Source organism: Vibrio sp. CUB2 (genome assembly GCF_001557945.1).
In the GTDB taxonomy this organism is placed as follows: Bacteria; Pseudomonadota; Gammaproteobacteria; order Enterobacterales; family Vibrionaceae; genus Vibrio; species Vibrio owensii.
Map to the genome: position 1 here is coordinate 1 of NZ_LNRB01000015.1, position 57,671 is coordinate 57,671.

The window sequence follows — 57,671 nt, forward strand, 5'->3', positions numbered from 1 at the left end:
TGTAATAAGTGCGTTGTTAGGTTAATGTACTAAATAGTTTCCAAAATTAGAACTGGTCTTTGCACCGTAAGCACACTAAGGTTTCAAGATACTTTTTCTAACCTGACCGAAACGGTTTATAGCCGTGGCCGCAAATCGTTTTTGTCCAACTTCGAGCTAGCTGGTGAAGCCAGCTCATGGAGGATGAATGATCGGGGGTTTAAATGATCGCTAGCCAGCTTTTTTAAGCAGGGTGTACTAAGATGTGGGCTTGATGTATCTCGGTGTTCCACTCTTTCATTTCAGCAAGAAATAGGCCGTGAGCATTAATCGAGTTGATAAGCTCTGGCGCACGCTCTAGTTGGATAAGCATCGATAGCGGGGTGACTTGATTGTGTTCTTGGTCAAAACCGTGTTCGACTTGTTCCTCTAGCATATAAAGGATCCCAGGCTCCGCTTCACTACCCTCCTCAAACAGTCTTGATTCGATACCCTCTACGTCATAAAGGTGTACGAGTAGGTTATAAAGCTTTTCAGCACCGACGAGTTTAGTATGCTTCGACTGTGAATTAAGTTGATGCAGTTTCATTTCTAGGTTCCCACCTTTTTTTCTTGCTACGCTGAGCATCAGTTTGATGTCTTTTTTGATATTCGATAACTACTTATCGTTGAGCTTTGGCTTAAGGTACTTTATCAGTATGTCATTGCGTGATGTTACTGGAACAAAACGAGAAGATGCGGATACCTGACACAGCAAATGAAGCAGGGCGTGGGTAATAACGTTGTGAAGGTTGTGGTAGTAGTCAAAGTCTCGTTTGATTTGCATAGCCAAGGTAGCGTTGTGGGTGGGTTTTAAGAATATGGGGTCTCGGTGTTTTAAATCAACTGTAATACTGAGTTCGGAAGTGGTTTCTCATACATATAGTTATTCATGAATTGCTAATATTCAATTTTCCGAAAATGATAATTGTCCAGAACCTTCACAGTTGGTACTTCGTAACTCAGAAGTGCCCCATTATCATTCAGAGTAAAAGATCAATCATATTCTGTTAATGCGAGCTGACCTTATCAAACGTTATCCGAAGTAACGTACGATTACTGAGTGTGTCGACTTCTTGTTCAAGTCATTAAAACCTGTGCAGCACTTAAGTGTTGTGCTAGCTAAGTCACTTAAGTAACTACCCCAAAGAGTTATAAAAACAATATCAAACAGTTAGAATATTCCTATTTAAGTAGGTAGGGTAAGACATGTATTTAAGTAACTTAAAAGCTGAAGGTTTTCGGTGTTTTGGCAAAGAATTCAATATTCAATTAACAGATGGTTTAAACGTGATAGTGGGTGAAAATGGAGCAGGTAAAACCGCCGTCATAAGTGCAATTCGACAACTATTTCACGACTCTGAATCAGGCATATACAGTGTTACCAGCGATGATTTTTTTAGCCCTTTTGTTGCTCGCGGAAAAACCGCACCATCTTTCTCAATTAGCGCTGAGTTTGATGGACTAGATGTGGGGGATAAAGTAGCTTTTCTTCCATGGGTTGGAGCTTCCAGTACAGCACTATTAAACCTACAAGCCGAAAACAAGGAAATGCGAGGGCGATTCAAAAAAGTCATTTGGGGAGGAAAGTCCAAAAGCTCCCTGTTTGATCCTGAGTTACTAGATCTAATCCAGTGTATTTATTTGCCACCACTAAGGGATGCTGAATCAAAATTGTCGAATGGGCGTCACTCCAGACTATCCAAACTTCTTAAAGCCCTAAATCGTAAACAGCTAAAACAGTGTAAAAAAGACAATGAACTACACCCTCTTGAATCCAAGCTGAAAGAATTCAACGAATCCTTGGCTGGTAACGAAAAATTAGGTATCAAGGATGCCAATAAACTCATTACAGAAAACCTGACTAATGCAATCGGACACTACTTCGGGCAAAACACCAGCATCCAATTTGCAGAAAGTGATTTTACTAAAATCACTGAAAGCCTGACCTTGCTTTTCTTTCCTGACTTATCTGTAGAAGATCAGGAACTATTCCGTGAGCTGAGCCAAAATAGCTTGGGCTATAACAATCTACTTTATATTGCTTCAATTTTGGCGGAACTCACACTAGATGATGAAGATGAAGAGCAACCCCTTTTCAAATTGCTGCTTATAGAAGAACCAGAAGCTCATTTGCATCCACAATTGCAAATTAGACTGCTAAATCATCTCAAATCCGTAGCTAATGAAAACAAAAGTGTTCAGGTCATTGTGACAACACACTCGACGGTTTTAGCCTCTTCAGTTGAACTTGAGTCAATCATTCATTTATCGAAGTCACCAGAGCCAATAGCGACACCTCTACGCACCTGCGGGTTGCCTACAGCTAGCAGCCAATTCATCAATCGATGGCTAGATGTAACAAAGTCAAACCTATTATTTGCAAGCGGTGTAATCCTTGTTGAAGGGATTGCAGAACAAATGATAATTCCGACTTTGGCAAGAATAGCTCTAAAAGGGCAAAAGGAAGGGCGAAAAAGCCTTGAAGATCTTGGGATCTCGACAATTAACTTAAACGGGATCTACTTTAAGCATTTCATGCAATTGTATTGCAACATTGACAATGTAGATGATGCTAAAGGAGGACTCGCAAGTAATAGCATTCCAATAAGGTGTGCGGGGCTCACCGACTTAGACCCACCAAAAGTAACAAAAAAACACGTTCCAGACCCTGAAAATAAGGGGGAAACTAAAGAAATAGAAGAAAACTTCATCCCATATGAAGGCAATATGAAAGCTGGGACTAACCATGCTATCAAACTGGTTGATTCCATCAATAAGTCAACTAATGCACGGCTATATGTGAGCAAGTACAAGACATTAGAGTATGACTTAGCCATGGAGGGAAACAATGCAGCATTAATGTCCAAAATAATTGCATCTCTGTGGCCTAAGCCCAAAAAAGGAGAAAGCTCTATAATCAAAGATTTTACAGCAATGTCCAAAGTAGATTGGACTAAAAAACACCACAGGAAATTGCCGAGGCAGCCCATGAAATTCTTAAAAGAATTGATGATGACAATATTGGAAAAGGGATGTTTGCTCAAGTTTTAACCGATGAAATCCAATGTGATGGTTCTAATTTTACTGTTCCTGAATATATCAAAAATGCAATTTTCTGGGCTTCATCGATAGATGTTGCAAAGGAAGAGTTATGAAAGTCGAGTTCACCCATGAACAACTTGAGTATGTGAACTCCAGCATTGAAGAGCACACTTTCTTGGAAGCCTGCCCCGGAAGTGGCAAAACCGAGGTCGTTGCAGCGAAAGTAGCTAAGGAAATCGATTCTTGGAAGATAAAAACCGGAGGACTGGCCGTGCTCTCTTTTGCCAACAGTGCAACTGATGAGTTAACAATCAGGGTATCAAAGTACCTTCCTCATGGTCAGGGTATGTACCCCCATTTCTTAGGTACTTTTGATAGTTTTATCTACAAGAATATTGTATCTCCTCTAGCCACAGAGCTTACTGGATATTTAGGGGAAGGTGGTGACGCGTCAATACGCATCATTGAACCTAGCGCAAATTTAGGCTTTAGAACAAAATATGGTATTGCAAGCCGAGGGAAGATAAATGCTCATCATTATTCTTTCGATCTAATCAATGAAACTGTAGCTTTTGAAACAGGAAAGCCTGAACTAGATAAAGTACTTAATTCTGTGACTCTAAAAGATTGGGAATTTAAGCACCTTTTGGAGACCAAAAAAAGGATGCTAAAAGGTGGTTTTGCCACTTACCGAGATATTGAATGCTTGGCTATAGATGCCCTTTTTGACGATAAGTATCAGCACTTTGTTGAGTTATTTGTAAAGCGCTTCCCACTCGTCATTATTGATGAATGCCAAGATCTCTCTGATGAACAGTTAACTATTCTTCAAGTACTTGCAAATAAAGGAACCAAGTTACATTTCGTTGGGGATCTCCATCAAGCTATCTATGGCTTTCGTGACGTTGACCCAGCCAAAGTACAGCAGTTCGTAAAAGAAAACCACTTCACTAACTTACCGCTGACTAGAAACTTTAGGAGTTGCCAGAACATCGTCGAACTTTGTGCCAAATTGACAGGGCGAAACGACATTGTTGGAAATGTATCATGGCTAGAGCCAAGATGTTTGGTTGTTCAATACGACAACTGCCCCACTGAGCTGATAGATACCTTTAAAGAAAAGTGTAACGGCTTTAACGACAGTGTACTAGTCTCGAGAGGCCACTCGCAGATTGGAAAATTTCAGGCCTCCGTTATCCAGCCTAATAACATCCAAAAATTGGCTCTTTCTATGAAACTTTACAATCCTAAAGATATGGAAGCGCTAAGCCACTCATTGAAATATTTTTCAGAGTTTCTCCGATACCACCTCAGCGAAAGCAGCAAACCAAACAGCCTCAATTGTCCTCAATCTATCGACTCAAACCTATCTTGGCGAAAGTTCTTGTTTGATTCATTAAACTACTTGATAAACAATAGCTTAAATAGCATTGAAGTTAACTGGTCGACTTGGACAAAGAATGCAAAAACATTAATTCGAGATCTTCCAAGACAGGACTTCTGTTCAGAAGCTATTGCTAACATATTAGCTCCCTTACTCGAGTTAAATTTAACCTCTCCATCTAGCTCAGCCAAACTTGAAGTAGCTTCATCATTGGGCTCAACTACTACATCATTAATCCCGTATAGGAAGTCAACTATCCATGGAGCAAAAGGGGAAAGTCATGATGTTACCATAGTCATATCATCTGCTCGTGCAGGAAATGAATCTCACTGGAAAAGTTGGATTAAAAACCCTGATAGTGAGGCAGCTAGATTTGCTTATGTTGCGTCATCACGCCCAAAAGAATTTTTGATTTGGGCCGTCAAAACTCTTAAGCAACCAGAAAAGAAGCAACTGGAAGCTGTTGGGTTTACCATAGTTTAACTTCATACATTCTATTGTAATGTACAGCCAGAGTTAGAAAACTATCTAAACTACTTTGCCAAATCTCAGCTTATCCGTCATAGGAAAACTTGGCAAAGTACATAACACGTTTTTGTCCATAAGTTGGATAACGGACCCGCTATCCAACTTACTAGTGCTATTACAAATAGACTATTTCTCTTCCAGAACTTTAACGATCGCCGCATCTAACTTATCTTGCATTTCTTTCGACAAACGTCCGAATTCATAAGAGAAGTTGCGACCATTCACGCGCTTGCGTGCAAACATACCTTTGCTATCGAATTGGGCGAGGGGAATGACTTCCGCTTTGCCAGTCGCGTTATTCGCCTCTGCGACTTTTAACTCGGCTTTGATAGCAGAAACAATGGCATCTTTCTGATCCTCAAGCGAATATTCAGCCTGAATATTGACAAGACTTTTCTCAATTTTCTTTGCGAAGCTAGCAATCTGCTTTTTATCATCACAGGTCTTCATCACCTTATCTAGCAAGGCATAGTCTGGATGTGAAAGGGCATTTACAACCGGAAATAGCTTAACCAGCTTCTCGTCTATGCTGGCAGCTTTCATCGCTTTACTTACTCCTGCCTGACTAAGCCCAACTTGCTTTGCAACCTCAGCCTGAGTTATCTCTGCGTTTGCCGATTTGATAGCGATACATTGTTGTCCAATTTCACGCAGGTTGTGTTCTTTAGCGGTTTGTAATTGCTTAGCTAGGGCCTTAGCATCACTGACGGAGATTTCATCCTGAGTGACAAGAATACGGAACGTTTTAACGCGGCCTTCTTGAAGTAAGAACCAAGCACGACGGCGAGAACCATCCAACACATCAATCTTACCTTCAATTTCTCGACCCACGGCAGGATAGAACTGTTGAAACTCCAGTGAATTCAGGTCTGAGAGGGACTCTGCAGTAAGAAGCGATTGATCGCGTCCATTCACATCGAAAGTAACAAACGTTTCATCACAAACTTGCTCGTATGACAGTGTCACTTCGTTAAACGTCGCAGTGTTACCCGATGCGAGTTGCCAAACCACGCTCTGGCCGATAGATTCAAGACCAAACTGTTCTTGCAAGTACTCAACGGCATTGGTGCCAGCTTTATCCAGTTCTGCCGTCAATTGCTGCATTAAAGTGGTCAGGTTCGTCTTAGCCGCTGATTGCTGTGCTTCTTGAGAACCTGGTGCGTTACCTAAAGGGCTACCGCCGCGTTTTTTCGCCATTATGCTTGCTCCTGTTCACGCCACACATTAAGAATGTCACGCTGAATTTGACTGGTTACCTCATACCCATTTTGCTGCGCTGTTTGGAACGTCGACTTACTTTTTGGGTACTCGCTCTTCGACATATCAAAAACGGTCGAAAGTAGGGAAGAGGCTTGTCTGATTGCTTCGCTATGTTTGAACTCCTTAGAGTACAAGTAAGGTGCAAAATGGTCGTAAAGACTGTTCATCAACTCAGTTGTGGTCGAGCTGTCTCGGTGGTTGGTAAGCAGGATCTTCATGAAGTCGTACCCATCATGATTCGCATTGGCCAGTAGCGCCCATACTTGCGGAATGTAGCTGAAATATGAACAGGTCGCATCGATGTCGTTTTCCGTAATAGAAAGCGGGAATACCACACTCGTTGCGGCAAAGTAGGCGTTATAAGTCGCGTAGCCTAGTGATGGCGGAGTATCGATGATGATGATATCGAACTCATCTTTCACTGCATCAATGATCTCAGCCAAGATAGAGTAAGGAGATGGCAATTTATTACTGAAGACTTGCTCATGGAACCAACCTTCAATTGCTCGGTCACTCTGCGCCGCTGGTAGAATACGCAAGTTAGGGATGGTGGTTTCTAGGAACGCCTCAGATACCGCTTGCTCAAAAGTTTCGCCTTCATCCAAGTCAAAGTTACGCATAATGAGATCGCCCACAGACAAGTTTCCTTCCTGATCTGCCTCTGGCGCGTAATACATAGAGAGCGTCGCTTGACCATCCATATCGATTAATCCTACACGGTACTCTTGATGGAACTCTGTTGCTAAACCAGATGCGACAGTCGCGGCAGACACGGTTTTACCAACGCCGCCTTTCTGGTTTTGGATCACGATGACTTGTGCTGACTGCTGTTCGCTACGCGAAAACTTTGGCTCTTTACACAATGCCTCTGGCAACAAATCACGTACACGGTACATTTCCGCAATATCAATAGACCATTGAGAGTCTTCATGACGACGAGGATCAACCTCTGCTGCCGTGACGTATTTATCCAGCGTTTTTGCATCGATGCCTAAGTAAGCGGATGCCTCTGCACGGGTAAAGTTGCGTAATTCTTTACGGTGATTTGCCAGTAAACGTTGGTTACGGCGCTTAATGTATGCATCAGCACCCTGCTTAAGGGATTGAAAGTGCGACGTTGTTTGTAGAGTGTCCATTTCTGTCTCCATGTAGGAATTAGAAATAGTATATCCCTTATTTTTTAGAGTGTATATATAAAAATGAGGTAATTGTATCTTTTTTGACCTAAATTGTTATTCTAATAAGTTGTACGGTTCTACAAGAAACCAGTCAGATTTTAATAACGGAATAGCACACAGTTTTTAAAACGGAGTCGTGACCAGGTAACTGCAATAACCGCCAACTAAGTGTCATTATTCAGGCTGAATATTGACAAGTGCAGGGGACAACAGGCTCCTTTGTGACTACTCACCACCCTATCGGCCGATGCTTCTTATGTCGTTAGCCGTTGCTCAATAGTATTGAGACTTACGCAGCTTCCATAAACACAAACGACCGTCCAGCTGCCTTTAATTCTAGAATGCCTTTATCACGAATATTAAGAGCGGCATTTAAGTCGCGATCGATATCTGTAGTTCCGTAAGACGGACAATCCCATTTGCGAACCTCTAATTGCGCCAGTCTTTACAGCGCGTGTTGTGCTTCGACATAGGCTCTCGCGCCTTTGTTGAATCCTTTTGCACTGAATCGGACGTTAACTTTATTTAAAACTGTATATACGTAATTAGATTTAGAGAACTGGTCCCATACATATCGAGCCCAGTTGCGTGTCGTTGGGAACATGAATCCTTCGGCCTTGCCTGTACACTGGCGACTCATTTTGACTAGCTTGCCGTTCCATCTCATAACGCCAGCCGTCTCTGGCATGTCTTCAAAGTCGTAGCAATATTGATCGGGATACATGATGCCAACCGAGAAATTCCCATCGCCTCGCGTGTATGTTGTCGCCATCCATTTGTTTTCAAAGTGGTCGCGCGTGTCTACATTAATGCCAATAACCCCGTAATCGAACCCGTTGAATGTTGTTCATTGTTTAGCACTCTCTTATAGGAGCGAGTCATTAGCTGCGCAAGCCGTTGCTGATGCGGAAATCGCCACCGCTAGTAGTAGTTTTTTCATTTGTATACCTAAGTAAATGCTGTGTCGTGTTTAATTAATGCTCTTGTGAGTAGCTTGAGCGATTGCTGCAATTATTAGTGCTGTCATTTTCATACTTCTCTCGATGTTCTTGAGAAGTCCTTTTCAGAAAAGTGTTAATCCATAACACGTATAGGTTGGAAGTCTGCTATCTGATGTTGATAGAAAACATTTGTCGTAATTATAAAGAATATTTATAAATCCACACGTTTTAAAGGGTTATTCTCGCAAATCTCAGGGTCGATTGCCATCGAATCCAAGTAGTGAGACAAGACATCAAAATCATCTTGATAGGGTGTTTCAAAAGATAAGAATGCGCCTATATCTGTAAGCTTGAATGTAGGGCGCTCGCCCTCCGTATCGACACTTGCCCTCGCAATTACCCTGATCACTAACCCTACCTTTTAAGCACTATGTGACGACGTCACTGATTCGGAGCTGTGCGACGAATATTAGAATGCGCTCACGCAGTGAGCAAGAAACATCCTTACAGCATACTCAGAACCTTTTTGTATGCCAGTTTGCCTCCGGCACAAAAATTGCCCTTCGCCTTGCCAGAATGCGCGAGCGTAGCGAGTAAGATTATTCACGGAATCATGCGTATATGTGTTGTGGTTTCCTGTCGTATGACAAAAGAAAATTCCAGCGCAGCCAGCTATTATCACGTAATCCAATTTTAATATGAGTAGTTAAAGCTGGCTGTGGGGCCCGTCAAAAGCGTTCCTGAGAGTTACGTATATCACTGTTGTTTGATGCTTTTGATGGGAGGTTTCTCTGAGCGAAGCGATGTTTTACTTAAATATTTATTTATATATTTGTTTTTAATACAAAGTCTTAATATGGAGTTCTATAAAGCACGCCCTCTATATTAGGTGCATTTTAAGGTGAAACTTAAAGGGTAGAATGTAAGGGGATCTTTTGTGTGAATAATAATTTTAATGCTTAGAAGGTAGTTTCTTAACGAGAAAAGGGGAGGGAAGGATAAGAATGAAAGAAAAAGCCGGTGCGTAACGTTAGAGAACGTGACATCAATCACTCTCAATTATCAACAGGCGTGCGAAGTCCTCCGCTTGCGCGGATTCAATCAAAGGTAATTAGTGTGGATTAGGGTGAAGGGGAAGATATGCTTCGAACACTCGACCTGTAGACTCCGCAATACTCTCAAATTTGTTGGCGTTCAAGAATATCTGTCTGACACCATTAGCGATTTCACGAAAGCTTACCCACGTATGACGTAGACCTTCTTTCATCTGACGCTTACGTGTAGCAACTATGGATTCAGCAACATTACTGTAACGAACAACTTTAAGATCACTAAAGAAACGTTCAGAGAACTGCTTGTAGGCAGGAGCACTACGAACAGCACCTTCACCGTCTTCCATTCGGATATTGATCGCTTCAGAGTGAAAGTAACCCGCTTGTTTTAGGTACTTAATCGCTTTCCCAAATGACTTTGGTGCAATGTACTCACCAAAGCGCAAGGCATAATCTTCTTGCAGTTGATAATAGCTCAGTGTTTTCATGCCAGCTTCGGTTGGCTTACCGACGCGGCCACTTATCATGTCAGTGTTACTTAACAGACAGGCTAAAACCTTAGCAACTAGCTCGCGAGCTTGGCGGTTGCGCATTTCAGATACCCAAACATCTAAAGCAGGGAAGCGGCTTGGATTATCAATAAACTCTTCGCAACCTTTAAAAATTGTTGCGAACTCAAGTGGGAGGTTTATGACTTTCGGCTTTTTCTTATCACGCAATACACGACGCTTTGTAAAGCCAATTTCCAAGTTAGTGAATGCTTTACCCTTTGCTTTAAGTCGAGCCTTCTCTGCTGCCACCGCGTCATGATGGATCTCTATACACTCACGAACTCGTGCTTTGCGATTAGCACGATAGATAGCGTTGGATTCTTTTCTGAGCTTACGCGTATGTTCATCCTTCGCATCTAGCGCTGGACTGGGAGTGACTTGGTTGAGTGATTCAAAGGACTGCATAGCACACCCCGACAGAACTCAAGCACGAACGTAATGGAGTTACACCATTGACGATATAAACGCTTGAACTGAGAGTATGCTGTGATAGATCGCACCGAGGGCGCGTTAAATTAAACTGTGTCATATTTTGATTTCCGTAGTTGAAGTCTAATCGGGTGGTAAGTCCGAGTAGTTGTCATAAATGTATAGAGAAAACCGAGAAAGATCAACGATCAACTTCAAGATCTTCAGATACAAAAAAGCCAGACCCTACGGAAGATCTGGCTTTGTTGCTGAATGTTATATACCAAGGTACCACCCTCAGCCACTCAATTGTCCTTAATACACTGCGTAAAACTCTACGCAGGTAGCGTGCTATGCAATGCACTCTTGACACTTAGGATTATAGTAGAACGTGTTTTTAAAAACAACCATACAACCTCAAAAAGTTAACATCTCTTGATTAAAATAAGCAATGAAACTTGTTTTATATTAATTGGTTATTTATGAGCGTTTTAACCTCAGTTTTATAGGCATTTAATTGCAATGTAGAACCCTCTAATTTATCAATTCCCCATATAAAAAAGGGATTAACCCTTAAAAATGTCAGTTGAATTAGTACAGGCTTATGAAGTTAAAATTACTCTTCCTATCATTTCTAGCATTTGGACTGGCTGGTTGGGGCGTCGCTCTCACCAAACCAGACAAACTGGATCACCTTTCTTCTTTTATGACTTACAACTACGTGAAGTCAGTCGTTTGGTATCACTCTAGAGGCAAACTAAAAGAACTAGAGAGTATCATCCTTAACGATGATTTAAGTGATGAAGAAGCTATAAAACGCAAAATCCAGAACATGCTCAAACACCGCACATCTGTTTACTTACGAGAATTTAATTCACTCGACGCTCCAATTCAAAACGTCGGGAACCACTACGAAGAAATGTTCGAGTTCGCGCCATTCTTAAATGACGTTTATGAGGTCGTTTTTTCGGACAAAGATGTTCACCTGAAACTAAGTTTGATTGCCGACATTATGGAGGCGTACCAAACAAGGGCGAACAATCAACTACTTGATCTAATGAATAATAAGGAAGCTAGGTTATGAAAAAAATTGCTGTTGTATTGTCAGGTTGCGGTGTCTTTGATGGCGTTGAAATCAACGAAGCAGTGCTTACGCTGTTGGCTCTTGAAGAGCGTGGCATCACTTATCAATGCTTCGCTCCAGATAAGCCACAACTCCACACAATCAACCACCTAAAAGGTGAAGATAAAGAGCAACCTCGAAATGTACTTGAAGAGTCTGCACGTATTGTTCGTGGCAGCGTAAGTGCACTATCAGAGCTGGACGAACAAGATTTCTCAGCGCTCATAATTCCTGGTGGTTTTGGAGTAGCAAAAAACCTATCAACATTCGCTACCGATGGCGCAGATTTTTCCATTGACGTTGAATTTCAACAAGTAATGACCGCCTTTGCGAGCAAGAAGAAGCCTGTTGGTTATATGTGTATCGCACCAGTGCTTCTACCTAAAGTGTATAACGGTGTTCGCTGCACAATTGGTTACGATGAAGAAACAGCAAGTGTAATCAACAGTCTAGGAGGACTACATGTTGACTGCACTGTAGACAATATTGTCGTAGATAACGATTACAATGTTGTAACGACGCCTGCATACATGCTAGCTGGTAGTATTGCTGATGCTAAAAAAGGTATCGATAAGTTAGTAGAGCAGGTGGCTTCCTTGATTTAAAGTGCTACGCCTATGGAAAACACCTACGATATTCTCTGTACCATTGGAGTAAGTGCTTTTCTTGGTCTTGGGCTTTGGCTTGCTCTAGAGTTTTTACCTTTTCAATCAAATGGAAATGTAACAATAGCGACAACTTTGGAAGAAAAGGAATCTCCAAAGGCGGAACTTTTGTTTGATGCATCTCAGAACGCGGTTCTACGCGGAGAAGATGAGATATTGAGGATAAAACAGGGTAGTACCAACCACCGTTTTATTAGCTATTTGTTTGAGCATGAAGGTCAAGACATCCCTATTGAGCAGTTATATCAGGATCTCAGGCTGCCAGAAGATACTTACTTAAAAAAGCTTATCGCGAATACTAAGCTACCAAAGGAAATAAGGAGCCAAGCGTTCGTTGTGAGTAAAAGCACAATCCGCTTTCAGACAACTCTCGATTAAAAATGCAGCCGTGAGGCTGCATCATCGCGGGCAAATCGAAGATATAACACGTCCTAAAACATCTACCTTAGAAAGCTGTTGAAAAGTAAGAACTTCGTCTTTCTGACTACCTAAAGATTGCAACCTAACACCGGTTGATGTGAATGATAACCTGCGGATAGACATGAAATCTTGGGTTTTGAAAACGTAGAGTTTGTCGTCTTTATAATGTCGGTCTTCAAGATCGACAATCAACTTACTTCCGTCAGGAAGTATATCCCCCATACTGTGCCCTTCAACCTGAACATACACTAGTCGTTCGCTGTGACCTGAGGGAAGCAGCCTAGCATCAAAAAATACAGATTCATCGCCTTCTTTATAAGATTGAATCGATACCGCAAAACTCTCAGGAACTGGTGTTACTTTTGCTCCGTCAACACCAACTCGCAACCATTCGAAACTGACATTGTAATGTTCAGCTAAACGCTTCAGCTTGGTATCTCTTGGAATAATAAGGTCTTTTTCCCATTTTCCGATTGTAGTACCTGTCACTTTTGCAATCCGAGCTACATCTTCTTTCGTTAGCCTAAATTTATTCCTCAGATCTTCCAATCGTTGACCCAACGTCTGCATTTCATGTAACCCCAAAAGAAGAAAAACACCTAAATTCTAAGACCCACACCTCATACAAGAATAACGAAAAATCACCCTTAAATAGGAACCTCCTACTTAAAGGTTGATCCTAAGTTCAATTTCGACTAATTTATAAACACACATACAAATACCGAAGTGATTTGCGGACTAGAGAGTTAAACGAGAATCTAATTCATTGAAATTTAAGATTTCTCATAATTTTCTCACTAGTCCGAGAAAACAAAATCACTTCTCAGAAAAAGAGAGTGTGATATGTATCACAGTCTTTTTAGGTATTAAAAGCACTTTATCCGTAGTTTAAATATGAAGTTAAAGTTTGAACTACGAAATTGGAAGCTGGTAACTTCCCTTTAACTATCCGCTCTTTATCAATTTGTGCCTAGGCAGATAAAACACCGCAACAGAACGTTGGAAACGTGCTCCACTGCATCAGTTTTATCGATGGGGAAGCCCCACTAAAAACTTAGTGGAGAGAAATATTCCCCAAACACACCCGACGTCTCGCAAACGGGCTGGGTTCGGTTTTGCTCTGAGCCGATGAAAGTGAAAGAGCAATCTCGCAAGGAGAAACAGTTATGACCAACAAACTCAAACGGTTTCGTTCATATCGCTACCTAAGAACTCAATCAAAGGTCGATAAAGCAACAAAAGAGCGAACGCCACAAGATATTGAAGCAGAACGAACACGTAATCACTTCCGACGATTTCATGCTCGTGAGTTCCTAGCGTTGAGGTAAATGAAATGCCACAAAACGCAGAAAAAGACACAACTGGAATTTGGTTCGAACTAGATGAAGACACAAACCGGCTTTTAGAAGAATCGGCAGAAGCGAACGACAGGTCTAAGCGCAAAGAAGCTCGATTTCGTCTGAAAGATCACTTATCAAAGTTCAACCAACACATGAAACCTCGCGCTAAATCCTAGCGCTTTTTTTTATCCAAAAAGATCCAACCTTGGGACGGAAAAAGGAGTCTCACATGGATGATAAAAAAATTGTTGAGGGGCAATTAACCCTCGATAAGCAAACATATGATCTTCTCAACCAAGCCTCTCAACGCTCTTTTCGCTCCTTAAAAAAGGAAGCTTCCCTTCGCTTAATTGACCACGTACAACGATTTCATCAGAGCCCACAAAATAAGCTTGATGAGATAGTGTATAGAACGTCCATTAAGATCCCTATTAGGGTAAGAAAAAGCGTTATACCTTGCCTGTATCGAGGCAAGTACAAAGTGAAAACCTTGGTTGATGAATACTCAATACGTTTAAAAGACCATTTAAAACGATACCCAACAATATCAGCGGTTGGTGTCGTACAGGAGGAAGAACATGCTCCTTGAGTTGAGTGCGTTAATCCCTCTACTCAATACCTGCCAAAGCCAAGTTGACGCAAGCATCCTCAAACGTCTTATCGATAATGAAAGCTCTCGTAATCCCTACGCTATCGCTGTAGTTGGAGCCAAACCTGTCAATCAACCCAAGACCAAACTTGAAGCCATCCAAATTGCTACCGATTTGGAGAAGCAAGGCTTTAAGTACAGCTTGGGATTGATGCAAATCTACAAAGAGAACTTTCCCGCCTATGGCATGACTATCGAAACCGCATTTGACGCTTGTAAAAGCATTGAGGTCGGAGCGGATATTTACGCGAAGTGTTACCACCGCGCAAAAGCGCAAGCACCAAACAAGGCACACCAACAACTACTTGATGATGCCGCCTCTTGTTATTACTCCAATAACTTCACACGAGGCTATCAAGGTGAAGGAGAGAAAGGACTGAGCTACGTTGAGAAATTCAACCGAGCAAAGAAACTGCCCTCCAACACCATTTCTGAATCTTACGACTCAACCTCTGAGTCTTCTCAACCTTCAAAACCAACACCACCAAAGCAAGCCCATTCATGGGATGTCTTTGGTGATTTCTCTTATTAACAAGGAAATATTCAATGAAACCACTTAACTCAAACACGCAAACATACAACAACCTAAAAGCGGCATTCATCGCCATGATGCTGGCTGTTTTTTGTCATCCGGCTATCGCCGCAGGTGGCCTAGATGAAGGTATCACTTGGGTAAATGAAGTTGCGGATTGGGCATACAAACTCTTAGGCGCAGCCGTCTTTGTTTACAGTATCGTCATGGTCATCTTGGCCTTATTGGAGAAAAAAACATGGGGGGATGTGGGCATCAGCATCGTTAAAGCAGCATGCGCTGGCGGTATCGTTGCAGCAGTCACTTACGCTTGGTCTATTTGGGGAAGCTAATCATGCAAGACGAAGAACGAGATCAATACGCCAGTTATAACTCGCTAGCACGCAAACCACTCATGTTTGGCATGCCTATCATCCCTCTCATTATAGGAATGTTGACGATGCTACTGACTGGTTGGCTTGGGCTGAGTTTCTTCGGAGTAAAAGGGCTGGTTTTTCCAGCCTTTATTGCTTTAGGGCTACTGTATATCCGCATTCGTAGCGAAGAAGACAGTCGAGCCATCGATGAAATGAAATGGGAAGCAAAAGGCTTCTTAACTCGCCTTCGCTGCCAGTCCAACACCATTTCATTCACTTCTATCGATAATCACCCATTCAGGAGAAAGCAACATGTCAGCGAATGGTTTAAAAACAATACCCCTGACTGACCTTCCTGCTTATGGCTACCCAATCAATCGAACCATGCTCTCTTTGGACGACGCCAAAGTCATGGCAACCATAAGCCTTAACGGAATACCTTTCGAGTCAGAATCTTACAACACGCTCAAACCTTCCTTTGAGCTCGTGAAAAACATCCTTAGCACCCTCGCCAGAAAGTACGGCAGTCAACTTGCCATTTGGACACACATCGTTAAACGTAAAGAACGCTTTGAAGCCCACTACTGCTTCGAGAGCGACTTCATGCAGCGCTTTTCTGATCGTTACTTGCAAGACTTTTCCGGTGAGGACTTTTTCAGTGTCCGGTACTACATCACCTTTGTACTCAACTACAAAGGCACACTCATCGAAGGAGAAGATGAGCTTGGTGATATTCTCAAGACGGTTTCAGCCGCATTAAAGCGTTTCGATAGTAAAACGCTTGAAGTCGGTGACGCTCACCGCTGTGAACACGTTGAGTTTCTTTCTTACTTACTCAACTACAACGACCAACCTAAGCCCCTTACGTCAGAAAAAGTGCGCAATTATATCGGTCACAGTGATTGGCACTTCGGTCACGACTTGCTTGAGGTTCGCAACGCGAACAACGAGGCCAACAAGTTCGCCACCTTCTTTGAGCTTGATGCCCTACCAATCGCAACGGAAATGGGGATGTGGGATTTCATTTTGAGTCAACCAACCGAGTTTATTCTGACTCAGTCCATGATTTTTATGCAGTCCCTTAAAGCTCAAAAAATGATTGATAGGCAAACCAACTTCATTGAGTCTAGCGACAACGCGGAGCATGAGTTAGAAGAGCTGCAAGCGGCGCGAGACTATGTAGCCTCCGGCGCGGTCAGCTTTGGAGACTATCACGCATCACTGGCCGTCATTGGTGACTCACCAGACAAAGTGATCATAGATAGCGCTGACTTAAATGGTCAGTTCCTAGCTAAAGGCACAGTCTTAAAGCGTTCGAACCTCAAGTCTCAGTTTTCATTTCTAAGCGCACTTCCCGCGTCAAAGATGCGCATCAAGCCCTCACCACGAACCATTGCTAACCTTGCCTCGACATGGTCACTACACAACTACTCAACAGGCAAAGCAACGGGCAATCCGGTTGGAGATGGCAGCGCTATAATTCCTTTAAAAACGCTGTCTAACTCCCTGTTCCACTTTAACTGTCACGCCTCGGCCATAGGCAAAAACAATACGGGAGAAAAGAGCGCAGGACACACCATGATACTCGGTGCATCTGGCTCAGGTAAAACGACACTAGAAGCCACACTTACCGGCTTTTTTACTCGCTTTGAACAGCAAATCTTTTGTATCGACTATAAACGCTCTACCGAGTTGTTTATTCGAGCGTTTGGTGGTGAATACTTTTCGATTAAGGAAGGCGAAGATACAGGCATCAACCCTTTCCAATTGGAGCAGTCCCCAAAACTCGTTAGCTTCTTGAACCGCCTTGTTTGCCGCTTGGCGCAAGATTCACAAGGCCACATCAATGCTCATGATGAACAGGAAATCAAAGACGCGATAGACAGCGTGATGACCTTTGACGCACCAATGCGCGGCCTCAGTATGATGCTGCAATCCATTCAAAATCCGGACTTGCGCATGAGGCTCAGCAAATGGTGTCGCAGTGAAAACGGTAAGCTCGCTTGGTGTTTGGACTCACCTCATAACCAGTTCAACCCGCAAGCAATGGATCGCATTGGCTTTGATTCAACCCTGCTACTAGAGAAAGATTCAAGCGGTCATGTTCACCCTGCTAGTGAGCCCGTTCTTGCCTGTTTGTTCTTCTTAAAAGAACTAATGCAAGAATCCGGCAAGCTACTGCAAACCATTGTTGAAGAGTTCTGGATGCCAGCGAACTTCCCTCTCACCCAAGCGGTGATGAAGCGAGCGTTAAAGACCGGACGTTTAATGAATGAATTTATGGTGCTGTCATCACAGTCACCAGAAGATGCGATTCATTGTGAAATCTTCCCTGCCATCGTCCAACAAACCGCAACCAAAGTGTACTTGCCGAACCCTGATGCAGAGTATGACGCTTACAAGCAATGTAACCTGACCAAAGGCGAGTTCGATAAGCTCAAGGCGCTCGATAAACAAAGCCGAACCATGCTCATAAAGCAGTCGAACACCAGTTGTTTTGCAAAGCTGGATTTAGGTGGCTTTGATGAGTTCCTACCGATTATCTCAGGCTCTACCGATGACATTGTGCTGTGTGAAACCATTCGCGCAGAGGTGGGCAATGATCCTGATTTGTGGATACCTGAACTACTGAAAAGGAGATAACCATGCTTAAACGAACCACGCTTGCCTTATGCATTGCATTGGCATTGAACGCCTCAACGCAAGCATCAGGTATCCCCGTTGTTGACGTTGCAGGCATCACTCAAATGGTGGTTGATAGTGCGCAGCGAGCTCAAGAGTTTACGCAGTCGATAAGCGAAGCTCGCAACCGCCTTAATCAACTCAAAAGCCAAGCGGAGCATTATAAATCGATGGTTGAAGGTCACTATGGATTCGAAGAAATACTCAGTGACCCAAACCTAAATGATGTGATCGACCTCAGTGCATACAGTGATTTGTATGACGCGATTGATGATATATCCGACTTACGTTCTGAATTTGGCCTTTATTCCGACGACCCCGTGATACAGAGGCGCTACGATATGCAACTGAAACAACTTCGTTTTCAGGAAATGCTTTATGAGCGCAGCACTGAACGCAACGAACGAATGAGTCGTCTACTTAGCCAGTTTGGCAGCGCAACAACGCCAGCGGCCAAAGAAGACTTAGCGAACAGCATCAACTTTGAAACCATGCAGATGCAAAACGAGCAACGCATGATGGATTCAATGTCAGACATGCTAGAGCAACAACGAAAACTTGAGGTTAGTAAGCAATCGAAGTTACGCATAGAAAATATGCTTTACGGAGATGGGATACCTTTAGAGAAATAAGGATATGAATATGAAAAAAGTAACTTTAATCACTTTACTATCAGTCGCTCTTTTGGGTTGTGATAAAGAGGAAGTAATGACCGTTGAATGGTATAAGTCTCACGACAAGGAACGAGCTGAGCTACTAAAGGAGTGTAAGAATAACGCTGAAAAAGCAGAAACGACAAACTGCAAGAACGCATCAATCGCTCAATCAAAGCTAAACACCAACGATCTGTTATTCGGAGATGGAATCTCTATCAAAAAGTAAGGACATCATATGTTTGATGATCTATTTGCCTTTTTAGACACCGCTGTTTTAAAGAATATAAGTGGAATGGTTGGTGTTTTCGCTAATGTCATCACTCCATTATTAGGCTCTTGCGTTACATTGTATGCGATATATCTTGCATACAAGATGCTCTATGACGCAGAGAATATGATGATAATGGAGTCGATGAAATTTGTCGGCGCTTTGGCGTTCTGTACGTCAATAGCATTTAATACAACTTGGTATCTAAGCAGTATCGTTCCGATTGTTTACTATTCTGGTGATGACATCGCACAAACTCTACTTGGGAGCAGTGGTACAGGCTCAGTCCAAAGTATGTACGATGATATGGCCGCGACTGTCCAAACAATTTGGAGTTCGATTGATATTAGCGTGACCGATGGTAGTTCGTGGTCAGAGGCTATATTGAAATGGTTCTTTTGTGTCCTAACTCTGTTAGGAGCATTACCTTTTATTGGCATTGCAACTGCTTACTTAGTGGTTGCAAAGGTAATGGTTGGCTTCCTTCTGATAATTGGCCCGTTATTTATCATGTTCGCGTTTTTTCCTTCAACGCGAAGCATGTTTCAGTCATGGACAGGCCAATGCTTGAACTACATTTTGCTTTCAATCCTATACCCAATTGCTTTTAGTATGTTTAGCACAACCTTAGACAGCGTAATTAATACCGATAGTATTAATTTACCTTCCGCTTTAATGACCTTTATTTTGTTTTTCGTATTCATACTCCTTTCGGTTCAAATCCCTGTGCTTAGCTCTTCTCTTTCGGGGGGCGTTGGTATTAATGGGTTGGTTAGCAACATGGGAATGGGTATGCGAAGCCTAAGTAACGCCGCTAAAGGTGGCGCAGGAGCAGCCAAACGCGCAATACAAGGCACGTACAATGGTGCCAAGTCATTAGGCGATAAGTTCAAAAACCGAATTAGACCAGGCTAACACCTTCCTCACACTCTCACCCTAGACACCGCGCCGCTTTACGCGGTTTTTTTGTATCTAAAAAAGGACATTTTTATGAAGACGTTCACCCTGTTATTGGTGGCGTGTTTGACTGTGGGCTGCTCTAGCACTCCACCGCCGCCACCGGAGCCAAAAGGCGATATCACTCCGGTTAACCCCTCCAAAGTTAACCTCGCTGATTTGTACACCCAAGGAGATATGCAATGAGCACAACCATCGATTCTGCCTTGGAACACAATCATGCCAAGGCTGAGAAAAAACCAACCGCCAAACATCAAAAGCAAGCTGATGCGTACCTCGAGGAGATTAAGCAGTTCGAGCAAGACCGCGTCGAAATCGCCAAGAAAAATGCGAAGACCGCATGGAAAGTCGCAACGGGCTCTGGCGTTCTCGCCTTGGTGCTCGGCATTGCCATTGTTGTGATGATGCCACTAAAAACCGTGGACTATCGATTGCTTTACATCGACCCACAAACAGGCATGACTCAAATCATTCAACCACTCGCTGACGCAAGAGAAATCACGTACGGTGAAGCGTTAGATAAGCATTGGTTGAATCGTTACGTCATTACTCGTGGCTCTTACCAATGGCAAACCGTTCAAGACGCCTTTGACTACATCAAACTCACCAGTCGTCACGATGTATTCAGCGCTTACAGCACGCAGCTACGAGCTAAGAACTCCCCTGTCGAAGTGTTCAAAGACTATAAGAAAATCCGCTTAGAAGACGTTGCCATTTCGTTCTTGCCAACCCGCCAAGACCAAATGCTCGCGCAAGTGGCCTTCACCAAAGTGGTACTCAATAGCGACGACACGCCTGACACCTCTTACCTACCGACCAAATGGAGCGCCACCGTTACCTTTGATTACCTCAAGGAAATCAAAACGGAATCAGAGCGCCAACTTAACCCACTTGGTTTCCGAGTCACCAGTTATCAAGAAAACAGGGTGATCCAATGATGAAACAACTGATTGTCTCTTTGGCGTGTTTGATGGCGTTCTCCACCCACGCCTTAACCCTGCCAAAGCATCAAGGCAAAGACCGCCGCATTGTGTATGCAGAGTACGACCCAAGCGATGTGATTGCGATACGCACCAAAGTGGGCGTCACCACCCTCATTCAGCTCGACAAGAATGAAACCATTGTGGGCGAGCACTCTGGTTTAGGAATGGGAGATGCCGCCGCATGGGGGTTTAACGTCCGCGGTAACAACGTGTTCTTTAAACCTCAAGCCAAACAGCCCAATACCAACTTAACCATCGTGAGCGATTTGGGGCGAACTTACTCATTTGAACTGTTCACCAATAAACAGCCGTTCTACGTGGTGAAAATGCGTTACCCAACACCGAAGAAAGCCAACACTACCCCTCTCAAAGCCCCTTGTACTGATGGAAAATACAACTTCCGTTACGTTAAATGGGGCGATGAGGAATTAGCCCCCGCCTACGCGTGGGACGATGGCCGTTTCACTTGCATGAAGTTTTCTAAAAACGCCGAGCTGCCTGTGATTTACCAAATCAACGCCGACGGCAAAGAGTCGTTAGTGAACTACCACATTGAGCAAGACACCATCGTGATCCATTCGGTTGCCAACGAATACCGTTTGCGCCTTGGTGAACGTGTTCTAGGGGTGCTTTCTCACTTTGTCGAATTCGCTGGCCACAACCCAAAAGCGAGCTCGATTAAAGCCACTCGCGTCATTAAGGAGGACGAACATGAGTGATGACAACACCATTCCAAGCGCTTATGAAAGTGCCAACCTCGACCGTGGCGAGCTCACGGTGAGTGGTCGTAAAAAGAAAAACAAAGCGGTCATTGTGATCGCTTTGGTGATGCTCGCTTTGGTCGTCGTCGCGGTGGGGGTTCTGTTCGCGATTAATCAATTTCGTGAAGCAGAAGTGGAAACAAAGCCCCTACAGCCAGAGTCTACGGCCGAGGTAGTTGGCGTTGAAAAAGGCACGGTTGGCAACGACAGTGCTTGGTTTGAGAAAGCCAAGCGTGACCATGAAAAAGACAAGGCGCAGCAAGAGCGCGCCGCACAGTGGAAGCGAGAACAAGAGCTCAAGCAAGCCAAAGAGCAAGCAACGCAGCAGCAGCCTGTCACCGTACCTAAAACGGGCGTTCCAGAGCCCAATGTCGCAAAGCAACCTTCCACTACATCGAAACGAGACAAGAACGCGCCACCGACTCCGCAAGAGCGCCGCTTAATGGGTGGCCTTATGGTTAATGTTGAAAGTGGCAATGCCGCCAGTAGTCAAAGCCCCTCTGAACCTGCCTCTTATGACAACAGCTATGACGCACCGACCTTCGCGATGGGTCATGCCTCCAAGCGCAAGCAAGGAGGGTTAGACTTTTTGTTGAAGCACAGCTCCGTTATCCCTTGCGCGCTCTACAGTCAGGTCATTTCAGACTATCAGGGCATTGTGATGTGTCGTGTCACTCAAGATGTGTACAGCGCCAATGGTAAAGCGCTACTCGTTGAACGAGATTCGTTAATCACGGGCTCTCAGAACGTCCAGTTAGAAGCAGGGAAAAACCGCGTATTCACTGCATGGGCTGATATCGAGACGCCGAACGGGATTTCAATTCGCATCGATTCGCTGGGTGCAGGTCGCCTTGGCGCAAGCGGTAACGAGGCTTGGATAGACAATCACTTTAAAGAGCGCTTTGGGGGCGCAATTTTACTGTCTTTCCTCGATGATGCTTTTGGCGCACTCGCAGAAAAGGCCGCTTCATCGGATGGCGATATAACCTTTGATAGCTCAACCGAGAACGCCAGCAACATGGCAGAGAAGGCACTTGAGAGCAGCATCAATATTTCACCAACGGGTTACACCCAAATAGGTCAACGCATCAACATCATTGTTGCTCGCGACATTGATATGTCGAGTGTGTACACCTTCGAATAACCGCTAAATCTGGTTGGTCTGCGGGATTACATGATTGATATATATGTAAAATTTTAGACCCGACAGGCCAACCACCTTCTCACTTTCACGTCACTTCAATACAAGGCTCGCTTTTTGGCTGCAATAACGGGCGTAGCGCTTGTTGAGACAAAAGGAGTAACACGCCACGCGTGGATAAAGACTTTGGAGATTGTCCATGGAAACCCTGTCTGAATTTGATATCGCGCTCGCGCAGCGCCTCAACATCATCACCCCTAACTTTCTTGCTCATGCCTCACCGCAGTTCGTCAATTATTGGCTTGAGGTGCAAAAGGAAATCGAGCAGCGAAGTATGCTCCATAACGCAGAGGATAGCCATGAACACCATCGATAAGGCCGCCACGGTCAATCAATTACTCAGCATGACCGGACTGCGGCACTACTTAGACTTAGAAGGGCTCACCGAGATTGCCATCAACCGACCTAACGAGGTATGGTTCGATCGTGGTAACGGCTGGGAGCACAACGCGCTGCCAAACTTGTCATTAAACATGTGCAGCAATCTCGCGAAAGCGTTAGCGACTTTCGCGGGACTGACCATTCCTCTCGGTGAAGCCAATCCTGTCGCCTCAGTGATTTTTCCTGATGGCGAGCGCGGTCAAATTGCTATCCCCCCTGCCACTGAAAACGGCATTGTCAGCATGACCATCCGAAAGCCTTCCCTCACTCGGTTTGCGCTGTCGAGCTACCAAGAAAGCGGTCGCTTCTCTGATTTTAGAGAAATGGATGTGAACCGTGTTGAATTAACACCGGTTCAAGAGCAGCTTCTCACGCTCAAACAAAATGGCGACATGGCGCAATTCTTTAGCATGGCAGTAAAGAGCAAGCTCAACATCTTGCTCGTCGGCGGGACTGGTTCAGGTAAAACCACCGTTATGAAAGCGATGGTGGACGAATACCCCGCCGATAAGCGCCTCTTCACCATTGAAGATGTGCATGAGCTCGACTTACCCAACCATCCCAATCACCTTCATCTGTTTTACAAGCAAGGTGGCTTAACCCCGAAACAAATCATCGAGTCGTGTATGCGAATGAAACCCGACCATGTGTTGCTTGCAGAACTTCGTGGTGATGAAGCATGGACCTACCTTGAAATGCTCAACACTGGACACGAAGGCTCAATCACCACCATTCACGCCAACGACTGTTATTCCACACCCGCACGATTGGCGGGATTGGTGAAACAATCCGAAGTCGGCCAAACACTCGATTATCACCACATCATGCGAACCATTCGAACCAGCATCGATGTGATTGCCTTTTTCAAACACACTCACCTCGTCGAACTCTTTTACGACCCCGTCGAGAAGAACCGACTGTTAAGCGAGGGCTAAATCATGGCGCTATCGAAAAAGAAAAAAGGAATATTGTTCGCCATGTTCCTTTTTTTTACTCTGCTGTGCTTCATTGGTGGCTTGTACGGTGGCGGCGCTGCCTATTACAAGCTCACCAATATCTCGTTAGAGCATCTGACCTATCACAGCCTCTTTGACCAGTGGCAAGCCTACCACCACAACCCAGACATCAAGAAGTTCTTGGTGATTGGGGTGGCCGTGAGTATCGCCATCACTTTGTTTCCGACGCTGATGGTTATCGTGATAGCCATTGCCAGCCAAAAAAAAGAAGAAATACACGGCAGTGCGAAGTTTGCAACCGACATGGACTTGGCGAACTCTGGTCTTTTCCCTAACCCAAAAGCCAAGAACAAGAAGCCAAGCATCTTGTTAGGCAAGATGCCCAAAGGTCGCTTTAAAGGCCGTTTTATCGAGCTAGAGAGCTCGCAGTTTGTTGAAGTCCCTGCCCCAACGCGAAGCGGTAAAGGGGTTGGTATCGTTATCCCCAACTGCGTGACCTATCCCGATTCGTTGGTTTGTGTCGATATTAAATTCGAGAACTTAGTCAAAAGCGGCGGGTTTCGTCAGCAATGCGGCCAAGCCGTTTTCTTGTTTGCGCCGGATGGGTATGCCATTGATGAGCAAGCGCGAGAGCGCGAAGAGCTTCGCACTCACCAATGGAATCCTTACGATTACGTTCGCAGAAGTCCCGTGTTTCGAGTGAGCGATGTGCTCAATATTGCTAACAGCTTATACCCAATTTCTGGGGATAAAGGCGATATTTGGAATGAGTTAGCGGGTAAGCTATTTAAAGGGCTCAGTTGTTGGATGCTCGATACCGAGACTATTACAGGTATCACACCCTCTTTGCCTTACGTGCTGAAACTTGGCGGCATCGAGGGAGGCCTAAGAGCGTGGATGCGCCGAGAAATCAAAAACGACTACGTCTCAGACGATGTACGTTTTGAGTTCAATAATTGCTTATCGATGGCCGAAGACACCTATTCGAGCGTCGAAAGTAACTTACTCAGTCCATTGGCGATATTCAGTGACCGCGTCACCGCAGCCGCCGTTAGTGGTTCGGATTTTGATTTTCGTCAGCTGCGCAAAAAGCGCATGACCATCTCCGTCGGTTGCCAACCCGCGAACCTCAAAAACTTCGGCAAGCTGTTCAACTTGTTCTTCGAGCAGCTTATTTCAGAAAACACCCGCACCCTACCTGAGCATGACGACACCCTGAAGTATCAGTGTTTGGGTTTGCTCGATGAGTTCACTGCCCTTGGCCGAGTGAAACAAATCGAAAAAGCAATCAGCTACCCCGCTGGTTACAACCTGCGATTTTTGACCATCTACCAAGACGAAGGCCAGCTCGAAGAAGTGTATGGCCGAGAGAACGCGAAAAACATTCGCAAGAACCACGGTGTCAAGGTGGTGTACCCCCCGAAAGAAGTGGACGACAACGTTCGCCGCCTCTCTGACACCTTGGGTACTAAAACAGTCAAAAAGCGCAAAGTCAGTCGCAGCACGGGCAAAGGTTCAAGCCGAACAACCAGTGAAGATGAGCTAAAGCGAGCACTAATGATGCCGCATGAAATCGTGGAGCTTGGCTTTGAGAAACACCCGATTGCCAAAGAGCTCGGTATCAAAACCCTGATTTTGAAAGAGAACCAACGCCCCTTCATTGCAGAGAAAATCATCTACTTTGAAGAGCCCGTGTTCGCTGAGCGAGTGAAATACTCCGAGGCGAATATCCCTGAAATCCCACTCCTTAAACTCCATTGAGGAACATCCCATGAAACACAAACTGTTTATGGCCGCTATCACAGCGGCTTTTTTGTTACCTGTACAACCCACTTTCGCAGCAAGCGACGATGAATGCGCTATTTGGCTTTGCCTTCCAACAGGCTTTCCAAGTGGCTGCGGTGGCGCGAAAAGTGCGTTTAAGAAACGCATTAAAAAGTTCAAACCACCCCTACCAAGCTTCGCCTCTTGCCTGTTCTCTGGCGACATTCCTGTTGGTACAGCATCAAGTGACACCGACATGGCCGCTCGTGATGGTCGCGCCGCTTACATTCCACCACGCAGTGAGTGTGTGAAATGGGAAACAGGTAAGGATTGGAGCCGATGCGTTAAAACAGAGATGAAACCAAGCCAGATCATTAAAGACAGAAGTTGTCACATCAACCACAAACAAGGGACTTCAAGCCCAAAACATTGCTCGCATACCATCAGCTACGTTGAGACGTTCCAAGATGGCAAGCAGTACGGGGAAACCTATTACTTCGATAATGCAGGGAACACCTACATCGAAGGTTCAACCGAACACTAGGGGGTACTATGATCGTTTATATTGCAGAGAAACCCTCCCTTGCCAAAGCCATCTTCGAAGGGTTAGGTGGCAACCCGCAAACGCAGCGAGGGGATGGGTTTTATCAACACAAAGAGCACGTCGTCACGTACTGCGTCGGACACCTTTTAGAGACTTATGACCCTGACGACTACGATGAGAAGTATGCGAAGTGGACGTTTGATGATTTGCCTATCTCGACAGTCTACCCGCCGACCCTCAAACCCATTCCAGATACCAAAAGCCAACTTCAAACCGTGCTTAACTTCATCAAGAAAGCCGACACGATTGTTCACGCTGGCGACCCTGATGACGAAGGGCAATTGTTGGTTGATGAGGTGCTTAACTACGCAGGAAACACCAAGCCTGTTCAGCGCTTATTGGTCGCTGACTTGAACCTTGCTCCGGTTCAAAAAGCACTGGCGAACATGGAGTCAAACGAGAAGTACGTTCCCCTTGGTATGAGCGCTCTAGCGCGTTCTATTAGCGACAAGAGCTTTGGGTATAATCTAACACGGGGTTGTACCTTAAAAGGTCGTGAGAAAGGCTTTCAGGGCACGCTATTCGTTGGCCGCGTTAAAAGCGCGGTTATGGGTTTTGTGAACGAGCGAACGCTGGCAAACCAAAACCACCAAAAGAGCTTCTATTACGATGTTTATGCGCAGTTTGAGTGTGGCGAAAATCGCATAAAAGCGAAGTACAATACCAAAGAGAGCGATCAGGTTGATGATAAAAAGCGTTTAATTTCAGCATCTAACGCGAGCTTCATTCAAGACTCTGTGACCAATAGACCAGGACTGGTGACATTGGTCGTCACCAAGCCAGAAAAGAAGCTTGCACCACAGCCATTAAACCTTTCTACGCTGCAACAACTTTGCGCGAAAAGTTACGGTTACAGTGCTGAAAAAACGCTGAGCATTGCCCAAAGCTTGTATGAGACGCACAAGCTCTTAACCTACCCTCGAACGGACAATCGCTTTCTTTCCGACGAACACTACTATCAAAGCAGTGATATCCTCGTCGCCATCGGCGCAACCTACCCTAGCCTCACCGACTCGATTACCAATACCAATGTTGATATGACGCGCAAGCACAAGGCATTCAACACCGATAAAATCGAGGCGCACCACGCCATCATTCCAACCACCAAACACGGAAACCAAGCCAGCCTAAACAAAGAAGAACGACAGGTTTATGAGTTGGTTTCTCGTTACTTCATCGGTTTGTTTTATCCAGAGTCCATTCGAGATAAAACCAAAGCCATGTTTGAAGTCGAAGGCTACCAGTTCAGCGCAACGCAAAGCGTACTCGTTGAACAGGGATGGGAAGTGCTGCACAGCGAAGAGAAGGAAACCCAAAGCGATCATGATGGGTTTGACTTAGCCACGCTGAAATCAAACACAGCAACCACCTGTGTCGAAAGTGAGGTTGAACAAAAGGAAACCAAACCACCGAAACTGTTTACGGAATCAACACTGTTGGCCGCAATGACCCGCGCCGCCAGTTTCATTGATGATCCAGACCTTCGCGCTAAGCTGGAAGCCAAAGACAAAGACAGCGATGACCGAGGCAGTATCGGAACAGAGGCAACCCGCGCCAGCATCTTGAGCCAGCTTGCCGCAAACACCGAACTCATCTTGATTGGCGAAGAAAAAGGTTACAAGGAGAAGGTTTGGAGAACCACCAAGCAAGGTCAAGAGCTTTGTGCCGCACTTCCTAACGAAATCATCAAACCCGATATCTCTGCGATCTGGGCAGAGAAACAAGCCTTCGTTAAAGCGGGGGAAATGTCGGTTGAGGACTTCATTGCCGATGTGGACAGCTACATTACGGAGCGCATCGATGGCTTAGACAAGAACGGCATTAACATCACTTCGAACACCGTCCCTTGCCCTAGTTGTGGTAAGCCTTTATACAGACGCAAAGGCCGAAATGGTTGGTTTTGGTCATGTTCTGGTTATCCAGAATGCGATAAGGCTTACCCTGACCTACAAGGCAAACCTGACTTTAGGCCAAGGATTAAACCTGTTGTCAGTGATCACAAATGCCCGACTTGCAGCAAAGGTCTAATACGCCGCAAATCACCGAAAGGAAAAGGTAAATACTTTTGGGCGTGCTCTGGCTATCCAGACTGCACCACCACGCTCTTTGATCGCAAAGGTCGTCCTAACTATGAAAGCGCTAAATGCAGCTAAGAAAAATGTATGGTCCGCCCCGTTATTGCAACTACAATTTAGTAATAACGGAGTTGGTTTGCGCTAATGTATCCGGAGTCCACGTTGGGAACATTAACTTCCCCGCTCCACGATGATATCCGCGCCAGATTATCCTTAAAAGCCCCAAAGCAACTAGGTGCTATTTTTTGTATCAGGTTACTAATCTGGCCGTTCGACCGTTTTTGTCATCACGTTCATTGGCGTTGCAAACTTGGTTATGGCTATACAGCCTTAAAAGCTTGGCGGTGGTACAACACCGCCCAAGCTATTCTTGCTAGCTTATTGACAAGTGCGACTACCACTACATTAAACGGCTTTGTTGCTCGTAAATTGACTAACCAATCTCCAAACACTATTCCTGTTGTTTCTATCCTAGATAGCACGGACCTCGCTCCATGTATAAATAGAGCGCGAAGGTGTTTGTTCCCTCGTTTACTCATGCCTAATAGCTTTGATTTGCCACCCGTTGAATACTGCCTTGGAACGAGTCCTAGCCATGCAGCCATCTCGCGACCTCCACCAAAGTTTGAAGGAGAACTGATATTGGCCACACACAACGTTGCTGTTAAATCACCAATACCAGGAATACTCTTCAAAAGTTCGGCATTTTCATTATTTTCAGTAATCGCTTTCAGTTTTCTATCTTGAGTAGATACTTGCTCATTTAGGTATTTATAGTGCTCATGAATCGAGAGCAACTCAGCGACCAGACCCGGTGGTAGCTTTATATCTTGCTCGGCCAACCACTGAAATAGCGCTTTCATCTTGGCATGGCCTTTAGGAAAACTCAGCCCAAACTCAAGTAGTATTGCTCCAATTCGGCTCATACAAGCCGTTCGTTCTTTGATATAACCATCCCTCACTCGATGGATAGCTGCGATTACCTGAGCTTCCTCTGACTTGGCAGAGACAAATCTCATGCTTGGTCGACTCGCTGCTTCTGCTATCGCAGCCGCATCAATAAAGTCGTTCTTATTACCTTTGACGTAAGGTTTTACATATTGAGGCGGGATAAGTCGAACTCGATGCCCATAGGCTTCACACTTTCTCGCAAGCCAGTGAGCACCACCACAGGCTTCAAAAGCGATGATGGTAGGTTCAAGTACAGATAAGAAACGGAGTAGTTGGCTTCGACTAAACTTACGGCGAATAACGTCTTTGCCAGTGTGATTGTTGCCAACCGCATGAAAGCAGTGCTTGCCTAAATCGATACCTAAGATGTGAATGGTAGACATATGGTTCACCTCGTTCTGAGAGCCTACTCTAAGCGTAGGGCTTGAGAGTGAGGCGGACCATATAATTAGCCCCGTTACCTATTGGTGACGGGGCTTTTTATTTTGTTCTAATGTTCAGTTCAATTAACCAGACGGTGCAGCAGAAAATAATTACCGGTTCAGCTGCAGAACGTCCATTTTGTGAACCCCGCGATTACAGCCGCAGCATAAGTCACTAGTGCTGACTGATATTCGATTCTTACACATTAACTTGTAAGCCATACCGAGACAGCAAAGACAAATTGCTGGTTATAAAACTCGTTTTTGGACAAATGTATGGTACGCCCCGTTTTGCAAGTGAAAAATTCAAATAACGGAGTTGGTTTGCGCTAATGTATTCAGAGTCTAATTGGGGACACCTACATGCTACATAGCCCCAGCTCTACGATGAGATCCGCGCCAGATTGTCCTCAAAAATGAGAAAGCGTTCTATGTCGCTGTTCTGTCCACAAGGTCTTCAATCTGGTGGTCTAACCGTTTTGTCATCTTTCATTTTCATATGCAAACTTGATTTATACTCTTATTTCAAATGGTTTCTTCGTAGCCATAACAGACCAAGCTATCCTCGCTAACTTATTGGCTAAAGCTACTAAAGCAACATTAAAAGGCTTTCGAAGTTTTAAGTCTGTAAGCCACGAGCCAAAGTATCTCTGAGCAGTTTCATCTCGCCATAAAACAGCCCTAGCTGCATGGATAAAAAGCTCACGAAGTTCTTTGTTACCTCGCTTGGATATCCCTAGCATTCTTGGCTTTCCACCTGTTGAATATTGAAATGGTACTAACCCTAGCCAAGCTGCAAAGTTACGGCCATTGGAAAAGTCTTTAGGGTCGGAGACGGAAGACAGGCAGCAAGAAGCTGTCATAGGTCCAATGCCTGGTACGGTTTGTAATATAGTAAATAACTCATTGTCACGATTAAGAGTTTCCAGCTTCTTATCTTGCTCTTTAATTTTGTCATTAAGATCATTGTAATGACTAAGCTGATCTCGTAACTCAAAGACGAGTAAAGAAGGAACTGGCTGCCCTGTATCTGCCAACCATTGAAAAAGACGCTTCATATTCGCATGCCCGCGTGAAAAGCTGAAGCCAAACTCAGTAAGGATAGAACCAATACGGTTCATCGTTGCCGTTCGCTCTCGAATATAGCCTGTTCTAATCCTGCGAATAACTACTCCTAATTGTGCTTGTTCAGTTTTCGGTGAAACAAAGCGCATTCTTGGTCTGGTCGCAGCTTCGGCTATAGCATCTGCATCAATAAAATCATTCTTATGACTCTTCACATATGGCTTAACATATTGAGGGGGAATCAGCTTAACTTGATGCCCATATTCTTGGCATTTTCTTGCAAGCCAGTGAGCACCACAGCAAGCCTCCATTGCTATCAATGTTGGTTCATGCACAGAGATAAACTGTAGTAATTTACTTCTAGATAATTTGTGCCGATATTGTTCACGACCACTATAGTCGTGGCCAACTAGATGAAAAGTAGATTTACCTAAATCGATTCCAATAACTTTGATTGCCGACATGATGGCACCTCCCATATTCAGCGACATAGCTGAGTGTAGTGCAGGTGTGGGGCGTACCATCTTATTAATGAGTTTCGGAAAAGCGAACATTAGCAAACCATGAATAACCATAGGTATGGCAAAGTGAAAAAAGCCCACTGTCAGGTTCTATGAAAGTGGGCTAAGACTATACAGGTTAAGGTATGGAAAATCGGCTGTTTCTATGGTTAAGGTGTATTGTCCGTAAATGGTTTGTCTGACATCTCTCCCTTACCGTCATATAAAACAACGACTTTTGTATTACCTGTCTTGCTATATGGCGCAGATTGTACCCAACCATTAGGATCTGCATTCTCTCGGATAGTACAATCATTATGCTTTCTGTTGGGATTGCAAGAGTACTTGTATAATAGTAATACTTGCTCTTTATTTACTAAGACCTGCATAACTCCATTTGTCTTGAAGTTTGAGTAATAATGGTTGATTGTCTCTATTTTTTGCTTGGCAAGCTCGGTGTCTATCACATCATCAATTCGAAACCATTTAGTATCATAATTCTCATCGAAATTACCCCACTCGAGCTTCCAACGCTTTTGCCACTTTTCATGTGATGAACCGCTACCAACTCCATTTTCCCATTCGCCTTTTATAGCGCTAGGAATACCAATATCAATGCCTGCACTAGCACAACACCCCTGAACGCTCCCATACGCAAAGTTTGCTCCTCCACCATAAATATCACTGACCCACATATCACGAATAAAATGAGGTCCACCTAAAGACCCTGCATTGCCAATGCTCGCAACTGAAACAGGCTTACTCTCAAAGCAACCATTAAGTAGAAAGCACATACTTACAGCAATTAAAAATCTATACTTCATTATCAAATACCACTCGCTTGAGTTGGTTTCCTTCTTTCGTTACCGCATTAACAAGACTGTCCATTGCAGTCTCACACCCTGCGTTGATGAGTGCATCATGAGGGCGATGTATCCATTCCTTTCCGTACTGGCTAATCTCTCCTTGCCAATATGTCGGTGCAATGCTTCCTAACGGTTGAGCTAATAACTTTTCATTCAACGTTTTTAAAGCCGCATCACATCCTGTCAATTGATTAAAATCTTGCGGATAGGCGAGCTTATCGTCATCCCAATTCACACCTGCGACCTCTGCCTGCTGTTTCATTCTTTCTAATGGCAAAGCCGAAAGAGCATTGCTAATAGGCTGAAGCTCGTAATAATAAAGAATTCCATTCACCAATGTCACAACACCATATAAACCCTTAGTGCGGCATTCCAAATTCCAAGCATCTTGAGCGTGCTTGTGTAGACGCTCACTGTATGCGGCGGCTCCATAGGCATTCTGTTGTGCTTGTATCTCTTGTCTTATGGATTCTTTTTTTATTAACTCACGATTATAAGTTGCAGACAGAGGCATTCCATACCTTTCAGGTAAACCTTGCTTTGCATACTGATCTTTTGAAGGATAACCGCCACCAATGTCTGTGTGACAGCCAGCAAATACTTCCTCATAAAAGTTAGAAGGTAGAATGCCATCGCTAGGTAGCAGTGATGTTAGAGGGAAGTTCTTTCTGTATTCGTGATGGGCGCTTATCTGGAATACACGCTCCGCACAACTAGTATCAAGTCCTAGTTCAAAATTACCTTCATCGTTATTTCCAGCGAGATAGAACGAGCCTACGGTATCGAACAGCCCAACAAAACGAACGCTACAGGTGCGCGTCTCGTCAGGATAGTAACCATGTTTAGGTTGGCTACTGACATCATCTTGGTGTGCCAATATGTTTGGGAAAACTTCACCGAATGCTTCACCATCTCGCGGCTTGTCATAATCAGGTAATCCATCTTTAACGGCATTAACAAAGTGACGAGCTAAAGCCGCGCCGCGGCTAAAACCGAAAACATCAAACTCAATGTGCGTTATGCCGTCAAAACTCCCTTCACTGGACAAAGAGTCGACAATATCAAAATACTGCCGTATCCAGTTTTGCCACTTATAAAATGCCCCAGTATCGTCAGCGACAAGGTTATAAACGGTGTCAATGAAGGTCGATGTTTTCCCTAAATTATTAGGGCTTACACCAAATGCTTGAGCTAAAGCGATTTCATCTTTTCCTTCATCTATCAAGGTTGGGTTTTGCCACGCTCCATCCACAGTCCCGACCCCAGCAACATAAATTTTATTGGTCTCATCATCTAATGGGTAAATTTCAAATAGCCGTGCCACATTGGTGCGTGATTTCACCCCACGTGTTTCTTTGTAAAGATCATTCAGATGGTTTTGTCCAGTACCATCAAAGAACACCCCAATCCGTAGTATTTTTTCTTCGACTTTTTTTACATTGAGAACTGGTGTTGTCTGAGAAATACCTTGAAGTTCAAAGATGTTTTTCATTGACGAAGAAAGCAGTGGCTGATTGTACTTCCCCCATGTATTACCTAATACATAGCTCTCGCCAACTTTTATCTCCGTTAACGGAGAGGGAGATTCTTTGATTTCTTGAGTCTCATCGACAACATCCGATTTTTCAACAATAAGAACATCGCCAGCTCTTAAAGCCATCGGATCTTGTTCGAATGATGGATTTAATTTGAGGAGTTCTTTCGGGCTAAGGTCGTAATACCCTGCAATATCATTCCAACTTTCATGCTGTCCATTATCCTTCATATTCACTTTATGCGTTTGAATTTCTTTGCCAGCGGTATCGTTGATGTCAGAAGGTGCTTCTCTTGGTAGAAAAGGCTGTTGTAAAGAAGAAACAAGGAGAGCTGTGTCAATCAGTGTCGCATTTTCGTCGAGCCAAACCATGCTCACTTCGCTCAATTGCTCGTTGGTCAACTTACCACGGGAATAGAGTATGTGTTGTTTCTCTGGTTCTTTTCCTTCAACTTTCACAGGAACCAGTATAGAACTAAAAACCTGATCGCTTACAGGGGTGCTAGAGATACCATCAGACGATGAAGATTGAGTAATACGCCATCCCCACTTTCCGTCGCCTAGTATATCGAGTTCATACAACAACTTACCTTCGTAGAAGTAGTAATAGAAGCCATGCAAAGCCCAACCTAATTTTGACTCGCTCTCTAGGGATGGCAACAAGGGAATAAACTCAGCATTAAAGTACCCTGAGCCGATAGATCTTGGCATAACGTTAAAGGATGTGCTGATGCCAAAGTTCTGATGAAACTCATGAGTCAGCTTTTTTGACTCTTCGACATGACACTCTCCTGTGAGCACGGTATACCTTGCCGAGTCTAACGCCTCTTCAGAGTGCCAGCGTTTAACGCTCTCCTCATTATCAGACTTACCAAGAGAGAAGACACCTAATTTCAGGCTAGACAGATCGGACTTTGGTGCATAGATCTTAATACGGCACTCAAACCTCGCTACAGGCTCAGGTTCGTGCGCTGGGGTTGGAGTTGGAGGTGCGAGAGGGACATCATCCTGAACTGGGGTATATCCAGCACTTGTTAACCGTTTCGGCTTAGGGAATTCTATCGGCATATCATATACTTTCAATTCAAAAGTACATTTTACCAACAGTGCATAAATCACACAGTAAGCAAGAGGGTTGTTTTACTATGCAATCTGCTTGATTTCTTAGGCATTTTAACTAACAAAAGACAAGTGTTGGGCACATTTACAGAATTTTTAATGCCCCTTAACCCCTAAACAGCCTTGGTTCGAGGACGACGTCAATTCAAAACCACCTTTTACTAAAGAAACCTCTGCGGACACACATTAGCCGTATTTTTGCAAGGCTCGGCTAACTACGACCATACCTTTTTGACGAAACCAATAATAGGGCAATAACTTATATAGAATTGAACATTAGCAATCCTTAAATTAGCTCAGGTATGAGAAAAAGAAGTTGTTAGGAATAGGTGTAAGTTGTACGGTTATGACTTTAATGCAACCAAGAGCACATCGAGATTTGTAGGAAGTGAAGCTTCGTGGTGGCGATTATCGAGGAGCCTATGTCATTACATGAAAAAATTGTAACTCTAGAGCAGTTACAGGGACTAGATCTAGCAGATATCTTGTCTGAAGTAGAAGAACACTCATACCACTACATCGAATCTGCTCTCGCAGCGCAACAAGAAAGTGTCCCTGCCCGTTTGTTAGCCGCTGCATGTTCAATGCACTTTACTCCACGAGACCCTAAGGCTCCTTTCAAGCCCAAATTTGTCTTTGAAGATCGTAGAGGCTTGATAGCTAGTGACTTCAGCGAAGGGTCACTTACGGCACTGAAAGACTTCTGCCCAGAAGTTGAAAACCATGAACTACGAGCACGATTAGCCGATATTGCATGGATTACGAAGTCTGGGACTATCGAGCATGCTTATATGGCGATAGAAGCGTATTTAGAGTCAGCTAAGCAACTTGCTGATGAATCTGATTCGTGGGTTCTGCCATGTGAACGAATTGAGCGCGCCCTACGCCTGAGCTGCATGTTCAGACGGGAGAATCAACGTCCTGATTTATTCGAAAACGTATCTCAGCTCCTTCTTGAACAATTCGAAATACATAAAGAATCTGAGAAGTGCTTTTTCGCAATACGCTTGTTAACTCTTTGCCTTGAGTTTGGTATCAAAGAGACTGATTGGATTTACGAACAAGCTCTAGAGCTAGCGAGATTGAAGTTTGAAAGAGGCGATTACGACTCATCCATTAATGCAAACGAAATAGCTTTAGATGCAGCTATGTCTATGCGAGACAGAGAGAAACAGATTGCTACTTGGCAGTCTATTTCTGAATGTCATGTCAAAGCGGCTGAGCATTATCAGCAAGGTATGATTGCCGCTGGACGCTTGCTCAAAGCAATTGATGCTTTGTCTAAAGTACCTGGGACTAAAGAACAAAGGCTGGCTCTATATGAAGAAATGAGAGAGCAGCAAATTGAATCGTTGCACGACCTTGGTCTTATCGTTACTGACGGACAAGATATTAGTCAGCTTGTTAATACTGCTATTGCCAACGTGCAGAGTGTTGACTTCTTCGATGCTATTTTCCGCTTGGGTACTATCACAAGACCATCGAACATAGAGCAGTTAAGAGAGCATGCAGTTGAGCAGATGCAAACTAGTATCTCATGGATGTTCGGCACGACTCATCTAGATCATGAAGGTATGACAACAGCTGTAATTCCTGCTGGTCTTGGTATTGAAGATGATGAGAATGGCCTACGATGCTGGAGCATTATGATGCGCAACATTGGCATTGAGCACCAGTTAGGTGTGCAAGGCAAGATTATGCCAGCTCTGAATGAAGTCACTACCAAATACGTTGTTACAGAAGAAGCAATTGAACAAATCTGTTCCAATCACCCATTCATTCCAGATGAACATGAAGAATATTTTGTGAAAGGTCTATTGGCGGGTTTCAATCGAGACTTCATGACCGCTTGTCATTTGCTAGTGCCGCAAATTGAGAACTCTCTACGTTATCTCGCACGTCAGCAAGGAGAGGAGCCTTCTACGTTACATGGTGACGGGTCACAAGAACGTAATGGTATTAAAGCTCTGCTTGGGCACCAAGCGATCATTGATACTTTGGGGGCTGATTTAACCACCAACTTACAGGTAGTCCTACTGGATAAAGTTTATGGTGACTTGAGAAATCAACTATCTCACGGGTATGTACCAGCATCAACTTATTGGGGAACTGCTCCTAAGTTTCTCTGGTGGTTGGTGTTACACATAGTGATGATTCCATATGCTAGACAATGGAAAGAGCACTACAAGCAAGAAGTGCAGGAATAAACGATTCAGCGGGAGCCAAATGGCTCCCGTTTTTAGTCTAAACGGTGAGATACTATTCCAACATCACCTTGCATTAATAAGTATTCCCTAACCGCATCGCATCTTTGTTGGTAATGATGTTGAAGCTCAAAATCTTGTTGATCGTGCCTGTACCAGACGTATTGAAGGGTTAAATTACTCGATGAAGCGTAATTTCTCGCTACGCTAGCCATACTCTATTCGGATAACTTTTCGTAGGGGAAATTTGCATTAACAAGATGAGAATGATCTTTTACTCTAAGTTGCAAAGGGGCAGAAATCATTCAGAGCAGAAGTCTGGATTGTGTTTTTCCCAAAACAACGCCCATTGTCCCCAGAATCTAAATCAACCTAAACCGTTCACTTCCCACTCTAGCGATGCCGAAGACGTTTACACTTCCAAGATGAATTTGACACGACCATTGTCCAGCAAACAGATAGCCAAACACGCATTGTATTCTTTTATCGATACGTTTACCTTGTCTGTGTATTAAAAAATAGATATGGCAACCTTTATAATGTATACAAAATTAGATACCATTAGCACTACTGCGTATTTTATTAGAGATACAGAATTATGAAAAAATCCGGTGTCTATGCCGTTGCACTCAAGCAAGTCAAAGCAAAAATCAGCGCTTTACTCGATTTATCTGTGCCTAAACCGCCGAAAAATGGTTGGGTGCGCAGTATCCGTGAGGCCTTGGGGATGTCGGGCGCGCAATTAGGTGAACGTCTTAATCTCTCTCGTAATCAAGTCTCCATATTGGAGCGTAAAGAAGCCGATGAAACCATCACACTCAAACAACTTAAACAGCTGGCGAGCGGGCTCGATGCCGAACTGGTTTATGCGATTGTTCCGCGTCAGTCGATTGATGACATGATAGAAGCGCGCGCTATGGAGTTGGCCAAGCAGCGTTTGGCCATGAGCCACCAATCGATGTTTTTAGAAGCGCAGCAGTTAACCTCAGAGCAACAACAGCAAGCGCTGGTTCAATTAGCCAATGAGATTAAAACGGGTAGCACCCGAGATTTGTGGAAAGTCAGTTTGCAGGAGAAATACCAATGAGTCTGTTTGTTGAACCAGAGGGCGCAACCGAACTAAATGCCGATGATGTTGCCGGGCTAAAATTTGATCACATCACGACTCGCGAAGAGCTTAATGAGCTTGAAAATGCCAACATACTGCAAGGGTTGAGTTGGTTATCCACGACGCCTAAAACCAGCATGGATGACATTCTTTCTATGGCGTTTGTGGAAGAGTTACATCAACGTTTGTTTGGTGATGTGTGGGAATGGGCCGGCAGCTACCGTCACCGAGAGTTGAACATTGGTGTCGATCCGCTGAATATCCGGCCAGATTTACACAACTTACTGGAAGACATCAAATGTTGGATTGAGTTTGAACACTATGACAGCCTAGAACTCTCGGCCCGGATACAGCACAGGTTAGTTAAAATTCACCCTTTTCCTAACGGCAACGGACGTCACTCGCGCGTGATGACGGACTACATACGAATGGTACTACTCAAACAAAAGCCTTTAGTTTGGTCCAATACAGATTTGGATAAACAAAGCCAAGAGCGGGGTGAGTACATTGCAAGCTTACGCCAAGCTGATGCCGGCGATTATGCACCTTTAATTCAATATCTTCAGGCGAAAGGGAATGTGACTTAAACTAAGCGTTAAGAGCTAAATATACAATTTCAGAGTGGATAGTTAAAAGAGGCTGGAACGTCAGCCTCTTTTCTTTGTACAGAGAGCAAGCTCACCAAAACATCCCCTATTGTCCTCAGAAATGGAGTACACCACACCGACAATTCTTGGACATAAACAAGGCTCCCGAGGAGCCTTTCAAAAACTAGAGAACTTGCGTTAATCTCTCCATAATTTGATCGTAATGACTTCTACTGTCGCGAGCAGTAGTGATATGCGCCCCCGTCAAGCCATCTTTAGAAGTACAGTGGAACACAGGTTTCTTAGAGTCTTGTGAGTAAGGAATTAGGCTATGAAGGTTCGGAATAGCGCCAAGCTGAGAACCTTGATCATTTGGCCATTTGTAGACTTGTCCTAGTGGTTCAAGAATATCGATGATGTTTGTCTGAACCGCATCTACAACCTGGTCTCCAAAGATTTTCCAACCTTTAGTCATTCCAGTAGCGTTATTTCTCAAGTTATGTTGCTGAGTCACAAAACCTAAAAATTGGGGTTTACCGTTCGGAAGCGATAAGCTGTCGCCACCATCCCATGAATCATGGCATTGTTTCCACTCTTTGTTCCACAATGCCAGCTTTTTACCGAGGTTTTCTGTACCCCTGATAGAAAATAGATCTGGTGACATTGGAACTATGAAATAGTCACTTGAAGCTAATACTGAACGGTTCAACGCTCCCAGATTAGGCCCCAGATCTAGCATCACAACATCGGCATCGATCCTATCAGCACACCAGTCAATATAACGGTGAATTGCGCTCTGTACACGAAGCGGTTGTTCTGCTCCACCTTTAGCACCGTTCCAAGTATCACCCAATAAGTCTTCAAATGTACTAAGCGAAACATCACCCGGAACGATAAATAGGTTGTTATTGTCACCAACTTGAGTTGGTTGGCGTTTGTGGTGGTCACCAATACCTTTGTAAATCGGCTCAATAATACGCCAGATACTGTTGCCACCATGACCTCTGTTGCCGCCCCAGCTTTTTAACAGCACTTTATCGTCGATGCTGTAAGCTGATAGGTTACATTGAGAGTCGAGATCAACCATTAACACTCGCTTGCCTTGCTCGGCCAGTAAATGCGCAATATGGTACATATATGTTGTTTTACCAACACCGCCTTTGTTGTTAAAGATACTAATCTTTTTTGCCACGGCTCACCTTGCTGATATTTAAGACATTAATTATTGTAACCTTATTATAATACCGCAGAGTTTTATAACCACCAAGATAACCACCAAGATTATACAAAACGCAATGTTCTTTGCGTTCTAATAAGAAGACTTTCACCCCGTATTACATCTCGGGGATTAACAGCGAACAGCATGAGAAGAATGGATAAGTTTTAGTATTGCAAAAACACGTGAACAGGGTGTGATGAGTAAAAAGTCTAGCCAATAAAAGGGGCATAAATGAGTTAGAGCAATCTGTCAGATCTGACTAGACCTCGAATCGAACAGTGACAGATTGCATCCAGATTAAACCAAGCCACTATTTCATGCGATGACTTTGTTTTTGCTCGCTGATTTTATCGATAACGTTAGCTTGAGCATCATACGTCTTAGGCACAGGTTGAACGCCTTCCGCTTTCTTTTGGTCTATTAAACCAAACTGCACCTCCTTAACGGTGTAGTTTTTCAAAAAAGCATCTTTCTTCATAATTTGCTCGACCGTGGATTTTTCAAAACGGTTTGGCGACTCTCCGTTAATCGTCACTTGCAGCTTACCACTGAGCTTATCCCACTGATATTCAACTTCAAACTTGGTAGGCTGAAGCTTTGGTTCTTGCTGCGACAAGATATCAGCTTTTGTTACTTTAGCTTTCCCAAATTCAGTTTCGATTCTATCGCCTTTACCAACAACCGAAGGGATATTTTGATTTATTGACTTAGGTAATGCGTTTTGAGGATCTGCAAATGTCCATGCCCCTACTTTTGCTCTTCTGCTTTCTGTCTCTGGCTCAGCAGTGCGAGTCAACTCATATTGACGTCCATCTTCCATTCTTATCGCAATGGTGTCAGTAACCGTCGATTTTGGCGTGGTGGTTGTCGCTTGATTATTTGTTGCCAAACTCTGGCCAACACTTTCTAGTGAGACAGATTGCTTAAGCTCCTCCTTCCTACGAACAAAATCCGCTTCCATCTTCTTATCAGCAAACACAATGTTTAAGTCCTTACTCACAGCCACATCGATAACTTGATCTTTAAACTCCTTCGTACCATTGATTTTCACCACCCCAAACTTTTCGGCGGCCAGCGTTAGTGCGGCTGCGGTATGGTTAATGTCAGCTTGTTTACTGTGCATAACGATCTTTTCACCGTCATCACGAAATACTTTGTCTCCTGTGTTCTTGTCAGAGAAATCCACATAACGTTTTGTGTCGTTCTTGCTCGCGACTAGGTCGTTCATGGTCAAGGTGATCTGCGCAGCAGTCTCTCTCGCCTTCATGATGCGCTTAGCGCTCTCGACGGCGCTAAAGTTCTCGTTAGCTGAAACGATAGCATTGTCTTTTGTTTCTGGTGCGCGGTGGCGCTCTAGTTCATGTAGTGCCATAGGTAACTCTCCAATGTGCTCTTTGCGTTGCAAGTGTTTGAGCAATCGGATGGACTCATCGAGCGGGTTCTTTTTACCCCACCCCTGAATAACGCTATTGCTGACAAACACGATGGAATTGACGGCTTGCTGCTCTTGGCGAACTCGTTGCTGTTGCGCGAGCTGCTGCCTCTGCTTGCCGTAAGTCGTCTTTAAGATTTCTTTGGTTTCATCCCAACTCAGTCCCATGTATTTCGTGCAAAAGTCACTGACGTTATAAGCTCGTGTTTCAGCTTTTATCCGCACAGAGCCATCTTTGGCCTTGAAGTGGCTGTACTGGTCTTTGACTAAGCCATGAGAGTCGGAAAGGTGAGAAAGTAGGCTCTCGGCTTTTAGGTTTTGCCTGATAGTGCGAAAGCGACCGAGTTCGCTTTGCTCTTGCTTATTTTCTTGGAAGGTGTCGAACAATTGCGTCACGTAGCTCTCGCTATGTTGCGCCTTGGCTTTGATGCGCTTGATAGTTGCCAGTGTCGCGTTCGGGGAAGGCTTTCGGTAAACCGAAAGTCGAACTACTCGTCGTCGAGGTTCATAACCAACCCGTCGCAATTGAGGACTTCGACTGGTTTGTTTGACTGCCAAATGATCCGATGCATTATCATGCAATAGTTCTGTAGGACGACTTCCCCGTTGTCGTCCTCCTGTAGCCACATTGAGTTCGGACATACTTGGCAAGCCGTTGGGGATGTCGGTAAATCCTCTTGGGATGCCTCGTTCAAGACCAAGCTTTCGATCACGCGCCCGTCTGCTCGTTGGAATATTCCGCTGGCTTGCTCCGGCGCCTCGTTCAGAAAGTCGGGCTCCGGTGCTAAGGTTGTATTGTCGGTAATATCGTTCTCGTTGCTCATTTAAAAACTCCCCTTTTAGTTGGGTTGGCAGCGCTTTGTATTGCTCGCGCAATTTGGGAGCTGCTTGGTGAATGTACTTGACCTCATGTGACTTGCTGTTGACCCACTCATTAACCAAGCGGTTCACTTGCTTTTCGCTCGGCTTTTCCCGTTTAAGTGTTCGATGCTCGATAAACTCAGGACGAAAACAGCTGTCCGTTAAACGAACATTACGCGTTGAGCCGTGAGGTTTGATTTTGAGGTATTCGTCCGGCTTTCCAACCTTACCTATAGAGACTTCACCATGCTTCGCGAGCTCTTCTTTGAAAGCGGCCATAGTGGTGATGTTTTTGTCTTGGATAACGTCAAACAGCTCAGACTTGAGTTTGGCGTTCGCGCCTTTGAAGTTGTCACCTTTGTAACGCGCCAATAGTTTCGACTGATCGATTTTAAATACACGCTGATTATCAAATGGTGATACCAAGTTAAACTTTGAATTAATACGCTCTTGGATAGCGTCAAAATATTCCAAGTTTGTTTTGTAGAAACCATAAGGATTCAGGTTTTTATCATCGAGTAGATTTTTCTTAGGTATTACAACATGAACATGAGGAAAGCGCTCTACTACTTCCCCTGTACTCTTATCTTCGTAGGACTTAATTTTTGGAACATGAATCTCAGCGTAAATATTAAATTCTTCCTCTGTGTAAGAAGACATAATATTTCGCTTATATTCCTCATATACTTCACGAATCTTTTCTTCTGAAATATCTCTTTCAGCAAAGCTCAAAGTAACATGAAAATAATTTTCAGGTTTATCTGTTTTCGCCATTGTTTTAATAATGGTATCGGTAATAGATAAATCACCATCAATACAAATACGTTTATCTAACTGGTCACGGTGCATTTCGCGATCGGACTTCATTCCATCGCGCAAATACTCTGCAATGCCATCCTTACCACCACGAACTCGAACTAACATTTATCCATGCCTTTTTCAAAAGCGGAGCGAACACCAATCAACTCATTCATGATCTTGAGGTAGTTTCGCTCACTCACCACTTCGCCACGGTAAGCTTGGTTTAGCTTCTTGGCGATTTGGTTGATGTTATTCGAGGTTTTGTTGGCTAGAAAAAGCATGCGTTTTTGAGCATCAGTTTCCTTAACTGAACCGCTCACTTCCACCATATTTTTCTCGTTTGATAAAATAACTTTGCGAAAAAGCTCAGCCTTTTTTATGTCAAAGTTTTCTATAACGTTTTTAAACGGCTTATATTCAGAAGGTGTCAGCCTTGTTTGAATATGAATAGTGGCACTTTCTTTTTCCATAATTAAACTCGTAGAGTTTCAGGGGTTCAAGGGGATGTTATCCCCTTGGCACGCGAATGTATACATTCTACAGCGTGCCTATGGAAAAATAAAAAACCCGTTTCGGGTTTTTTATTTTCATACATTCACTAGTCTTTTTTCACATATTAAGTTAGAACTATCATATGACGAGCATTTAACCATCACAGTCTAATCATACTTATATCACTGTTTTATCACAGAGAGGGCTTATGTACTCAGAAGAAACGCTTAATAAGCTTATACAGGATATTAAAAACGACTTGGATAGCAACCTTATGCCTACGCAAGGTGTATTCTACAAGTACATTTCCAAATTAATTGCGTTTAAACGAAACGGGTTTAGTTATTCAAAAATATATGAGCACGGTCAGTTCAGCGTTGGCAAATCACATTTCTACAACTTACTTCATAAAGCCACGATGCAGACAATCGAAAGCAATGAAGTTCAACAACAACCAGACACAGCAAGCGAAGACATTAAGCGAAGCACGCTGAAGTCAAAACCACGAACTAACTTCTCTGATTCGGACTGGAAAGCAATTGGAATTCACAATGAATATTTAATCAGCGTCTTGCAAGAAACCGACCTCACACCAGAAGAAGTAAAAAGTTGGAACTGCCCTAACCAAGTTCAACTGAGCAGTCGAATATCCGAATATCGCCAACGGAAAATGAAAAGGAGCAGATAATGACCCTAGACATTAAAACGCTCTTAGAGCAAACAACCAACCAAATAAGAACTGAGCTCGAAATGGGCATTAGAAGCAAACAAAGCATCATCGATTGTCACTTGTTAGAGATTGAAGAGTTATCTAAGCAAGGGGTCAGTTACAAAAAGATAATCGAGTTAGGCAATATTCCTTTAAAGCTAAAGCATTTTCACAGCCTAATTCATCAAGCGAAGTCAAAAGTAAATAGCGCAAAAAGGAAGTGACCATGTATTTAAACATTGCTGTCGTTAACAACTCAGGAAATGTGGGCAAATCTACTATCTGTGACATTCTGTTAAAGCCACGTTTAGAGGGTGCACAAGTCGTCAAGGTGGAGACAATTAATTCTGATGGCACGAACGATGAAAAGTTTTCAGCAGAACACTTTGAAGATGTGCTCAATAAAATGGATGAGCATGACTGTTCAATCATTGATGTTGGCTCATCAAATATTGAAAACTTTCTATTGAAAATGCAGGAATTCAAAAGCAGTCATGAAGATATTGATTACTTTTTAGTCCCTGTTACCCCATCCAATAAACAACAAGTCGATTCTGTCAGTACAATTGAAAATTTAATGACGCTCGGCATCGAACCAGAGCGTATTAAGGTCGTATTTAACATGGCGAATAAAAAACTAGCTGTCACCAAAGAGTTCGCAGAATTTTTAAGTGGATTGCCATCAAGCATTTCATTAAGTGACCACCCTGTAGTCTACGAATCTACGGTGTTTGATTTACTCGCTAAAATCGACCGCCCTTTTTTGGACGTATTAAATGACAAAAGAGATTACCGTGCACTAATTCGTCAAAGTGAATCAAAAGAAGAACGCAACATTCTATCGTTTGAACGCTCAGCGCACCGCCTCGTCAATGGTTTTAACGATGAATTAGACCAAGCATTTTCTGCATTAAAACTAATCTAAAGGAAACATCATGGACAAGCTCGCCAAAATAACTAAAGAACTCACCCTTGATGAGCTCCACGAACTGCGAGAAGCAGTTCTTGCGTTAAGTGAGGCACTGAAGCTCGTTCCGAGCGAGTTTGATACCTCCTTTCAGCAAAAAATTAATCGCGTCCTCGATATCACCAGTGAAGTGGAGCACCATAGCAAGCAGCTAAGAGCTGGTATCGAACAGTCTCAACAAGCGTTTAGCAACTCACTCATACAAGAAGTGGGAAAGAGGCATGAACAGCAATTAGGCGCTATCGATAAGTGCATTTCGGACAAACTGAGCGGCTACATTCCGGTGAATAAAGGCTTCTTCTTCATCGCCTTATTCGTCAATGCGGTGTTTGTTGGCAGTCTTTTAGGCGCCGTGTTCTATCTATTGGCATTCAGACTGTGAGTGTACCTACCGGCTTTTTCACATACCCACAATCGGCAGGAGATATTTCCTCGCGGTCTCCTGTCCCCTCATGTGGATATGTGAAAAAACCTCAAAAAAAGCCACCTGTAGAGAGGTGGCGAAATAGTCATTGGCTTATGTGTCGTGGTGAAAGGGAGTGTAGTAGGCAACAACAGTCCCACACCATTCAGCCGACAAAACTATGATACATACTCACCGCCAACGATAGTGAATCAGCTTGCATAATTGTCGATAGTTGCACGGTTTCAGCGAGGTGAAGAATGAGCCTCGCTGAAAAATTTTAGCTGTGCTTTATCAGGGCATCGTTACCGATGCCCTGCCCCGTCATTAATATTCGCTTGGCAACAAGAATGTTGTCACGCTGCGATCACCTTCAGTGATGACCCAAATACGCTCATTTCCAAATCTATACGCCGACAGAATACGCAAACCGTGACGTGTAGCTTCGTCGTTCGCAACCTTATCTTCTATACACAGATCGCCCCAATCACCGTTTGTATGGCGAGCTAAACAAGGCAGCAACAATAATTCATGCGGCAAGTCACCAAGCAGCTGACTCACGCCTTGAGTCATCACAATCTGACCGAGTTCAAACTCTACAGCTGTACAAGTATAGATTTGAGTTGGTTTTTCATTTAATGTAGTCATGTTAATTTCCTCGTGAACGGTAGTTAACGGAATGCCTTAGCTTTTCTGTCGCAAGTGGAGCTAAGGCGTTTTTCTATCTGCCGTTAGTACGGCAGACGCTCAAACCGAAAGACCTTTTCACAAGCGGTCGATTCGTCAGTCACAACAAAGTCGCTTAGACGTTTCGTCACCTCTTCAAGATCAGCCGGAAAGAATCGAAAACTCTTCATAACTAGCCCCGCATTAGCAAGCTCGCTAGGGCGCACATCACTTCCCATTGCCACCTTAAAAAACTCATCTTTAGAGGCAGCCTTCGACTCCAAGTTCGAGAACTTGGTCGGTTCTGGTTGCTTAGTGATGGTTGAACGGATTACGTTTGAGTCAGTCATGGCTAGGTTTCCTTATGGAGTGAATTTCATCTTCGTCGTTGCCTGACTGTCCAACCCTCAAACATGGTTCTTCTCTGCAGGGGCGCGCAGCGTTTATATACCCTTGCAGATAAGTTCTGGTTGAGGATGGTTACAGGAAGTTGCAAGGCGATAGGGAAAATCACTAGGAAACCAATGACTGGCGAGAAGGGAGGACGCGATTTACCAGCCACTTAGCAAACATAATCGAAATGGCTTTGTGACTATGGCACTGCCATAGGAATGCTTTTGCGTTGGGTGATTGTTCACAGGAACTAAGCCGAACAGAAAGAGGGATGGCACCAAGTGAGGAACGAACCTGGTGCAAAGACCGATTTCGTTTTGAGGCTAGTTATCGTGGGAGGAGTGAAACGACGGAATGAACCGAGCGAATGCGAGAACGCCCAAACGGAACATTAATCACCATCAAAACAAATGTAATACATATGTATTACACATAAAGCATTGGACAATTAGTGCACGAAAGTTGTTCACGCCCTAACCTTTTGTTATTTAAGCTATCGAGATCGTTCTAGGAATAAACGTGGCTGTGTTAGCATGGCTTTCTTGATGTTTTTTGCAACCAAGAAAGACTGTTAAGGTTGCTAAACATACGTGCGTGATACCAATTGAGAAACTGATTACTCAATATTCATCAGCTCAAATGCGACTGTCGAATGACGAGTAGAAATGCACTGTGGTAGTCTACAAAACCGATCGATTAGCGTCATATCGACGTCAAATGATTGAGTTTAATGACACCAACACATAACCTTAGCAACAAGTTCACTTTAACAAGCATGGGAGTAACTGGTTAGCATTCGGAATAACAATTGAAGTATGATAGACAAAACAAGAAGAGAGGTAAGTTTATGAAGCGCAAATAAAAGAAAACCCCAAACATCTCTGTTTAGGGTTAACCCACGAGTCAACTAGAACAGGTTCTAAGTAAACTCTTTGATCTAAGCACCCAAAGAATAACAAAGAACCCGAAAAGTTGACATAAAATATGTCAATTTCTTCGCCACTGGGCGAAGTTAAGGCTTCGTAATGTTTGAATTTAAGAAGTTGAGTAAAAAACTACTCACAAAACTGAGAACGCTAAAGTTAAAACCTTGGGACTTAATCCGCCTTGGGTGGACAGTTAAAGAACTCATTCAATTCTTGTTCTTCGACGAGTAAAAGAACCAAAAAAGGCGGCGAATGCCGCCTTTTCTATTAAATCCAACCGCGCTCTGCGAATGAAACTGTACCTTCAAAAGAGACTACGAAGTGGTCAAGTACTTTAACATCGATAAGCGCTAGTGCATCGATTAAGCGGCGCGTAATGCGACGGTCAGCTTGGCTCGGCTCGGCTCAGCAACACCCGATGGGTGATTGTGATAAAAAATAACTGCGCTTGCGTTTTCCCCTAGTGCCTTTTTGACAACTTCGCGAGGGTACACAGAAGCGGCGTTAACGGTGCCAGTAAAAAGCTCTTCAGAAGAACGCACGCGATGCTGGTTATCTAGAAAAATAACTCCAAACACTTCATGCTCACGCGCAGCTAAAGAATAGCGACAGAAATTCTTCACCACCTCAGGAGAGCTAAGAGCTGGTTGCTCACTAATACACAACTTTGACTCAAGGATTGCAGCTGCTTCATCTAAAATAGCCTTCTCATGTGCTGTGAACAAACCAGAATCAGAATAAGCGACAGAAACCGAGCTTTGGCCACCTTCGATATTTTCTGTTTCGTCCTCTCGCTCTTCCAAAGAAAATGTCATCACGACATCATTTGAGAAGTGGTAAATACAGTCACAAAACCTAACACTCTGAAGCACGCCCTCTTTAATAGTCAGATAGATAACCATGCTTGAGTATTCCTTGTTATACCATGCAAAGAAATCCTCTTTTGCCATTACGATAGGCTCATTGTGGCGGAAACAATCATCCATCCCCATAGATTGCGTTTTTAGCGTGACGGTGTCCGCGTACGCAAGTAATTGAGCGATTTTCTTTTTGGCATTCTTGCGCAGCTTATGACCTGTAAAAGACTTTAAAAACTCATCTTTAGAGGCAGCTTTCGACTCCAAGTTCGAGAACTTGGTCGGTTCTGGTTGCTTAGTGATGGTTGAGCGGATTACGTTTGAGTCAGTCATGGCTAGGTTTCCTTATGGAGTGAATTTCATCTTCGTCGTTGCCTGACTGTCCAACCCTCAAACATGGTTCTTCTCTGCAGGGGCGCGCAGCGTTTATATACCCTTGCAGATAAGTTCTGGTTGAGGATGGTTACAGGAAGTTGCAAGGCGATAGGGAAAATCACTAGGAAACCAATGACTGGCGAGAAGGGAGGACGCGATTTACCAGCCACTTAGCAAACATAATCGAAATGGCTTTGTGACTATGGCACTGCCATAGGAATGCTTTTGCGTTGGGTGATTGTTCACAGGAACTAAGCCGAACAGAAAGAGGGATGGCACCAAGTGAGGAACGAACCTGGTGCAAAGACCGATTTCGTTTTGAGGTTAGTTATCGTGGGAGGAGTGAAACGACGGAATGAACCGAGCGCAGCGAGAACGCTCAAGCTTATGAGTTCATGGGTAAAACTAGTCAAAGATCAAGAAAAATCTTTTTATATACGGTTATTTACGAACCGATCTGAAAAACGCAATTTTCTCTCGTACGGTATCATCTTTATCCATCAGTTAGTGTCCACTTACTGATTTTTTTTATTTTGTTAGTTATCCACAAGGCACCCCAAACCTGTGCCTTGTATTATCAAATCATTCACACTATCTTATATTCCGCGACGCTAGGCACAGCAAGGTTGTTGTATCAAAGCAGTCTACAGTGTGAGTATTTTTTACACTGACTCGTTTCTGGTTATAGAAACGAAAAACCCCACCAAAAGGTGGGGCTTAAAATCGAAGCCAATCTAGAGTAGCGCCAACTACTCGAAAGTGACTACTTGTATCTTGTCGATACCTAACAAGAGAGACTATAGAACAGCAGTCACCCGATTGGCAAACACATTATTGAACCTCAAAGGTGACTATTATGCTTTTTGAAAGCTCCAAATCCTTATGTAGCAAGGTATTAAAGTCTGTCATTACGACATTGAAATTAAATCCAAATTTATGTGTCAAGGGATTGATCTACATAATAGATTTATTCAAAGACTGAACCTAACCAGAAAGGCAGCCAAGCTGCCTTTAATTTATTCAATCAATCTTATGCCGCTGTAGCCTTGTTGAAGTTTGATCGGATAGTTCGCAACACTGTAGATGGTTTGCGAATGCTGTTAACCATTACTTGAACGCTTGGTTTCGCCTCTTCTAACGTCAAACCTAAGCCACTCACAACAACCTCATACTGATCACAAAGGTTTTCGATTTGCGGCTCTGTCAGCTCAGTCCATTTGGTGCGAACCATATCAGCATAAGTATGTACACAACGCGCTTCCTCGGAACTTTCAAAGACTTCATTCAGTGGAGTATCTTCACTTGATGCACTCTCAGATACCAAAGGGAACTCAGTATCAGGGAAGTATTGGCGCTCTAATGACTGCAACTCTGGATCAACAGGACAACCCACATGACAAAGTATCCTGATGGCCGTCAGTTTAATCGCGGTGGCATTAGTCAGCATATTGCCGGTGACTTCATCGATGCAGCGCCCAACAAATTCATCGCTGTCACGGCGAATATTCAATGTTGATAAATCGGCCAGCTTATCCACGTTGCCATATTGCGCTAGCAAACATTGACCAACTACGCCAAGAGCATTCAAGAACACACCATGCGAAGAGATATAACCGGCACGAAACTCATCGGCAGAATCTTCCCAATTGCGGAATGCATGCCACAGTAACGGCTTGGCACACGCTTGCCAAAACTCTCGGGCGATGCCGCGCTGTTCATCGGTTAACTTGGCATTGGCTTTAACACCAATCAATCGAGCAGTAGCATCTTTAAGAATTTTGACAGGAAATAGGTAATCACTGTTTTTACCAATAACGTTACGCTCAAAGTCCACCAAGTCTACAAACACGGCAAGTTCCTTTGCCATTTCAACCACAAGCTTTGGTAAGTCGTCTCGCTGGTTGTACGTGTCGCTAATACTGGTACTTGGCTTCACTGTGTGGCCGTTAATGTCGGAGAAGGCTTGTTGACGCTCTTCTAAAGTCATATCTACAAACAGCATCAAGGGGATATTGTCGGCTCTAAAATTAACATCGTGATTAATGGCATCGATGATCGCCGTCGTTCGGTGTTGTCCATCAAAAAGTAAGATTTCGCTGTCCATATTCACTTTGAGCAAGCCAACATTGGCGTGCTCGGACTCGATGAACTCTGGACGTTCGTTGATTACACCACTGAGTGACGTCAACACATAACTATCGTAGTTATCTCGAATGTACTGCGAAATTTTCTTAGCGCGTATTGGGTTAACGTCACGTTGAGAGCGAGCCAATACGTTGCCCGTATCGAATGCCACAAGGCGCTTCAACACACCAAACGGTGCATTGATGGTAAAAAACTCACGTCCAGCTTGGATGCCACGTACAGCAGGGATTTCAAAACAGTATTCAGACATAACAAATTTCCTTTTCGATAATAAAATGAGGGGATTAATTAAAGTTGGCCGTGCCAAGCTTCTTTCATGGCTTTAATGGTTCGATACGACTCATTGCACAGCCAATCTCCCCACATGGAATAGGTTTCAACGAAGTACAAAGGCTTACCGTCCACATTGGAGTAATTCAAACAATGGTAGATATGCACTTGATGCTTACTTGACCAATTGTGGACGTTGCATTTCTTGCCATTATCATCGTCATAGAAATCAAAACGGCGCTTAGGTGTGATAACCGCTTGCTTCTTAAAGTCACGACCTGTTAGCTCTGACAGCGCTGCAAAATGAATCGGTGCTTTCATGGTTATTCTCCTGTTGAGCGCTGAATGCGACGGTGGTGTTTTAATTTGACTGGCCTAGGCATTAAGCCAAGCTTTCGCAGTTCGCAGGCTTTTTCCATAATCGTGTGAATGGTTCTGCCTAATGCGAAACTCACTTGTTCCGGCCCATCCAGTTCGTAACGTTCAATCAGGTAACTTTGATCTATCGTCTTCCAAGGCAACCCATGATTGGGGTGATAGTCTGGGTGATACTGCATTCGGCCATAAGCGTCGTAAGTCACTGAAATAATTTTGTTTTTCATATCATTCCCTTACAACGCTAGACGAATATCGAAGTTGAAGCCTGTGCAGTAAAAAGCCTCACCACGCTTTTGAAAGCGCAAACCAGGGAACACTGAACCGTAAGAGGCATACACAATCACTTCCTCCGCGTTCTCACGTAGGCGCCACTCACTTAGCTCAATGTGACCATCTAGCTCTAACAAAAACTCGTAAATGTCGTGACGCTGAAAGACTCGCTGACCAATATCAGGGCACTGAGCTTTAATCGCCTCTTGTAGTCCTTGATCTTTCAACTCTGCTACATCACTCAACTGCTCTGGACTCTTACCACGACTGAACATCTTCAAGTGATTTAAACGCTCCGTCATTTCTAGGCGTTGTGGTGAGACGATTGGCGTATTCGATGCAACTGCACCTTTTACTGACTGACGCATTGCCTTCACTTGCTTGTGAAGCACCACTGAACCTGCGGTGTTGTTTGATAGATGTGTCATGCTTAATCCCTCGCTTCTAAGTTGAAGTTGATGGTGGTATCAATCAAAGTGGCACTGAGCGCTTTAGCAATCTCGCCACACTCTTGTTTGATTGCAGAAACAGAAAGTTGCGATGGCAGGAAGTTCTTAACGTGTTTTTCATTGCCAGACACATCTATGGCCATCAACATAAAACCGGCTTCACGTTGCTCAATCGGCGTCTCCCATGAGCCAAAATGTTCACCACGTAACACCACACTGACCACCTTTGACGGGTCAAGATGATTCGATAAACGCTCCAGTAAACACCAAGAGCTATCATTTTTTGGTGAGCTTTCGTGCTCCAACGTCGAAACGTTGGTCGCTGAGTGAGATTTAGAGAGAGTTAGGGTTGAGTTTTGTCGCGTCATAAGATTTTCCTTGCTGTTTGAGTATCACTTTTATGGAGCCGCTTGGCTGTCCGGCCTCTCTCCATCGCTGCGCTTTGACAAGGGGCGAGTAGCCCTTAGCAACTTGTTGCTCTAGGGATATCGCGTGCACTTCCCTTGCAAACAAGGCGTGGTGAGAGACGGTTAAACAGCTTGCGAGCCCATCAAATGATGCGAGTCGAAAAGGATTATCGACGCCGACAAAGTCACCCTTACTCGAACTTAATTGAAGGCAGTGAAATGCTTTTGCGTTGGGTGATTGTTCACAGGAACTAAGCCGAACAGAAAGAGGGATGGCACCAAGTGAGGAACGAACCTGGTGCAAAGACCATTTTCGTTTTGAGGCTAGTTATCGTGGGAGGAACGCAGTGACGGAATGAACTGAGCGCAGCGGTGTGCCGCCCAGCGAGAACGCCCAATGTTTTGTGTAAATAGACTTTGTCTGTAAGAATACAAAATAGAGAAAACGGGAAATGAAAAAGTGATGAGTAAGACTTCAGAAAAACGCCACTACCATGAAGTAAACGGCATAGAACGGGTAGAATATCCCTGTAAATGTGGTCAAGGTTTCTATCGATATGATCCAGACGGAGAACGCTCAACTCATAACCAATTGCCACATCGATGCACCAAATGTAATGAGCTAGTATTCTTTAGCATCCCCTACCCTGCACTGAGGTATAAGGGACGTATATTTGTAGATTGGGAAACAGTGAGAGGGCTTGGCTAAACCTACTCACGAAACTTCAACTGCTCGCCAACAGTACCTAAGTTAAAGAGCCCTACCTGCTCAGAAAGTTGGTTTACTTGTTCGATATCGATACCATCTAAAGCGCTTTCATCAGGCCAATCGAACGCGCCTAGTACAGTAAAATGCTTTCCTAACTCTTTATATCCAGCTTTGTTTAGTGAGCGCTCAAGCTCTAATGATTCTTTTTCAGTACATGCCTGATGCTTCAAATTATAGATATACAGCACAACATCAATCTTCTGCTGTTTAGTGAGCGAATCGAACCACTCATTGCGAGGAAATAAAGCTTCGCTTTGCTCCTCCTGCTCTATGCATTGCTCTTTTTTGATAATCCAATCATTAGCCGCTTTTCCAGTCGTATCGGACGCACAGCCGGATAAGGCCAACCCCATAATCAATAGAAAACTATAACGATGCATTTGCTACACACTTCCAAAATTTCTGTTCTTCGCCAACCGTAACCCAATCATGCTCCTGATGACACTCGATATATAGAAATGAAAGAGAACTCACGCGCTATGACGATGGCAACGGTTGGAAGGACACACCTAAAGAAGCATAACGTCAAAATGGCAGTGACATTTTGACGTTATCTACAAGTAAGACTTGACTGGGTTCGCACTAAAAGAATTTAAGTTAAATCAGAATGAAATTCCTAGCCCTCTTTCAAGAAAAGCTAGAAAGAAAACCATTATCCAACTCCAAAGCCCCAAAGCATTCCACCACATAAAAGCCTTAAATTTTTTAGAATCGGTTTGCTCACGATGTCGAATAAAAGGATAAGCAATACAGTAGTTAATAAACCGACTTCCGACATCCCAAGATGCTTGATACTTCGGGCGCATATAACCTTTATCGTCATAATACTTATTTAAATCTTTAGCTAACTGCTTATCTATGAAAATAATGTGTTTAAAGCTACCTAGCGAGATCACAGGTAATACAAGTACCGATGGAAAACACCAGATGATAGCAATAACACCGAGAACAGCTATCAACCAATCCAGCATTTATTCATTCCCCAAAACATCTTCAACCTTTTCATAGATAACATCGACCCCCCATTTACCAGCCGTTGTGCCTGCGACACCACCGACAAGACCACCTGTAACCGCCCCACCAATTGCAGCAATAGCCAGAACCGGAGCAGATGCGGTTACGCCAATAATCAAAGCAATGCCAGAAACGGCAGCGACAGCAAGCCCAACGCCAGCACTGCCCCCTTGAATACCACCAACGACACCACCAATAAAACCTACAACTTCACGTGTTGTTGTCTTACCACAATCCCCCGAACCATCGACCTTACATGCCTCATAGATATTGTTCATACCACTGCCAGCACCAACCACTAAACCGACATAGCCCAAACCTCTAGACGCCATGATACCTATCGAAATATTGCCAATGCGCTTACCAAGCTCTTTCACAAAGCCTGTTTTTAAGATTTCATCCGCATTGTGAATGACGGACTTAGTGGAGAGTTTGAGATTACGCTTGATTTGCGTGTAAATAGGGAGTTGAACACTGCGTTTAGAGAGCATTGCAAATGAGCCATCGAGCTTTTTAAACAGATCAGCACGGTCAGCAACGAATGTACCGTAATTCATCCCCATACCACCGGTTCGACTCGCCATTGCGACTTGAGAAACATAGAGGTTGTTGATCTCTAACAGCACATTTTGAATGTTCTTTAAGTTTTGTTCGACAAGTGCAGCAGTTGCCCCAACACCTGTGCCTACTTGGGCATAGAAATCCGTCGGTAAACCATCTGTGCGAATTTTTTCATCCAATTGATGAGAGAAAAGTTCAAAGTGACGGTTAAGGGTGACCACTTCCTCATCCAGAAGTTTACCTAACTCAGTGCTGGCAATCTTGGCTTCTTCTAACCACTTATCGAGTAAACGTTGCTCTTCTGGTGTTTGTGGCTTAGTGGTAGGGAGTAGAACAATTTCCCCCTGACGGACGGGGTCGTTAAGATGAATATTGCACTGTTTGATGGTTTGTTTTTGTTCTTCCGTAGTTTCTGAGGTAAAAAGACTTCCCCACAGCTCATCTTGTGACTGCGTTACGGGAGATTGCATCCACCCAAGCTCAAATGCTACTTGCTGATCATCTCTCTTACGAGCCCATCGGTCATAGTCTTCTTGGGTAAAGGTCAGCTCCGCTTGGCGCTCTCGTAGCTGACGCGCTGCCCGCCCTCTAACCGTTTCCTCTCGAACTGGTGGTTTTATTACTGCCTCTTCATCATGAAGAGGCTTGTACCCTCCCCCTGAAGAACTCAACGGCTTTTTCTTTTTATCCAAAAAATCATGTGGCATTAGACACCTAACTTCCAATAAATATTGCTATTAAGCCATCATAACGGCTCTTTTAAGTGGGTGTTATGGTTCATATGGAAAATCGCCGACTTCACTATCAAAACGCTCACTTTGCAGCATAGCGTAATAGCATCAACTCATTGTTTTGAGAACGTCATAGACCTTTCGAATAGTATTAACAGCACGACCAGTTTCCGCGCTCGCTTTCCGAAGCGATAGCCCGTTCTCATGAGCCCTGACCACATCGGGGTAATCTTCCAGTAAAGTATCTGCTTTTTTGCTTGGCCGACCCAAGTGCTGATCATTGAGCAACTGAGAACGACGCTGGCCGCCTCGAATCTTTCTTTGGTGATGGCGGTACGTAACAGCGCATTCGTGACCGTTCACCTTGCGTTTACCAAGGTTGCGAATATCTTCGTTTAGTAAGTGGGGAGGAATACTTAATAGGTCACTGTATTCAGTTAGAGAGCCTAGTTTGTGTTGTTGTGGTTGCATCAACTTCAACAAGCGCTTTTCTAAGCTCCCAAAGTGATGAAAGAACCCAAGCGCTTCAATATTCTGTATGCGACCAAACTTCTCTAAATCACGGCAGATCTCCGGCGTTCGCTCTTCTATGCTTCGAGTTGTCATTCCGACTTTGATCAGCGGGTAACAAACCCCATCTTGCTCCAATCTGATCCGCAATACATACAGGTGTTGTTGCAGAATAGTCGCTAGGCGAAGTCGGAAAAATTTAGCGGTTTGAGTGTCATTAACTACATCATGTGCGATCAACTGCTTTTCCTTCGCTACAAATAGCGCCTCTTGGAGCTCTGCATAATCAGGCATGGACAAGTATCGCCCCGCGCTAGAATTGAGAGTGAGCAACTGTTTAGCACTCTTTGAGAGTCTTGGTTTGTCATCTCCTTCTTGAAAGTCAACGAGTCCTGAAACGACCAGTTCATCGAACACAGCCCTTTGCTTCGACGATAACCAAGTTCGACTAAAAGAACGCCATCGAGATAGCTTTTCAAGCAAAGTAATCTCGGTCTTGGAAAGCCCCATATCCACATCAAACAAAGGTAAGGCTGTCATCTGCAATATTGCTTTAGCATCAGCGCAAGTTTGGCTGTCATGGGCAAAATGATGTTCCTTTTGTGACCCTTTCTTGGCAATCAAGCCTTGTCCACAGAACGGACAACTTAACGGGACGCGGCCAGCACTCACTTCGTGAATACTCACTAGATCGCCTTGTTCATTTACACCATGACTTAAAAACATAGTTCACCCGTATCACGAAAGTATGTGTGAATAACAAAGAATGTCAGAGTACCAAGAGGACAACATACTTTCTTGATACACCACATCTTAATTCTCTTGATACTGCATTAACTGACCTTCTAGTTTCGCACTCAGCTTTTGAACTTCACCAAGAGAAGCTTGTGTCTCTAACAGAGCGATGTTCTTCTTGTTTAGCTCCGAATTTAAGCTTTCAATTCTACTTTCAGCGCGAATATGTGCTGCCTT

At 44.0% G+C, this 57,671-nt stretch carries 54 protein-coding genes and 2 pseudogenes (1 of these 56 running past the window's edge); 31 read left to right on the forward strand and 25 right to left on the reverse strand.

Going from position 1 to position 57,671, the window contains the following annotated elements:
* Window positions 1-223 precede the first annotated feature (223 nt).
* Window positions 224-805: pseudogene (locus ATB78_RS20475) on the reverse strand (DUF2913 family protein).
* 422 nt (window positions 806-1,227) lie between these two features.
* On the opposite strand from ATB78_RS20475, the gene ATB78_RS20480 reads away from it, so the two are divergent.
* Genes ATB78_RS20480 through ATB78_RS20485 form a run of 3 tightly spaced genes read left to right on the forward strand, consistent with a single transcriptional unit; the run spans window position 1,228 to window position 4,930 of the window.
* A complete protein-coding gene (locus ATB78_RS20480; RefSeq protein ID WP_240537424.1) occupies window positions 1,228-3,072 on the forward strand; it encodes an AAA family ATPase in 1,845 nt (614 codons plus the stop codon).
* A complete protein-coding gene (locus ATB78_RS30280) occupies window positions 3,054-3,176 on the forward strand; it encodes a hypothetical protein (RefSeq protein WP_276279639.1) in 123 nt (40 codons plus the stop codon). Before ATB78_RS20480 ends, ATB78_RS30280 begins: the two co-directional genes overlap by 19 nt.
* Window positions 3,173-4,930, forward strand: coding sequence for a UvrD-helicase domain-containing protein (locus ATB78_RS20485; RefSeq protein WP_061010168.1), 1,758 nt, complete (start codon window positions 3,173-3,175; stop codon window positions 4,928-4,930). The genes ATB78_RS30280 and ATB78_RS20485 overlap by 4 nt, the downstream gene beginning before the upstream one ends.
* 171 nt (window positions 4,931-5,101) lie before the next feature.
* Here the strand turns inward: ATB78_RS20485 and ATB78_RS20490 are convergent, their stop codons facing one another.
* The 3 genes from ATB78_RS20490 to ATB78_RS20510 form a co-directional block, all read right to left on the reverse strand.
* The gene (locus tag ATB78_RS20490) at window positions 5,102-6,172 is read right to left on the reverse strand and encodes a ParB family protein (protein ID WP_061010169.1); all 1,071 of its coding nucleotides are present in this window, start codon (window positions 6,170-6,172) and stop codon (window positions 5,102-5,104) included.
* Window positions 6,172-7,371, reverse strand: coding sequence for a ParA family protein (locus ATB78_RS20495; protein WP_061010172.1), 1,200 nt, complete (start codon window positions 7,369-7,371; stop codon window positions 6,172-6,174). Before ATB78_RS20495 ends, ATB78_RS20490 begins: the two co-directional genes overlap by 1 nt.
* 2,094 nt (window positions 7,372-9,465) lie before the next feature.
* Window positions 9,466-10,362, reverse strand: coding sequence for a hypothetical protein (locus tag ATB78_RS20510; RefSeq protein ID WP_061010176.1), 897 nt, complete (start codon window positions 10,360-10,362; stop codon window positions 9,466-9,468).
* A gap of 607 nt (window positions 10,363-10,969) precedes the next feature.
* Between ATB78_RS20510 and ATB78_RS20515 the strand changes: the two genes are divergently transcribed.
* From ATB78_RS20515 to ATB78_RS20525, 3 genes are read left to right on the forward strand one after another with little or no spacing between them, the layout of a single operon-like run.
* Window positions 10,970-11,449 carry a hypothetical protein gene (locus ATB78_RS20515; RefSeq protein ID WP_061010178.1) on the forward strand — a complete coding sequence of 160 codons (480 nt, stop codon included), beginning with the start codon at window positions 10,970-10,972 and terminating at the stop codon, window positions 11,447-11,449.
* Window positions 11,446-12,093: an isoprenoid biosynthesis glyoxalase ElbB gene (elbB, locus tag ATB78_RS20520; RefSeq protein WP_061010179.1), complete on the forward strand. Its 648-nt coding sequence runs from the start codon at window positions 11,446-11,448 to the stop codon at window positions 12,091-12,093. Before ATB78_RS20515 ends, elbB begins: the two co-directional genes overlap by 4 nt.
* A gap of 12 nt (window positions 12,094-12,105) precedes the next feature.
* A complete protein-coding gene (locus ATB78_RS20525) occupies window positions 12,106-12,531 on the forward strand; it encodes a hypothetical protein (protein WP_061010181.1) in 426 nt (141 codons plus the stop codon).
* A 21-nt stretch (window positions 12,532-12,552) separates the two neighbouring features.
* Here ATB78_RS20525 and ATB78_RS20530 read toward each other — a convergent pair whose 3' ends face one another.
* A complete protein-coding gene (locus ATB78_RS20530) occupies window positions 12,553-13,143 on the reverse strand; it encodes an XRE family transcriptional regulator (protein ID WP_038892693.1) in 591 nt (196 codons plus the stop codon).
* 596 nt (window positions 13,144-13,739) lie between these two features.
* Here ATB78_RS20530 and ATB78_RS29875 point away from each other — a divergent pair.
* From ATB78_RS29875 to topB, 19 genes are all read left to right on the forward strand, one after another.
* Window positions 13,740-13,901 carry a hypothetical protein gene (locus ATB78_RS29875; protein WP_179947013.1) on the forward strand — a complete coding sequence of 54 codons (162 nt, stop codon included), beginning with the start codon at window positions 13,740-13,742 and terminating at the stop codon, window positions 13,899-13,901.
* 5 nt (window positions 13,902-13,906) lie between these two features.
* Window positions 13,907-14,089: a TraY domain-containing protein gene (locus ATB78_RS20535; protein WP_011998836.1), complete on the forward strand. Its 183-nt coding sequence runs from the start codon at window positions 13,907-13,909 to the stop codon at window positions 14,087-14,089.
* 53 nt (window positions 14,090-14,142) lie between these two features.
* Entirely contained in the window at window positions 14,143-14,502 is a 360-nt protein-coding gene (locus ATB78_RS20540; protein WP_061010183.1) for a TraY domain-containing protein, read from the forward strand.
* The gene (locus tag ATB78_RS20545) at window positions 14,492-15,094 is read left to right on the forward strand and encodes a lytic transglycosylase domain-containing protein (protein WP_061010185.1); all 603 of its coding nucleotides are present in this window, start codon (window positions 14,492-14,494) and stop codon (window positions 15,092-15,094) included. Before ATB78_RS20540 ends, ATB78_RS20545 begins: the two co-directional genes overlap by 11 nt.
* A gap of 14 nt (window positions 15,095-15,108) precedes the next feature.
* Window positions 15,109-15,426 (forward strand): hypothetical protein, encoded by a 318-nt coding sequence (locus ATB78_RS20550; RefSeq protein ID WP_061010186.1) that lies wholly within the window; start codon window positions 15,109-15,111, stop codon window positions 15,424-15,426.
* Window positions 15,427-15,428: 2 nt separating this feature from the next.
* On the forward strand, window positions 15,429-15,800 hold the full coding sequence (locus ATB78_RS20555; protein WP_061010188.1) for a hypothetical protein: 372 nt from the start codon (window positions 15,429-15,431) through the stop codon (window positions 15,798-15,800).
* The gene (locus ATB78_RS20560; protein WP_061010190.1) at window positions 15,763-18,093 is read left to right on the forward strand and encodes a conjugal transfer protein TraE; all 2,331 of its coding nucleotides are present in this window, start codon (window positions 15,763-15,765) and stop codon (window positions 18,091-18,093) included. Before ATB78_RS20555 ends, ATB78_RS20560 begins: the two co-directional genes overlap by 38 nt.
* Window positions 18,094-18,095: 2 nt before the next feature.
* Window positions 18,096-18,764: a type IV secretion system protein gene (locus ATB78_RS20565; protein ID WP_061010192.1), complete on the forward strand. Its 669-nt coding sequence runs from the start codon at window positions 18,096-18,098 to the stop codon at window positions 18,762-18,764.
* Window positions 18,765-18,774: 10 nt separating this feature from the next.
* Window positions 18,775-19,014 carry an EexN family lipoprotein gene (locus ATB78_RS20570; protein ID WP_061010195.1) on the forward strand — a complete coding sequence of 80 codons (240 nt, stop codon included), beginning with the start codon at window positions 18,775-18,777 and terminating at the stop codon, window positions 19,012-19,014.
* 9 nt (window positions 19,015-19,023) lie between these two features.
* Window positions 19,024-19,971 carry a type IV secretion system protein gene (locus ATB78_RS20575; protein WP_061010196.1) on the forward strand — a complete coding sequence of 316 codons (948 nt, stop codon included), beginning with the start codon at window positions 19,024-19,026 and terminating at the stop codon, window positions 19,969-19,971.
* 75 nt (window positions 19,972-20,046) lie between these two features.
* Complete coding sequence (locus ATB78_RS29880; RefSeq protein WP_021018376.1) at window positions 20,047-20,199, forward strand: hypothetical protein; 153 nt, start codon at window positions 20,047-20,049, stop codon at window positions 20,197-20,199.
* Window positions 20,196-20,951: a VirB8/TrbF family protein gene (locus tag ATB78_RS20580; protein ID WP_061010198.1), complete on the forward strand. Its 756-nt coding sequence runs from the start codon at window positions 20,196-20,198 to the stop codon at window positions 20,949-20,951. The genes ATB78_RS29880 and ATB78_RS20580 overlap by 4 nt, the downstream gene beginning before the upstream one ends.
* Complete coding sequence (locus ATB78_RS20585; RefSeq protein WP_061010200.1) at window positions 20,948-21,715, forward strand: TrbG/VirB9 family P-type conjugative transfer protein; 768 nt, start codon at window positions 20,948-20,950, stop codon at window positions 21,713-21,715. Before ATB78_RS20580 ends, ATB78_RS20585 begins: the two co-directional genes overlap by 4 nt.
* Entirely contained in the window at window positions 21,708-22,901 is a 1,194-nt protein-coding gene (locus ATB78_RS20590; protein WP_061010202.1) for a TrbI/VirB10 family protein, read from the forward strand. The genes ATB78_RS20585 and ATB78_RS20590 overlap by 8 nt, the downstream gene beginning before the upstream one ends.
* Before the next feature lie 196 nt (window positions 22,902-23,097).
* Window positions 23,098-23,274, forward strand: coding sequence for a hypothetical protein (locus ATB78_RS29885; protein ID WP_179947014.1), 177 nt, complete (start codon window positions 23,098-23,100; stop codon window positions 23,272-23,274).
* A complete protein-coding gene (virB11, locus tag ATB78_RS20595; protein WP_061010204.1) occupies window positions 23,258-24,274 on the forward strand; it encodes a P-type DNA transfer ATPase VirB11 in 1,017 nt (338 codons plus the stop codon). Before ATB78_RS29885 ends, virB11 begins: the two co-directional genes overlap by 17 nt.
* Window positions 24,275-24,316: 42 nt before the next feature.
* Complete coding sequence (locus ATB78_RS20600; protein ID WP_081096632.1) at window positions 24,317-26,056, forward strand: type IV secretory system conjugative DNA transfer family protein; 1,740 nt, start codon at window positions 24,317-24,319, stop codon at window positions 26,054-26,056.
* Window positions 26,057-26,066: 10 nt separating this feature from the next.
* Window positions 26,067-26,603 (forward strand): hypothetical protein, encoded by a 537-nt coding sequence (locus tag ATB78_RS20605; protein WP_061010208.1) that lies wholly within the window; start codon window positions 26,067-26,069, stop codon window positions 26,601-26,603.
* An 8-nt stretch (window positions 26,604-26,611) separates the two neighbouring features.
* Window positions 26,612-28,816, forward strand: coding sequence for a DNA topoisomerase III (gene topB, locus ATB78_RS20610; RefSeq protein WP_061010210.1), 2,205 nt, complete (start codon window positions 26,612-26,614; stop codon window positions 28,814-28,816).
* 242 nt (window positions 28,817-29,058) lie between these two features.
* Here topB and ATB78_RS20615 read toward each other — a convergent pair whose 3' ends face one another.
* The 4 genes from ATB78_RS20615 to ATB78_RS20630 all read right to left on the reverse strand — a co-directional run bounded on the left by ATB78_RS20615 (window position 29,059) and on the right by ATB78_RS20630 (window position 35,144).
* Window positions 29,059-30,072 (reverse strand): IS110 family transposase, encoded by a 1,014-nt coding sequence (locus ATB78_RS20615; RefSeq protein ID WP_061010212.1) that lies wholly within the window; start codon window positions 30,070-30,072, stop codon window positions 29,059-29,061.
* A 551-nt stretch (window positions 30,073-30,623) separates the two neighbouring features.
* Complete coding sequence (locus ATB78_RS20620; protein ID WP_061010378.1) at window positions 30,624-31,640, reverse strand: IS110 family transposase; 1,017 nt, start codon at window positions 31,638-31,640, stop codon at window positions 30,624-30,626.
* 206 nt (window positions 31,641-31,846) lie between these two features.
* On the reverse strand, window positions 31,847-32,500 hold the full coding sequence (locus ATB78_RS20625; protein WP_061010214.1) for a hypothetical protein: 654 nt from the start codon (window positions 32,498-32,500) through the stop codon (window positions 31,847-31,849).
* Window positions 32,490-35,144 carry a DUF2235 domain-containing protein gene (locus ATB78_RS20630; RefSeq protein WP_240537425.1) on the reverse strand — a complete coding sequence of 885 codons (2,655 nt, stop codon included), beginning with the start codon at window positions 35,142-35,144 and terminating at the stop codon, window positions 32,490-32,492. The genes ATB78_RS20625 and ATB78_RS20630 overlap by 11 nt, the downstream gene beginning before the upstream one ends.
* Before the next feature lie 473 nt (window positions 35,145-35,617).
* On the opposite strand from ATB78_RS20630, the gene ATB78_RS20635 reads away from it, so the two are divergent.
* The 3 genes from ATB78_RS20635 (at window position 35,618) to ATB78_RS20645 (ending at window position 39,094) form a co-directional block, all read left to right on the forward strand.
* Window positions 35,618-37,402 carry a DUF4209 domain-containing protein gene (locus ATB78_RS20635; RefSeq protein WP_155647848.1) on the forward strand — a complete coding sequence of 595 codons (1,785 nt, stop codon included), beginning with the start codon at window positions 35,618-35,620 and terminating at the stop codon, window positions 37,400-37,402.
* Between the two features lie 595 nt (window positions 37,403-37,997).
* Window positions 37,998-38,486: a mobile mystery protein A gene (locus ATB78_RS20640; protein WP_061010221.1), complete on the forward strand. Its 489-nt coding sequence runs from the start codon at window positions 37,998-38,000 to the stop codon at window positions 38,484-38,486.
* A complete protein-coding gene (locus ATB78_RS20645) occupies window positions 38,483-39,094 on the forward strand; it encodes a mobile mystery protein B (protein WP_061010223.1) in 612 nt (203 codons plus the stop codon). Before ATB78_RS20640 ends, ATB78_RS20645 begins: the two co-directional genes overlap by 4 nt.
* A gap of 184 nt (window positions 39,095-39,278) precedes the next feature.
* Here the strand turns inward: ATB78_RS20645 and ATB78_RS20650 are convergent, their stop codons facing one another.
* The 3 genes from ATB78_RS20650 to mobC all read right to left on the reverse strand — a co-directional run bounded on the left by ATB78_RS20650 (window position 39,279) and on the right by mobC (window position 43,877).
* Window positions 39,279-40,286 (reverse strand): ParA family protein, encoded by a 1,008-nt coding sequence (locus tag ATB78_RS20650; protein WP_081096633.1) that lies wholly within the window; start codon window positions 40,284-40,286, stop codon window positions 39,279-39,281.
* 337 nt (window positions 40,287-40,623) lie between these two features.
* Entirely contained in the window at window positions 40,624-43,530 is a 2,907-nt protein-coding gene (locus ATB78_RS20655; protein ID WP_061010225.1) for an LPD7 domain-containing protein, read from the reverse strand.
* On the reverse strand, window positions 43,524-43,877 hold the full coding sequence (mobC, locus tag ATB78_RS20660) for a plasmid mobilization relaxosome protein MobC (RefSeq protein WP_061010227.1): 354 nt from the start codon (window positions 43,875-43,877) through the stop codon (window positions 43,524-43,526). Before mobC ends, ATB78_RS20655 begins: the two co-directional genes overlap by 7 nt.
* Window positions 43,878-44,107: 230 nt before the next feature.
* On the opposite strand from mobC, the gene ATB78_RS20665 reads away from it, so the two are divergent.
* The 3 genes from ATB78_RS20665 to ATB78_RS20680 all read left to right on the forward strand — a co-directional run bounded on the left by ATB78_RS20665 (window position 44,108) and on the right by ATB78_RS20680 (window position 45,957).
* Window positions 44,108-44,587, forward strand: coding sequence for a hypothetical protein (locus ATB78_RS20665; RefSeq protein ID WP_061010229.1), 480 nt, complete (start codon window positions 44,108-44,110; stop codon window positions 44,585-44,587).
* 247 nt (window positions 44,588-44,834) lie between these two features.
* Complete coding sequence (gene stbB / locus ATB78_RS20675) at window positions 44,835-45,533, forward strand: StbB family protein (protein WP_081096634.1); 699 nt, start codon at window positions 44,835-44,837, stop codon at window positions 45,531-45,533.
* Between the two features lie 10 nt (window positions 45,534-45,543).
* A complete protein-coding gene (locus tag ATB78_RS20680) occupies window positions 45,544-45,957 on the forward strand; it encodes a hypothetical protein (protein WP_061010234.1) in 414 nt (137 codons plus the stop codon).
* 348 nt (window positions 45,958-46,305) lie between these two features.
* On the opposite strand, the gene ATB78_RS20685 is transcribed toward ATB78_RS20680, so the two are convergent.
* The 13 genes and pseudogenes from ATB78_RS20685 to ATB78_RS20750 all read right to left on the reverse strand — a co-directional run.
* Window positions 46,306-46,626: a hypothetical protein gene (locus ATB78_RS20685; RefSeq protein WP_011998789.1), complete on the reverse strand. Its 321-nt coding sequence runs from the start codon at window positions 46,624-46,626 to the stop codon at window positions 46,306-46,308.
* Window positions 46,627-46,709: 83 nt separating this feature from the next.
* A complete protein-coding gene (locus tag ATB78_RS20690) occupies window positions 46,710-46,994 on the reverse strand; it encodes a hypothetical protein (protein WP_061010236.1) in 285 nt (94 codons plus the stop codon).
* Window positions 46,995-48,230: 1,236 nt separating this feature from the next.
* Window positions 48,231-48,778 (reverse strand): annotated as a pseudogene (gene radC / locus ATB78_RS29535) (DNA repair protein RadC).
* 1,447 nt (window positions 48,779-50,225) lie between these two features.
* Complete coding sequence (locus tag ATB78_RS20705; protein WP_081096635.1) at window positions 50,226-51,590, reverse strand: DNA sulfur modification protein DndB; 1,365 nt, start codon at window positions 51,588-51,590, stop codon at window positions 50,226-50,228.
* A gap of 38 nt (window positions 51,591-51,628) precedes the next feature.
* Entirely contained in the window at window positions 51,629-51,931 is a 303-nt protein-coding gene (locus ATB78_RS20710; RefSeq protein ID WP_061010239.1) for a hypothetical protein, read from the reverse strand.
* A gap of 2 nt (window positions 51,932-51,933) precedes the next feature.
* Window positions 51,934-52,212: a hypothetical protein gene (locus ATB78_RS20715; RefSeq protein ID WP_061010240.1), complete on the reverse strand. Its 279-nt coding sequence runs from the start codon at window positions 52,210-52,212 to the stop codon at window positions 51,934-51,936.
* Between the two features lie 9 nt (window positions 52,213-52,221).
* Window positions 52,222-52,686 (reverse strand): hypothetical protein, encoded by a 465-nt coding sequence (locus tag ATB78_RS20720; protein ID WP_061010242.1) that lies wholly within the window; start codon window positions 52,684-52,686, stop codon window positions 52,222-52,224.
* A 2-nt stretch (window positions 52,687-52,688) separates the two neighbouring features.
* The gene (locus ATB78_RS20725; protein WP_061010244.1) at window positions 52,689-53,075 is read right to left on the reverse strand and encodes a hypothetical protein; all 387 of its coding nucleotides are present in this window, start codon (window positions 53,073-53,075) and stop codon (window positions 52,689-52,691) included.
* A gap of 750 nt (window positions 53,076-53,825) precedes the next feature.
* A complete protein-coding gene (locus ATB78_RS20730; RefSeq protein ID WP_061010246.1) occupies window positions 53,826-54,263 on the reverse strand; it encodes a hypothetical protein in 438 nt (145 codons plus the stop codon).
* A gap of 222 nt (window positions 54,264-54,485) precedes the next feature.
* On the reverse strand, window positions 54,486-54,854 hold the full coding sequence (locus ATB78_RS20735; protein ID WP_061010247.1) for a hypothetical protein: 369 nt from the start codon (window positions 54,852-54,854) through the stop codon (window positions 54,486-54,488).
* Window positions 54,855-56,165 carry a hypothetical protein gene (locus ATB78_RS20740; RefSeq protein ID WP_240537426.1) on the reverse strand — a complete coding sequence of 437 codons (1,311 nt, stop codon included), beginning with the start codon at window positions 56,163-56,165 and terminating at the stop codon, window positions 54,855-54,857.
* Between the two features lie 132 nt (window positions 56,166-56,297).
* On the reverse strand, window positions 56,298-57,425 hold the full coding sequence (locus tag ATB78_RS29890) for a competence protein CoiA family protein (protein WP_061010249.1): 1,128 nt from the start codon (window positions 57,423-57,425) through the stop codon (window positions 56,298-56,300).
* An 87-nt stretch (window positions 57,426-57,512) separates the two neighbouring features.
* Window positions 57,513-57,671, reverse strand: partial view of a hypothetical protein gene (locus tag ATB78_RS20750; RefSeq protein ID WP_061010251.1) — the final stretch only. It continues 933 nt past the right edge of the window; only the last 159 of its 1,092 coding nucleotides appear in the window; its start codon lies beyond the right edge, outside the window — the gene reads right to left on this strand; it ends in the stop codon at window positions 57,513-57,515.

Excerpts from the sequence above, each read along its gene's own strand:
- ATB78_RS20490 (WP_061010169.1), bottom strand. The coding sequence starts at position 6,172 with ATGGCGAAAAAACGCGGCGGTAGCCCTTTAGGTAACGCACCAGGTTCT.
- virB11 (WP_061010204.1), top strand. The coding sequence starts at position 23,258 with ATGAACACCATCGATAAGGCCGCCACGGTCAATCAATTACTCAGCATG.
- ATB78_RS20620 (WP_061010378.1), bottom strand. The coding sequence starts at position 31,640 with ATGTCGGCAATCAAAGTTATTGGAATCGATTTAGGTAAATCTACTTTT.
- ATB78_RS20630 (WP_240537425.1), bottom strand. The coding sequence starts at position 35,144 with ATGCCGATAGAATTCCCTAAGCCGAAACGGTTAACAAGTGCTGGATAT.
- ATB78_RS20725 (WP_061010244.1), bottom strand. The coding sequence starts at position 53,075 with ATGACGCGACAAAACTCAACCCTAACTCTCTCTAAATCTCACTCAGCG.
- ATB78_RS20590 (WP_061010202.1), top strand. The coding sequence starts at position 21,708 with ATGAGTGATGACAACACCATTCCAAGCGCTTATGAAAGTGCCAACCTC.
- ATB78_RS20605 (WP_061010208.1), top strand. The coding sequence starts at position 26,067 with ATGAAACACAAACTGTTTATGGCCGCTATCACAGCGGCTTTTTTGTTA.
- ATB78_RS20545 (WP_061010185.1), top strand. The coding sequence starts at position 14,492 with ATGCTCCTTGAGTTGAGTGCGTTAATCCCTCTACTCAATACCTGCCAA.
- ATB78_RS20730 (WP_061010246.1), bottom strand. The coding sequence starts at position 54,263 with ATGCATCGTTATAGTTTTCTATTGATTATGGGGTTGGCCTTATCCGGC.
- mobC (WP_061010227.1), bottom strand. The coding sequence starts at position 43,877 with ATGGAAAAAGAAAGTGCCACTATTCATATTCAAACAAGGCTGACACCT.
- elbB (WP_061010179.1), top strand. The coding sequence starts at position 11,446 with ATGAAAAAAATTGCTGTTGTATTGTCAGGTTGCGGTGTCTTTGATGGC.
- ATB78_RS20625 (WP_061010214.1), bottom strand. The coding sequence starts at position 32,500 with ATGAAGTATAGATTTTTAATTGCTGTAAGTATGTGCTTTCTACTTAAT.
- ATB78_RS20685 (WP_011998789.1), bottom strand. The coding sequence starts at position 46,626 with ATGACTACATTAAATGAAAAACCAACTCAAATCTATACTTGTACAGCT.
- ATB78_RS20540 (WP_061010183.1), top strand. The coding sequence starts at position 14,143 with ATGGATGATAAAAAAATTGTTGAGGGGCAATTAACCCTCGATAAGCAA.
- ATB78_RS20720 (WP_061010242.1), bottom strand. The coding sequence starts at position 52,686 with ATGACACATCTATCAAACAACACCGCAGGTTCAGTGGTGCTTCACAAG.
- ATB78_RS20645 (WP_061010223.1), top strand. The coding sequence starts at position 38,483 with ATGAGTCTGTTTGTTGAACCAGAGGGCGCAACCGAACTAAATGCCGAT.
- ATB78_RS20600 (WP_081096632.1), top strand. The coding sequence starts at position 24,317 with ATGTTCCTTTTTTTTACTCTGCTGTGCTTCATTGGTGGCTTGTACGGT.
- ATB78_RS20635 (WP_155647848.1), top strand. The coding sequence starts at position 35,618 with ATGTCATTACATGAAAAAATTGTAACTCTAGAGCAGTTACAGGGACTA.
- ATB78_RS20705 (WP_081096635.1), bottom strand. The coding sequence starts at position 51,590 with ATGTCTGAATACTGTTTTGAAATCCCTGCTGTACGTGGCATCCAAGCT.
- ATB78_RS20480 (WP_240537424.1), top strand. The coding sequence starts at position 1,228 with ATGTATTTAAGTAACTTAAAAGCTGAAGGTTTTCGGTGTTTTGGCAAA.
- ATB78_RS20555 (WP_061010188.1), top strand. The coding sequence starts at position 15,429 with ATGCAAGACGAAGAACGAGATCAATACGCCAGTTATAACTCGCTAGCA.
- ATB78_RS20525 (WP_061010181.1), top strand. The coding sequence starts at position 12,106 with ATGGAAAACACCTACGATATTCTCTGTACCATTGGAGTAAGTGCTTTT.
- ATB78_RS30280 (WP_276279639.1), top strand. The coding sequence starts at position 3,054 with ATGTTTGCTCAAGTTTTAACCGATGAAATCCAATGTGATGGTTCTAAT.
- ATB78_RS20510 (WP_061010176.1), bottom strand. The coding sequence starts at position 10,362 with ATGCAGTCCTTTGAATCACTCAACCAAGTCACTCCCAGTCCAGCGCTA.
- topB (WP_061010210.1), top strand. The coding sequence starts at position 26,612 with ATGATCGTTTATATTGCAGAGAAACCCTCCCTTGCCAAAGCCATCTTC.
- ATB78_RS20530 (WP_038892693.1), bottom strand. The coding sequence starts at position 13,143 with ATGCAGACGTTGGGTCAACGATTGGAAGATCTGAGGAATAAATTTAGG.
- ATB78_RS20575 (WP_061010196.1), top strand. The coding sequence starts at position 19,024 with ATGTTTGATGATCTATTTGCCTTTTTAGACACCGCTGTTTTAAAGAAT.
- ATB78_RS20740 (WP_240537426.1), bottom strand. The coding sequence starts at position 56,165 with ATGCCACATGATTTTTTGGATAAAAAGAAAAAGCCGTTGAGTTCTTCA.
- ATB78_RS20565 (WP_061010192.1), top strand. The coding sequence starts at position 18,096 with ATGCTTAAACGAACCACGCTTGCCTTATGCATTGCATTGGCATTGAAC.
- ATB78_RS29875 (WP_179947013.1), top strand. The coding sequence starts at position 13,740 with ATGACCAACAAACTCAAACGGTTTCGTTCATATCGCTACCTAAGAACT.
- ATB78_RS20585 (WP_061010200.1), top strand. The coding sequence starts at position 20,948 with ATGATGAAACAACTGATTGTCTCTTTGGCGTGTTTGATGGCGTTCTCC.
- ATB78_RS20735 (WP_061010247.1), bottom strand. The coding sequence starts at position 54,854 with ATGCTGGATTGGTTGATAGCTGTTCTCGGTGTTATTGCTATCATCTGG.
- ATB78_RS29890 (WP_061010249.1), bottom strand. The coding sequence starts at position 57,425 with ATGTTTTTAAGTCATGGTGTAAATGAACAAGGCGATCTAGTGAGTATT.
- ATB78_RS20665 (WP_061010229.1), top strand. The coding sequence starts at position 44,108 with ATGTACTCAGAAGAAACGCTTAATAAGCTTATACAGGATATTAAAAAC.
- stbB (WP_081096634.1), top strand. The coding sequence starts at position 44,835 with ATGTATTTAAACATTGCTGTCGTTAACAACTCAGGAAATGTGGGCAAA.
- ATB78_RS20710 (WP_061010239.1), bottom strand. The coding sequence starts at position 51,931 with ATGAAAGCACCGATTCATTTTGCAGCGCTGTCAGAGCTAACAGGTCGT.
- ATB78_RS20715 (WP_061010240.1), bottom strand. The coding sequence starts at position 52,212 with ATGAAAAACAAAATTATTTCAGTGACTTACGACGCTTATGGCCGAATG.
- ATB78_RS20640 (WP_061010221.1), top strand. The coding sequence starts at position 37,998 with ATGAAAAAATCCGGTGTCTATGCCGTTGCACTCAAGCAAGTCAAAGCA.
- ATB78_RS20655 (WP_061010225.1), bottom strand. The coding sequence starts at position 43,530 with ATGTTAGTTCGAGTTCGTGGTGGTAAGGATGGCATTGCAGAGTATTTG.
- ATB78_RS20535 (WP_011998836.1), top strand. The coding sequence starts at position 13,907 with ATGCCACAAAACGCAGAAAAAGACACAACTGGAATTTGGTTCGAACTA.
- ATB78_RS20550 (WP_061010186.1), top strand. The coding sequence starts at position 15,109 with ATGAAACCACTTAACTCAAACACGCAAACATACAACAACCTAAAAGCG.
- ATB78_RS20580 (WP_061010198.1), top strand. The coding sequence starts at position 20,196 with ATGAGCACAACCATCGATTCTGCCTTGGAACACAATCATGCCAAGGCT.
- ATB78_RS20515 (WP_061010178.1), top strand. The coding sequence starts at position 10,970 with ATGAAGTTAAAATTACTCTTCCTATCATTTCTAGCATTTGGACTGGCT.
- ATB78_RS20485 (WP_061010168.1), top strand. The coding sequence starts at position 3,173 with ATGAAAGTCGAGTTCACCCATGAACAACTTGAGTATGTGAACTCCAGC.
- ATB78_RS20680 (WP_061010234.1), top strand. The coding sequence starts at position 45,544 with ATGGACAAGCTCGCCAAAATAACTAAAGAACTCACCCTTGATGAGCTC.
- ATB78_RS20690 (WP_061010236.1), bottom strand. The coding sequence starts at position 46,994 with ATGACTGACTCAAACGTAATCCGTTCAACCATCACTAAGCAACCAGAA.
- ATB78_RS29880 (WP_021018376.1), top strand. The coding sequence starts at position 20,047 with ATGAAGACGTTCACCCTGTTATTGGTGGCGTGTTTGACTGTGGGCTGC.
- ATB78_RS20560 (WP_061010190.1), top strand. The coding sequence starts at position 15,763 with ATGTCAGCGAATGGTTTAAAAACAATACCCCTGACTGACCTTCCTGCT.
- ATB78_RS20495 (WP_061010172.1), bottom strand. The coding sequence starts at position 7,371 with ATGGACACTCTACAAACAACGTCGCACTTTCAATCCCTTAAGCAGGGT.
- ATB78_RS20615 (WP_061010212.1), bottom strand. The coding sequence starts at position 30,072 with ATGTCTACCATTCACATCTTAGGTATCGATTTAGGCAAGCACTGCTTT.
- ATB78_RS29885 (WP_179947014.1), top strand. The coding sequence starts at position 23,098 with ATGGAAACCCTGTCTGAATTTGATATCGCGCTCGCGCAGCGCCTCAAC.
- ATB78_RS20570 (WP_061010195.1), top strand. The coding sequence starts at position 18,775 with ATGAAAAAAGTAACTTTAATCACTTTACTATCAGTCGCTCTTTTGGGT.